The sequence below is a fragment of the Leptospira chreensis genome (assembly GCF_016919165.1).
Lineage (GTDB): Bacteria > Spirochaetota > Leptospiria > Leptospirales > Leptospiraceae > Leptospira_A > Leptospira_A chreensis.
Genome location: NZ_JAFFPS010000039.1, coordinates 1 through 57,671, shown reverse-complemented (window position 1 = coordinate 57,671; position 57,671 = coordinate 1). Strand labels below are relative to the sequence as shown.

Genomic DNA, 57,671 nt, shown 5'->3' with positions numbered 1-57,671 from the left:
TATCTATTTTCTAACACCACCCAACATTTAAATGGGGATGCTGTAGGAAATATGATAACATCCGCTAAAGTAGAAAAGTCTGGTAAGTCTTGCAGTATATCAGGTTTGGTAGTGAATATTTTCTACTATGGATCTGGTAACTCTATCGAAGAGGCCGCACAACATGCAAACATCAAAAAGATTGCAGTCATTGACCGCGAGTCTTTGACGATTTTACCATTCGGACTTTTTTATCGCGAATGTGTGATTGTTTGGGGGGAATAGACAGTGTCCCTTAAAAGAATCATCTTAACATTGGGGGTTGTGTTTTTGTCTTTCGACAGTCTTTTTGCCAAAGACTTTGACTCCACCCATGAATTGCCAGAAGTACGGCAACCAGACAAACACCGAGTGTATTTCCGATCTACGGGAAGTGCTGGAACTCTATATATTCCCGAAAAAGATTACCAAAGAAATGCAGATCTCGCCTATATGACGTTCAATGGTGCAACTGTAATTGATTTGATATACTTCACAGAACAAATGCCAAAATTTGATGGTAATGCCAATACGAGGGAAGTGGAATATCGTTACCAGGACAAGTTCCGCGTATTTTACGAATCCAGGGTTTTGGTAAATGCGAGTAATAACGATGATCCCTACGGTGCTAAATTTAAAGAGAACAAAAAAAGTTTGGGGGTTGCTTATTTCCATCCTGTGAATTCACATTTTAATATTGGAGCCAGTTTAAGAAGAACCAGCATCAACCAGTTGACAGACATGTCGGGTGTATTTTACGATTACATCCCACCTGCACCTGGAAGTTTTGGTGGCACATCTTTTTTTACGATACAGGACGCAGATGCAACTTTAAATGTCAAAGGTATCGTACCTGGGATCCACTTAGAAATTAAACCATTACGATGGTTTGAAATCCACTTAGGGCAACAATTCTATAACTTAAGAGGTAACGATTCCAGAGTCGCAACATCCATAGCGACTATCGGTGTCATTACTGCTGGTTATGCGAATGGGGATGCGACTTACTCAGGAACCAAACAAACACTAGACTTTGTATTTCGTTTTTCTTCTTGGTTTGCCGCAAAATGGGGATACTCCAAAGAAAATATGAAGGTGAAACACCAAAACTACTTTACTTTAGGAAACTCACCGACAGCGACACTATTGTATTCTGCTTGGCATGGTTCTCAAGATACAAAATTTGATTTTACTGCTCTCAACTTCACATTGGAATTTTCCAAAAGTTTTGGGGAATGATCTCTTAAAAAAACCTAACAGGAAGTTTAAATCCTGTTAGGTTCCTTATTAAAACTTTCTACTTCTATTAATGTTTAGTTTATGTATCGCAGATTACCTAAATTCTAAACTTATATCTCCTTCTTCAATCCAAACTGATACCAGTCCACCTTACGAGTGAAATGCATGACAGTCGCAAGAACGATAAATAGGGCCAAAGATCCCAGAAGTAAGGCTTGTTCTTCGGATGCAAGAATCACATAAAGAAAAGAATACAAACCTAGATAATAGGAAGCAGTAACAAGTCCTTTTCGTTTATTATTTAATACATTCATCGCATAGTATCCAATGAGTCCTGTCACTGCCAAACTCGATAGAATGTAAGCTGGTAAAAATCCTAAGTGTTCTGAAAAAGATAGATTCAGAACATAAAACAAAACCATTGCCGATCCGATTAAGATGTACTGGATGGGATGTAAAAGAACACCACCAAATACTTCCATAAGAAAGAACAAAGCAAAACTAGTGACGATAAAGAGAAGGCCATACTTTACCGATCGTTCCATTTTTAAATAATGGTCTACCGGAATCACCAAACTCACACCATACCCTGAATTTAGAATGGTTTCGAGAATCTGAACATCCATAGAGTGGATCACTTGCGGATAAGATCTTGCAAAGTAGGAAGATTCCCAGACCGCAGAAAAACCATTCTCATGAATGGATCTATCTTTTGGTAAAAGATTTCCATTGAAGGATGGGTCCTTCCAATCGGAATTCATCACTAGTTTGGATTTTTTTCCAACAGGAATCACAGACAACGATTCTGATCCTTTGACTTCCATTTGGATTTCAAATGGTATGGAGTTACCAGCTTCTGTAATCACAACCGGAGCATTGAGTCCGGATGGAAAAGAGGAGGACCTTGTTCCCGGTAAAAACTTTTTATCTTTTCCAGACCAAGACAATTTCATTTCTCCTCCAAGTCCCTTCAAATCGGAAACAGAAACAACAAGCCGAACATCATCCCAATAGATATAGGTTGTATCCATTGGAAAATCAGAGGAAACAATTGGTGAAAATTTTCCTGTAATCTTCATTTTACTCGTGTATAACGGAATTTCATAGATACTTCTTTTACGAAGTTCTGTTTTCATCTCTACCGCAGAATCCAATTCTTCCGGTAAAAAATAAGCATAATCGGTAACATAATCCCATTTGTCTTTTTCCTTTGTAGAACCAGACTTGGGAGTCCTTACATTATAAGGCACCATAAGGATAGGCCCAACAATGGTTTGGTTTGCTCCCCATTTTTCTCCCACTTCCGTTACCGCTTGGTTTCTTGCGGCGCTTCGTTCATCAATTAAGGAACCAATCATCACGAGTGGTATGATAAATAATAAAACCATTCCACCGAGGATGGCAAGGCGAAGGTTGACAGATGTTTGTAGTTTACTCATAAAAATCTCCTATCTATAGGATAGATCTTTTTCGTGAGTCTTTTATGTTCTGAATGTGAGGATTCTGTGAGGGTCTAGGTTTTTGGAAAAAAAATAGAAACGAGGACCCCTCGCGGATTTCGATTCTGGATCTCCAACTTACCTCCATGAAGGTTCACAATTTGGTTTACAATACTAAGTCCTAAACCAGAACTCTTACGGTTGTTATTTGGTCTTGGTAAAGAATAAAATTTTTCTGTTACCCGAGTGAGAGCATAATCAGGAATCCAGTGGCCTTCATCCATCACAGAAAACTTCAAAAAACCATTTGTTTCTTCCTGAATTCCAATGGTGATCGTATCGTTTTCATTGGCAAAGTCGACCGAGTTTCTGATTAGATTCTCTACGCTTAAGTATATATAATTTCTGTTTCCTTGGACTTCCAAAGTTTGGTTTTCTGCATTTACCACCACTTGGATCGATTTCCACTGAAGTTCGGATTGGAAATTAAGAAGGACTTCCTTAACTAAATCATACAAAAGAACCCGTTCCTCTAATGAGATGGATTTGTTTCCCTCTAAAGAGGAGAGCTCTAACATTTGTTCAATGAGTTTTTGGATTCGTTTTCCTTCCTCATGAATGTTTTTGATAAGACGAGTGGATTCGTTTGGATGAGATTGTAAAAGTTCTACCGATGCTAAAATCGAGGAGAGTGGACTTTTGATTTCATGAGTCAAAGTTTGGACATACGATTCTATATATTTTTTCCCTTCAATTTCCTCGACGAGTAAATCCACTTCTTTCCCAAGTTCATTCAATTCGCGAATCCCAAGTTTTGGGAAAACTATCTTTTCTTTTTTTCGTAAGGAACTTACATATTTCGAAAGGCGTAAAATAGGACGAAAACTCAAATACGCAAGTAAACTAAAGAGAATGGCAATCGCTGAAGCCACAAGGAGTGAAATCCGCCAAAACTTTTTTTTGGCTTCCTCAATGAAAGGAATCACCCCTGTTTTTGGTTTGATGACAGTGAGAACGCCAACGATTTGATTTTTGTATCGAATGGGTGAGGCGACAAACAAAGCCCCTTCTCCTTCTGTATCGATCAGTTTACTCGAACGTGCTCCATACTTTCCTTGGAGAGTCAAATACACATCGTTAAACTTGGAATAGTCGAGTCCTTCCCTATACTTTTCCGAATCAAAAATCACAATTCCCTTTGTATTGGTGATATAAACTTGGATGTCCGTATTTGTTTTTAGAAGAGAATAAATCTTTGCTTCGAAAGAACGTTTGTTTGTGTTTTCGAATACCGGTGAAAATAACGAATGGAGTGTCTCTGAAAACTTGGAATAGGTAAGAGGATTTTGTTCTAATCTCTCTTCCACAATCGCAGATAAAATATGAGCTGTATCATTTAATGATTCCTCGACTGTTTCCATGTAACGAGGGCGAATGGATTCTTCCGTTTTATCAATTAAATAATAAAATCCAATACTTAGGATAAAAAAAAACTAACGATGATTCGAATCCAAAGGTTCATATTTTTTCCTTCAATCCATAACCTTGTCCCCTTCTTGTTTCAATGGGGTCGAAGTCATTTTCAATTTCTTTAAACCTGGCGCGGATGTTTTTAATGACAGTATCCACGGCGCGATCGAAACTATCTTCTGGTTCTGTCCAAACACTGTCCATAATTTCTTCTCTAGTAAAAATACGACCGGGCCATTTAAAAAATAGTTCCATCGTTTTGTATTCATAAGGGGAAAGGTTCAATGTTTTCCCATTAAAATAAACCAACTTCTTATCTAAGGAAATCCTAAATTTATGATCTTCCAAAGTTTGAGTTTGTGTACTTCGTCTTAAGATGGCACGGATTCTTGCTAAAAGCTCCCTCGGACTAAATGGTTTTACCATATAATCATCTGCCCCAATTTCAAGTCCGAGAACCTTATCAATCTCCGTATTTCGTGCCGTTAAGAAGATAACAGGTGTTTGAAACGTTTTTCGAATTTCTTTTAGAACTTCAAATCCATTTTGATCAGGTAATCCAATATCAAGCACGATCAGAGAGATCTCACTAGAAACTTTTTCTATCCCCTGTTTTCCAGTGGAGGCCACAGAAACAATAAATCCTTCCGACTCCAAAGTAATTTGGATGGTTTCTTGAATCCCTGGTTCATCTTCGATTAGAAGTATTTTTGTCATTAGTGAAAGTTTATTTTCCTTCGGCCCAGGACTCTTCTCTAGGGTCGGCCACTCCAATCAATTTTTTAGATTTGATATCATTTAACACAGCACAGATGGAACCGAGATCATTGTCCAGATGTCCTTTTTTATATACTTTGTATCCCTTTGTTTTTAATGAATCAGAAATTGTCGTATAAAGAGACTCTTCCAATTCAATTCCACCAGGTCTGTAACTATGTGGTGAAAAACTATCCGGCCAGTTCACCGAACGAAACCTAGGTGCCTCTACTGCCTTTTGTGGATCCATTCCAAAAACGACAACATTCAAAAAAAATTGAATCATCGCTTGGCTTTGCACATCCCCACCCGGTGTTCCAAAACTCATCCATAACTTTCCTTGTTTTAATACCATTCCCGGATTGGGTGTGATCCGTGGTCGTTTTCCTGGAACGAGGGCAGAAGGATGATTTGGATCCAAACGAAATTGTGTCATACGAATGCCTAACGTGAGTCCAGTACCTGGAACCATAGGTGATTGAGGAAAATCACTCGGTGTGAGAGAAACGGCATTCCCAGTTCCATCCACAATACTCAAATAAGTAGTGTCTTTACCATATTTAATTTCACCAACCGTTTGTTCCTTTGTTTCGTTAGGTTGTATATTAGAGGAGTTTGGTTTCTTTGTATCAAACTCCCAAGGATTTCCAAAAGGAGGAGTCACTCCAAAGGCATCTTTTTGAATCAATTTTCGTCTGAGGTTCGCATATTTTTTGGAAAGTAAACCATCAATCGGAACATCTACAAATTTTGGATCTCCAAAATACCTTTCCCTATCGGCAACGACAAGTTCAATCGCTTGCGCCACTGTGTGGATGTATTCCGGGGAGTTATGACCCATTGACTTTAGATCAACACCATCTAACAATTGCAAAACCATAGGTACCACTGGACCTTGTGTCCAAGTTTGGTTTGATAAAATTTGGTAATCTCGAAACTCACCAGAAACTGGTTTTTCCCAACCGCCGGAATAGTTTGCCAAATCTTCTTTCGTAATCAGACCCTCTTTATCCGTATGTAGTTTTACAATGGCATCAGAAATAGGGCCTTTATAAAAATAATCTCTTACCGATTCTAATGCTTGTTTCCTGGTCTTTCCTTTTTTTAAAGATAGTATTTCTTCATTTGCCATGGACTTCCATGTTTTTGCCAAATCCAATCGTTTGGTGAGTTCTCCTTCTCGAATTCCATACCACCATTTTTTTTCAAGATATACTTCCGAGTTGTATGGCATAATCAATGTAAAACCTAAACGTTTATATAAAGGTAAGTCTAAGTTTTTTACGAGGATTCGATTGGCAGGAAATCCTTCTTCTGCGACAGTAATGGCTGGTTGCACAAGGTCGGAAAAAGATTTGGTTCCATGATCTTGTAACAGGCGTACAATGACGTCGGGAGATGCCGGTAACAACTGAGTCAAAATAGAATTTTTTGGCATCACATCATAACCTTTCTCTTGAAACCATTCGATGTTTGCTTTTTTTGGTGCTGTCCCAGCTCCTATATAACTTTTGACTTGTCCTGATTTTTTATCATAAACTAATGTTGGTGCAACGGAAGGAAAACTAGCGGCTTCTCCATTGGTTACGTTTAAGACAAGGAGTGCTGCTACTGCCGCATCAACTGCATTTCCACCACTTTCCAAAACTTTGATCGCAGCCGTTGTGGCCAAAGGATTCCCCGTGGAGACCATAAACTTTTGTCCAACGGCAGCATCACGCAGACTACCTTGAGGATCCACATAAGAAGGAACCAGTGGCCGACGACTTCCCAAACATTGAAATAGAAAAATGGAAAAAGCCAGAGAGAAAAAAATCTTTAGTGAATTTGCCATGGAATCCTCAAACTACAATTTGATAAAAACTATGGCAAATTTTGATTTTATGTCGAACTATTTTTTACATATCTGTGGGCGCCCTTTCCGGCTCTACGCTGCAATCTTTGTTTCACAAAGGATTTCCGCTGCGATCCGGGGCGTGGATCTATCGCATAACGACAAACTAAATGAACTTACATTGACTTGGATATTTTAGCTATATAAAAATTACTTTGCGATTAATAAATCATAAACTAACATTGTATTTATGATCGTTTCTATGAAACAAACTTACTCCCTGATTGCACTCACAGCACTTCTCTCTTGCACTACATTACCAAAAAAAGAAAACCCAACCTTCCATGGTTGTGATTTTAGTTTCATACTCACTTCCACTGCATTCGAAGACAAAACTTTTTCCTATATAGGTTCAAAAAATCCTAAAATCAAAATCCACTTTCCTATTTATGAATATGTATCCCAGGTTTCAGAAAATTGGATTCGAGCAAAGAAAAATGGAAAATTTGGTTTTATCGATACGGACGATAAAACGGTATTTATATTTCAACTTTCATTCGCAAGTGACTTTGTTAATGGGCATGCTGTCTATCGAGATGGAGAGAGCAGAACAGATCCAAAAGGATATATAGATAAAAAAGGAAATCTACTTGGTGATCTTTATTTTGAGGATGCTTTTCTCTTTCGAAATGGATCAGCACTGGTCAAACAGGCAGGAAAATTTGGAATCATCGATACCAAAGGAAAATTCATCGTACCACCTAAGTATGATTATTTGAGTCCATTATACGAAAATTGGGCCATTTTCAAACGAGATGAACACCAAGGCCTAGTAAGCAACAAAGGCGTAGAAAAGAAATTTGTTCATGATGAATACGAAATCAAAAATACTTATTATGAAGGAAGTGTCGCTTTCCAACGTTATGAAAAAACGGGAATGATGGATTCTAATTTCAAAGTTATCATTCCACCTAATTATGAATATTTGGGCCTCTTTCACGAAGGATTGGTTCGATTTAAACTCAACGGAAAGTGGGGTTTTCTTGATCAGGCAGGAAATGTAATCATCGAACCAATTTACGATTCAGAATATGACTTTGAAGAAGGTTATGCTGTAGTTGAAATCAACAATCAATACGGAATCATTAACAAACAGGGAAAATATCTATTGGAACCCAAATTTAGTTCCATTCATTCTTTTTCCAATGGAATTGCAGTAGTCAGAGAAAATGAAAAAAGAGGATTTATCAATACAAATGCGGAATGGTTAGTCCCTCCTATTTTTGAAGACCTGAATTCTTATCATGATGGAATCATTGGATATTCTTTGAATGGAAGATGGGGTATTATCAATGTAAGAGATTGTATACAAAAATGAAATTCATTCATTATTTAATCATATCTATTGTTCTCGTAACAAATCTTACAGCAGAACCAACAAAGTTAGTGGAACTAAAATCGATTGGATTCTCCATAGAGATTCCAAAAGACTGGAACCAGACTTCTTCCAATGAGTTTTTAGAAAATCTCAATCGCATCAATTATAGTTCGGAAGCACTTACTAAGTATGTGCGAGAGAATTCGGAAATTCCTTTTTATTCTATTCGGAAGGGAGATCCTGAATCAGGGGATTTATTACCAACATTGAATATTAAAATTCAAAATAGTAATTTAGATTTTAAAAATATTCCGACTGCATTTCGAAAATTTCTTTCGCCCTTATTTTTTCAATTAAACAATTTTGACTACATTGTGGAACCAAAAACAGTTCGAATTAACGGACAACTGGCCGGGTTTACACTTTTTTCTTATTCCATATTTGATGAAAATAAAAACGAAATCAAAGTTGCCTCGGCTGCTTGGATTTTCCCACAAAAAGAAACTTTTTATTTTATAGGAACCGGCTTTACCTACGACAACTTTGAACCAATATTATTTGAGATCAAATCGATTGTAAATACAGTCAAAATCAATCCCAAATAAATCTTAATACAAACCAAAGATTACAACTTAAATCGTTCGGTGATCCCTTTCAAAATCTCAGCCGTTGATGCTAAGTTTTGTGCAGAAGAAGACATCTCCTCCGAACCAGAAGCAGTACTTAACGTGTGTTCGTTGATTTGGATGATGACATCAGAAATTTCCCTCACCGCTCTTTTTTGTTCATTGGTGGAAAGTTTGATTGTCTCCGCATCCATTCCCATTTTTTCTGCACCTTCGTCTACATCTCGTTTGATGGACTCTTGTGCAGAAGTGACAGAATATAATTTGTTCATTGCGGAACTCACTGTTTCCACATTTTGAATGATGTTGTGCAACATTTCGGCAGAAGAACGAATGGCGTTAGCACCGGAATCCAATTCCCGATTGTTTTTAGTAATCATGGTTCCAATGGATTTGATAGAAGAGGCAGTTTTTTCTGAGAGTTTAGAAATTTCATCAGCAACCACAGCAAATCCTCTTCCCGCATCACCAGCTCTAGCTGCTTCAATGGCAGCATTCAAAGCTAACAACTGGGTTTGGTCAGAGATTTCATTGATGATCTGAATGATGGCTGTCATTTCGCCTGAGGAATGAAGGATGTTTTCAATCATTTGGCTCATGCCTTGGATGGACTCTTCCCCCTTTTTGGCTTGGTCAGAAATGGATTCCGCTAACTTCAGTGTGCTTTCAATTTCAGATCCAATTTTACGAATACTTTCTGAAAGTTCTCTAATCTTTGCATGGAAGTTGGCAAAGTTTCCAAACTGCCTTTCTGTGGAGGCAGCAATATGATCCATTCCCGCAGACATTTCTTCCACGGTTGCAGACATCTCTTCCGAAGAGGCTGCCGTAGACTGCGCGCCCGTTGCAAAGTTATTAGAAGAAGAAGTTAATTCTTCCGATGATGCTGCTAGTTCGATTGTAATTCGTTGAATCTCTTCAAAAGATTTTCTAAGACTGGCAATGAAGGTATTGAGTCCTTGGCCCATACGTCCAATTTCATCATCATAAACAACTTTAATAGAGGAAGTTAGATCTCCGTCGGACATAGCTTTAAAAATATTACTTACGTCTTCCAGTGGATTCAATCGTTTGCTGAGTAAAATATATAATAACCAAATCGATATTAAAGCGATGATAATAGAAGAAATGACAATAGTAGTCATTAAATCAAAAAGAGCTTCTTTGATTTCTTCTTTTGGTTGGATTGCAAGAATGATAATCCCCCACTCTTTTAACTGATAACTTACAGCAAGATGTTCTTTCTCTAAATAATCAAATTCCAGAACTTCACCAGTTTTCAAAGCCAACATACGGGCACCTGACTCATCTTTAGACAAATCATACTTCAGTATCTGCTTTTTGTCTTTTAGTGCAATGAGTAGTCCAGCCGTTGTGGAAACTACCACATAACCCTCGCGACCAATTTTGATTTTATTAATTACTAAATCAGTTAGATCAATTAACGAAAGTGCGATCCCAGAATTTCCAATTAACTTTCCATTATCATACACAGGATAAGTAATGGTTGCGACCGGATTATTCGTAAGGGGATTTAGAATTGGTTTCCCAACAAAATGTCTTTTTTCTTTACCAGCTACGAGTTCGGCAGGGTCCATATCTTCCGGTTTCATTTTCCATCCGATGGCTTGCCCTGTAGCGTCGGAGACTACACGTGGGTCATTATCATAAGTATGTGTATAAATATTTTCATAAACTTTATAAAGATCGGTAAGTTCTTTATAATAAGATTGAGCAATGGGTTTTCCAGTTTTTATGGATGCAATCGTTCTTTGGTCATTGGCCACTGTTTTGATCACATTGACATGACTCACAAAAAAATCATTGATGGACTGTCCAACAATTGCTACAGTCCCTTGCATTTGTCCTATATAAGCTTCTTGGATTTTTTTTTGTCCGAAATAATAAGCAACGGTTCCCACCAAAGTGCTGATGACAAAAAGAATGGAAGCTCCACTCAATAACAATATGAACTTGATAGAATTACGTTGCATAAATTTTTCCCAAACTTCCTTCGATTGCTTGTGATTCGTTGTATCTGTTTCTTTTTAGAACCAATCACTACACCCATTAGTAAGGATTAGGAACCATGGTTTTTTTGGCAACCTACCTACCTACCTAGAATCATTCTTATAAAAAATATCATTTTTTGAAAATTACGGATTAATCCGTAAGTCAAATTTGTATGAAACCTGAAATCTATACTCAATGGGAAAGACAAACAAACCTTATCACCACTCGCCTATCGGGAACTGTAACAGAGACCGATGTTTCTGAATGGAAACAAAGTTTGGACAAAACGTTTGCGGATCTACCCCCGGGAACAAAATTTAAAATCTTTGTGAACTTACATGGTTTAAATCCGGCCTCAGTCTCGGCGCACAAATCGTATCGGGACATAATCCCACTTCTACTCAGCCGCTACAATTGGAGGATTGGGTATTTGGATTTATTTGAAGAAGCAAAAGAATTAAAACTAACATCCGAAAACGAAAGCGAATGTTTGGCCGCTGTCCATTGCCACCATGACAGTTATAAAATAAACGAATACGAAAGCCGGTTTGGAAAGGATTCCGAACATTTTTTTGACGATCCCGAAAAATCAGAATCATGGATCAGAAGTTATTCGGTTTAACTGGATAAGAAATTAGATAAAAATATTTTTTAAGGCAAAGGAATACCGAATTCCATCATTCGGGCTTTGCCTTTTTTTAAGATGAATCTTGTTCTCTAAATAGAGAACCAAAACCTCCTTGACTTCCAATCACAAAAGATACAATCACCGGAATGAAAAAACGAATCCTTGTTTGTATTTTATTTTTATGTACAACAGTGCTTATTGCCAATCCAAAAACCAAAGCTACGGAACTTTGTGATTGTTTAAAAAAGGCAAAGGCCTCAAACCAAGAAGCCGATAAAAAAGATTGTTTAACCAAACGAGAAAAACATGTGACCGCATTGAAAAAAGGATCCAAATCTTATGAATCCTACATCAACTCCCTACAAAAATGCGAACAAGAATTAGCTGGCATTCCCGAAACCAACACTCAGCTAACCACACAAGAAAAGGTTTCTGCTGTTTGTGATTGTTTTCAAAAATCAGATAAACAAAATCGAATGGGTTGTTTCAAACTACAAAGTGATTATGGAAAAACCATCTCAGATCCAGAAGAGAAAAAACAATTCAATCTCTCTTCCGGAAGTTGTAATTAAAAAACCAAACGAAGAAGGCGAGAACGATAACAACTAAAAAAACATAATCTTTAGTTGTTATGTTGCGTTCTATGGTTCTCTTGATTACTTCCTAAAGTATTTATAAATCTTTTTCAAAGGAAGGTATAAAATACCTGCAAGGATTAGAAAGGGAACCATCCAAATGATATAATAGGTTAATTCCAAAAATACATTTAGGATTCCTATGAATGCGTTTTTATAGATGGGAACTTGAATTTTATCTGGAGGGATAGGACTTGAGAAATTGATACTCAATGTGGCCCATTTGACCCGGTCTTTTATTTTCCAAATCTCATGTTCGGACTGGTCCAAATTGTTTTCGCTATCGGTGATGGCTTCTTCAATCGCTTGCCAGTTTTTAGAATTACTGGTTGTTTGATTGTTTGCATTTGTACGTCGTCCCAAACGAATCTTTTCTCGGTTGGATTTGATCTTTTGCCAAACCATTCCTTCTGTATGATCGACAGTGGAAATATCTTCATTCAACAAGACTCCATAACTATCCAATTCAATCAGTGCCTCATAAAGTTTTTCAGACCTTATACGAATTCGTAAACTCATATAAGGAGAATCTGCATTCACAGCGGAACTACTTTCGATAAACCCGTATTTGGTGATAAAACCAAGGATGTCCTTTCTTGTTTTGATTAAGTTTTGGGTTTGATAACTCAACTGGACTTGGTATTCGAGCAATCGTTCGGAAGTATTTTGGATAGGAACAAATACTTGTCCCAGTTGGTTCTCGACTGTGGGTGGTTCAACGTTTCCTTCCGCTCTCGCCGCACTCGGAGATATTTTTTTCTCCATTGCCACATCATCGGACATTAGTCCCACTTCTGCTGGAGCCGTACTTTCAACGTTGGATTCTTTTCCACATTGCAGGAGGAATACAAACAGTACGAAAATTAAAAAGATTAATTTATTTCTCACAAAAAATCCTTACCTACTTATTTCTATAGTAACTTAACAGTTCTCTTTAGACAGATTCTCAATGGAAAAGAAGTTTAAATCTCGGGGCGAATCCCGCACCTTTAGGCGCGGGACCGGGCTTTCCGCTCCAATCTGCAAAGCAACAGAAGGATTATTTTTAAGTTTTCGTATCCCCCCACCTAACTTCTATTGCATTGCAGGATTTACGCTACAATCCCTTTCGCAGGTGACGCGAGAAACGGATTACAACCATCGAACCAGCGGAGACGAAACATATTTTGATTCCACTATTTCTCTTTTATAACTTTTTACTTAAAAACGACTGGGAAGGAATGACAAAAGGAACTTCCAACTCAACGATCCCCATTCCCCCACTAATCACTTCCACAGGTTTTTCTTTATAAAATATCTGATCCACAGTAAACGACAATGCATTCGGATCGGAAGCTGTGATCACTTCCATGACATCCCCTTTTTGGATTTTATTTTTGACTTCAATGACGATACGATGGGTATCGGGTTTATATTCTTTGACTAACCCCGCATACTTTTGACTCATATACAAACTCGTTCCTAATTCATTGTTTTGGAAATCTCTTTCTTCCTCTGGGATTCGGTCCTCCATACCGCGTGTTAAAAAACCAGAGAAGTATTTTCTAGAAGACACTTTATCTAGTTCTTCCAACCACTTCCTATCAAAACTTTCTCCACGTGCGATCCTATCTAAGGTATGACGATAACTGCGAGCCACCATTCCCACATAATAATCATTTTTAGTACGACCTTCTACTTTAACGGAATCCACTCCTGCATCACATAACTCTTGCAAGAATTCAATCGCACGTAGGTCTTTGGAATTCATTAAGAATGTTCCTTCCTCGTCGGTGACGAGTTCCATAGGTTCTTCATTTTGTTTGGGGTTGGTCACAAAAACTTGATACAAATCACGACAGGCGTTATTACAAGAACCTTGGTTGGCATCCCGTTTTTTAAAATAATTACTCATAAAACAACGACCACTATGAGCAATACAAATGGAGCCATGCACAAACACTTCAATTTCCATATCAGGAACTTTATCTTTAATTTCGGCAATTTCCGAAATCGACACTTCACGGGATAAGATCACACGAGTGGCTCCAAATTCTTTCCAAAATTTGACAGCCGCATAGTTCATTGTGTTCGCTTGGACAGAAATATGAATGTCAATTTCCGGATGAGCTTCTTTGGTAATGAGGATGAGTCCAGGATCTGCCATGATGAAAGCATCTGGTTTTAATGCAGCCATCTGGTCTAAGTATTTAGGATAGGATGGAAGTTTTGAATTCCTTGGAATGTTATTCACTGTGAAGTAAATTTTTTTACCGAGTTTTCTTGCGAGACTCACTCCTGCATCCAAAGCCTCCATGGTAAAATCATTTTCTCTAGCACGTAACGAAAACCTAGGCACACCACAATACGCGGCATCCGCACCATATAAATAAGCAATTTCTAATTTATCTAAACTTCCGGCAGGTAATAACAATTCTGGAATTTTTCTAAGTTGCGACATACTATTTCCCATCCCAAAAGAATTCACTTTTTCAAAAAAGAAAAATATACATTAGATTTTTAGATCGTTTCTAAAATTAAAAAAAGGAAACGACAAACAAATCAGTAGATTCTATTCTTTAGAAATCATGTTCTCTTACTTTACCTTTTTAATTCTTCATATTTTCTCCGCGATGATTTGGATCGGTGGAATGATTTTTTATGTGATTGTAGTTATGCCGGTCATACGAAATCCAGAATTCAAAAATCTGAAATTGAAGTTATTACAACTCACCGCCTTACAATTTAGAAACATATCTTACTTTATTTTTTTGATTTTTGTTCTTTCTGGAATAGGATTATTGTATGAGAAAGGTTTTTTTCATTTTGAATCAGGTCGGGGACTATGGACATCTAACATTGGTTTGATGTTTATAACCAAAATTGGTTTATTTACCGTTTTATTTTTATCTTCTTTGTATCATGACTTTGTAACAGGTCCCAAAACCTTTGTTTACTTAGCTACCGATCCCCTTCGCCACGAAAGGTACAGGAAAACCTCGGCTTTCTTTGGAAGGTTCAATCTACTGATCTCTGTTACGATTGCGGTCTTTGGAATTTTGGTCTCTAGAGGATTTTCGTTTTTTCCTTAGTTTTATCCCCTTGACATCGTAGACCGGACTCTTTCCTTTAAACAAATGATTCTGAGTCGCACTTACATTTATTTAATGATTCTGATTCTAATCCTTGGACCTCGGTTTTCGGACACAGATCTCGAGGCCTTTCATGGAATCATGCAACCAGCCTTTGGTGCCAGACAAGCCGGGATGGGGGGAGCCTTCCAAGCTGTTGGTGGATCGGTGATGGATTTGGAATCAAACCCTTCTCATTTAGCGAGAACCAAAAGGACCAAATGGGAGTTAGGTTCCGCGATTCATTTGCCAAGTATCGCATATAACGATGAATATATAGATGCCGATCCGAGTCGTTCTTACAGAAACTCCACAGTAGAACATCCAAAAGCAGTCCTGCCTTATATCGGTGTCATCAAACCTGTAACAGAAAATATTAGCATTGGTTTTGCTTTGTATGCACAAGGCGGAGGCGGTGGTCAGTTTAAGAATATCAAACGACACACACCTGATGGAAGGACATTAAACGAAACCTTTGGTCTCAACATTCCCATCATTGGAGAAAGTACAAAAGCGGTGGAAGATCTAAATTTTAGATTTATGACCATGAAATCAACGTTTGGTGCCGGATACAAACGGGGGAATTTTGCGATAGGTGCTGGGATTGATCTTGTTTATGGGTTTATGGAACTCAAAAGAACTTACCAAGATGAAACAAGAAGCCTTACCATTCCCGGCGGAATTCGTTACCAAAGTGATTCTGCTTATACCATGGGAGGAAAAATTGGAACATCTTATGATATAACAGAAAACATCCGAGTGGCTTATTCCTATACAACAAGAAATCTTTTGCCAATGGACGGAACCATGAAGATCGATGGATACTCACCCGAAAGATCCTTTGGCACAAGAGTCTCTCGATATATGATTTGGCCAGACAAACATGCTGTTGGAATTTCCTATAGAACGGATCGATTTCTCATCGACTTTGATATAAAATACATTCCTTGGTCAGAGAGTTTTAATTCCAGTAAGTTTCGATTAGAAGATGTTTGGATGAGAACACCCATTGGAGTGGAAACCAACAACTTTCAATTCAACCTAAATTGGAAAAACCAAACTATTTTTGCCTTGGGAGCTGAATACAAGTGGAATGATCGTTATGTCAGTCGAATGGGATATAGTTATGGAAAAAACATCATTCCTGCTAGCGGTGTCAGTCCCATGTTAGGTGCCAGTATTGAACACCATGTTTCGCTTGGAGGAAGTATCTCCTGGAATGATACCACATTCCACATTGCTTGTGAATATGGATTTCCTAAAAAAACATACGGTGGAAAAACTTCAGACTGGACGTTATCGCATTCTGTTTTTTCTAGTACAGAAGTTCATCCATTTCAGTTTTCTTATCAAAAACAAATGAACGTATTTAGTATATATCTTGGAATGGAACAATTGATTTAATATAGGAAGGATATTATGAATTCAAAATCTATTGGAAAAATTGCAATCGCACTTTGGTTTGTCACAATCATCACACTTGGATATTTTTTTTACTTTGGTAGTACGAGTCGTTCTCTAGATAATCGAACGGCAATCCATTTAACACCAGCAGAACGACAACTAGTCCTTACAGAAATGAGAGCCCTACTCACATCAGTGAATGGAATGATCAGTGGACTTGCGGCCAAAGACTATGAAGGTGCAGCGAAAGCCGCCGATGCTGTGGGTATGGGGCTTGTTGCCAGTTTAGAACACCAAGAAAAAACCATTCTCTTGAAACTCCCCGTTGAATTTAAAAAATTAGGATTTGGCACTCATGAAAAATTCGATGAGATTGCTGCGAAAATTCGAAAAAAACAAGATGTCCATACCTTGCTGGGAGAAATGGATGTACTCACACGCAATTGTATCGCTTGTCATGCCAGTTATAAAATTGAAGTTGAGTCTGAAGAAAAATAATCTAAACTAAAAACAGAATTCAAATGCCAAAAATTTCAAGATACTTTATCAAATCGGGAATGGTGTATCTGTTATTTGGCATTCTCGTCTATGCTGTCTCCGAATTTCCAGGCGCAAGGTGGGAAATTCATTTAATGCCTGTTTATTGGCATATGATCGCTCTTGGATGGATCACTCAAATCATTATGGGAGTTTCTCTTTGGATGTATCCTAAGGGAAAAAATCCTAGTCCCAAAAATGGATCAAATCTTGCTTGGGCGGCCTATTTTTGTTTAAACCTAGGTCTATGTTTTCGTATCTTTTCAGAACCTTTTATTTATGGAAATAAAGAACTCGTAGTTTTACCATTTCTTAGTTCCATCTGTTTACAGTTTCTAGGAATCCTTTGTTTTGTTTTCGAAATTTGGCCAAGATTAGAACCACAAGGGAAAAGATAAAACAATGCTTCCCATACAATCCATTTGGTTGATACGAGTTTCTTTGATTTACTTAATCTTTGGTTCTTCCCTCGGTGCTATCATCATGGTAAACAAAGCCATTTTTTTGGATCCAAGAATTTGGAATTTATTACCTTTCCATTATACCATTCTTATCTGGGGATTTTTCATTCAACTCATCATGGGAACTGCCTATTGGATGTTTCCTAAGTTTCTATTGGAACGTCCCAGGGGCGCCACTTGGCAAGCATGGGTGATATTCTATAGTTACAATCTTGGTTTGATTTTGTATTTTATCGCAAAGTTTATCATTCCATTCGATCCATTGGCTCTACTCGGAAAAATTCTCATCTTTTTTGGTTTAGTCATATTTATCAAATTAACTTGGGTGAGAACAATTTCCTATACCTAGGTTGATTCTTAAAATACGAATTTTTCCCAGATATATGAGAAATAGAAGACGATCCCCTAACAGAGAACGGATACCTTTTTTATCAAAAAAAATTTCGTTCTTGATTTAGATCAATTTTTTCCTGAGACAAGGCTGGTAGTTTGTTTCATGAAGTTTTTCCAATCTATTTTCAATGGTTGTATTTTTCTATTGTTCATCATTTCCTTCTCATGCCATGAACATACGGGCTCAAAACTTCCAGAACTAAACAATGGTAAACCTTGGATGACAGACAAATCAACAAGGTTGGGATTTCAGAAAATGGACGAACAATTTCACCATGCAAATTCTGATGAGTCAATAGAAGAATACCATAAGCAAGCTGATCAAATCATATCCATTATCAATGAAATTCAATCTTCTTGTACAATGTCAGGGCAAGGTCATGAGGAATTACATAAATATATAAATTTACTATTAGAAGAAGTGCAAATCATGAAAGGAAACGATATTGATTTAGCCAAAAAAGCAAAATCAAATCTTATCGAAACAATATCTCGATATTCTTTATATTTTCAATGAACCAAGTAGATTCAGAAAAGTATATTATATACTAAACTTTATGAATGGTTTATAATCTAGATCTTCCTTCAGAATATGATTGGTAAGCCATGCACGCAAAAAATCGATTAAATCCTTAAAGAAAACATCCAACAAATCATCATTGGAAAGTAAATCCCCTTGATTCAATCGGTTCTTTAACTCTAAAATTTTATCTGTAAACTTATTATGTTGTAAAATATGTGCTTCAAGACCGGGATATTGGTTTAACTCCATCACACGTTCTTCAATTAAAAAATGACTAAGTGTATAATCCTCTAGTTCAGAAACAGCTTCTAACAATATCTTCGATTTTCCAGAAAGGTGGTGTTTGTTTTCATCATAAACTACTTCAATGTTATTGATCAAACGAAAGAGTTTTTTATGTTGAGAATCAATCTCTGAGATATTTGTTTCATATTTCGAATCCCAATTTGTTATCATGAGAAGAACCTCGTTCTTTCAGGATTTTGTAACACCCCAAGAGGACAAGTGATTAATCCAAACAGACACCGAAGGACCAATTTCATAAATCCCATAACTAGAATTAGTTTAATTCTAAGTAAATTCTTAGAATGTATGTTTTGATGCATTAGAAGAGCTTTCAACGAACTCAATTCATTCTAACTCTAAAAAGATTTCTATATACAGTTATCTCTATTGATAAAAATCAATGGCTTTGATTCATCTCAAATTGATTTAGATCAATGCAGTTTCATTTGTTCTGGCGTCCCATGGTAATTGAACCAATGAGTGGGCGGTATCCAATGAACAAAAAAATTTTCCAATTAACAATGATCACAATTGTCACCTGTCTTTCGCTAGTCGGTGTGAATTGTGGAAAAAATGAAGATGCCAATTCTGGCAAAGGAATATCAGCAGTTGCCGATGACAAATCACAACAAGATGTTCTGAAAATAGCTTTGGGTTCTAAAGACCATACAACCCTGGTCGCTGCTGTTCAAGCAGCAGGTTTAGTGGATTCCCTTGCCAACCAAGGCCCATTCACTGTGTTTGCACCAACAAACGATGCATTCGCGAAATTACCAGCCGGGACTGTTGATGATCTTTTAAAACCAAGCCAAAAGGATTCATTAAAGAACATATTAGAATACCACGTTGTCGTAGGTAACTTAACCGAATCCATTCTGAAATCTGAGTTCACTGGTAAAGATGATGAACTCGGTATGGCAAACGGAAGTCATACGAAAGTTTCCGTAAAGAATGGGAAGGTAATGATCAATGGTGCAACTATTGTCGCATCCATTCCAGCAACCAATGGGATCATCCATGTAGTAGACACGGTATTACTACCGCCTGCTAAGAAATGATAATACTAAAATACTAAGGAGTATTTAAGATGAACCTTTCAAAATTAAACGGAGTAAACCACCGACTAAAAATCGGACTCATATTGGGGCTCCTAATGAGTATGACAATTATAGCCTGTGGAGGAGACAAAACAGAAGAGGCACCAGCATCTAAAGCAGGTTCCAAGGGAATTGGGCCAGTTAATTCTGTGACTCTTGGAGCCATAGACCAATCAATGGTCGACCGCGGTAAAAAACAATTTGAAGCCAAGTGTTCTGCTTGTCACAAATTTGAAGAGAAGGTTGTAGGACCGGCACTTCAAGATGTTACACTTCGCAGAACTCCTGAATGGATTATGAATATGATCCTAAATCCTGTGGAGATGACTCAAAAAGATCCCATTGGACAAGAGTTACTCGGTGAACACTTAACTCAAATGACATTTCAAAACATAAAGGAAGAAGAAGCCCGAGAGATCCTCGAGTACTTCCGCAAGATGGATTTAAAATAGGTAACTATATGAATAAAAAATCAAATCTAATATTGATTACATTAGGAATCGCACTTTTTACATTGATTCCTAATTGTAAAAAAGGGGCATCAACGGCAACACTTGCTTCTGATGCAGCTTCTCGAGTGTATGTGGCACCGGGAGAAAAGGACGAAGTGTACGCCTTTTTATCTGGTGGGTTCAGTGGCCAGATGTCTGTTTACGGAATTCCATCGGCAAGGTTATTCAAAATCATTCCAGTATTCTCCGTATTTCCAGAAAATGGATACGGATTCGATGAAGAAACCAAAGATATGTTAAAAACTACTCATGGTTATGTGCCATGGGATGATAGCCATCACGTAGAAGCATCTATGACAGATGGAAAACAAGATGGTCGTTGGATGTTTTTAAACGCAAACAACACACCAAGGCTTGCAAGGATTGATCTAAAGTCTTTTGAAACCAAAGAGATTTTAGAAATCCCAAACACTGCCGGTAACCACGCATCTCCGTTTGCTACTGAAAATACAGAGTATTTGATGGCAGCCACAAGATTCTCGGTTCCAGTTCCGCAAGCAAGCGTTGCAATCGACAGTTTCTCCAAAGGTGGGTTCAAAGGAACGGTCACTATGGTGAAAGTGGATAAAAACACAGGAAGACTTTCCATTGAATTACAAGTTCTTGTTCCTGGGTTTAACTATGACTTATCCCATTGCGGTAAAAAGAAATCCCATGACTGGTGTTTCTTCAGTAGTTACAACTCTGAACAAGCTCACAAAATGTTAGAGGTTGGAGCTTCCAAAAAAGATAAAGACTTTATCTTAGCATTCAACTGGGTTCGTGCAAAGGAATGTAAAGACCAAGGAAAAGCTTACAACTTTGGTGGCGAATACGTAAACAACTTCCACGATGAAAACAAACCAGCCGTTTCTACTAAGTTAAGCGGTGTGAAGATGTTAAATCCGAAGGATTGTCCAGGTATGATGTATTATATGCCAACACCAAAAAGCCCACATGGAACCGATGTTGATTCTACTGGAGAATACATAGTTGGCGGTGGAAAGTTAGCATCTGTCATCCCAGTTCACTCCTTTAGCAAAATGATCGAAGTGAAAGATAAGAAGGAACACCATTCGACTGAAATCGAAGGAATTCCTGTTCTTAAGTATGAATCTACTCTTGCTGGTGAAGTACAAAAACCATGTCTTGGTCCATTACATACTGAGTTCGACGGCCAAGGGTATGCTTATACATCTTGTTTCGTAAGTTCGGAAGTAGTGAAATGGAAACTTGGTACTTGGGAAGTAGTTCAACATCTACCTGCTTATTATAGTGTAGGTCACTTATCCATCGTTGGTGGTAGTTCGGCTGAACCTTATGGTAAGTATCTGATTGCCATGAACAAAATCACTAAAGATAGATATCTCCCAGTAGGTATGGAATTACCACAAAGTGCACAGCTTTATGATATCTCCTCTGGAAAGGCAGAGTTGTTGTCTGACTTCCCTACAGTAGGGGAACCACACTATTCACAAATGATTCCTGCAAAACTGCTTATGGATAAAACTGCAAAACTCTATCCTCTAGAGGAAAACAAACATCCATACGCAACCAAAAGCGAGAGCGAAGCAAAGATTGTTAGACTCGGAAGTACAATCCATATCTACATGACTGCGATTCGTTCCCACTTCAAACCAGATATCATTGAAGCAAGAACTGGAGAAACCTTATACTTCCACGTCACAAACTTGGAACAAGACTATGACATTCCTCATGGTTTTGCAATCGGAGGAGCCCCTAACATGACAAACTTACTCATCATGCCAGGGGAAACTAGAACCTTCAAGTGGGTCGCTCCAAAACCGGGAGTCTATCCTTTCTACTGCACTGACTTCTGTTCTGCCCTCCACCAAGAGATGCAACAGTACATCCGAGTTAGTCCGTAACTTGTATGAAAACTTTACTTTTCCAAACGTTAAGTAAAAGAAACCGACTCCTAATCTTAGGGGTCGGTTTGGTTCTTGGTTTGGTATATTTGATTCCTATTTGGTCCATTTCCATTTCGGCTCCGCAATACCCAGAAGGACTGGGAATGCAGATCTGGATTAGTAAAATCACTGGTGCGACACCTTATGATTTAAAAAACATAAATCTTTTGAATCATTACATTGGTATGCAAGAGATTGTTTCAGAATCCATTCCAGAACTACTGTTTATGCCGTATGTTCTTGGTTATCTGATCCTTGGTGCTTTCATCACGGAACTATATCCAAAAGTAGGAATGGCCATTTTAGGAATCATCAACCTAATCATTGTAGGACTTGTGGGACTTTCGGATTTTTGGCGATGGGAATATAACTACGGACATAACTTAAATCCTGATGCTCCCATCATCATTGAAGGGATGGCTTATCAACCACCATTACTTGGTTGTAAGGTGATGTTAAACATAACTGCTTGTAGTTATCCTTCCTATGGTGGTATCATTTTAGGCCTTAGTCTCGTCACATTGGTTTATATTCTCTGGGATGAAAATCGAAGGAAAAAATCAAATGTGGTTTAAAAGTTCAAAACTAGTTTGTATTTTCCTCACAGTTGGTTTGATCCACTGTGGGGAAGTTCATCCAGAAAAACTGACTGTGGGGGAAATGAAATGCAGCCATTGTTCCATGAACATTGTTGATATGCGATTTCACACCCAACTCATTACCTACAAAGGAAAAAGATACCATTTCGATGCCATTGAATGTAAGAACCAGTTCCAAAAAGATAAAAACTTAAACATAGAAAAAATCTGGGTCACCAATTACCTAGATACAAAAGAATTTCTATTGGAAGATCAGGCGATCATCGTCCAATCCGATAAAATTCGTTCACCGATGGGAGCGGGTTATGCCGCTTTTAAAACTTATGAAGACTCTATCCCATTCCAAAAATAATAGACTTCCACCTAGAGCGAAAGGGAAGCCAAAAACAAATCGAAATCATCATGCGAATCCTAACATTCACACAATCAAACAATTTACATTCTTATTTACTTTTATATTACTTACTACTCTTCCCATCCATTCTTTGTTTTCTAAAACCATTTCCGTATGTACAAATTGTACGATAAAAACAGTCAAAGAAGCCATATCCCTTTCACAAAATGGGGATACCGTTCAGGTCCAAGCGGGAATTTATAAAGAAGGTTTTTTATCCATCACCAAATCCATTACCATCCAAGGAGAAGCTGGGGTCGTGATTGATGGACTCAAACAAAAACATGTGTTTGGAATTTATTCGAATGGGGTTCGCCTAAAGAATTTAAAAATCATAGGAAGTGGAATTTCTGATTTAACCGAATTTGCAGGAGTGTATGCTGATAAAGTTAAAAACTGCCACTTTGAAAACTTAAGCCTAGAAGATAATGTTTATGGTTTTTATCTCGCAGAAACAACCAACTGCATACTGAAAAATAATATCTCCATTGGGAATGCGGAAAATGAAGTTCTCGGAGGAAATGGAATTCATCTTTGGTCAGCAAGCCATAACAAAATCATTGGGAACAGACTAGAAAAACATAGAGATGGAATTTATTTAGAATTTTCGGAACACCTAGAAATTGAAGGGAATGAATCCAAAGAAAACATTCGTTATGGAATGCACTTTATGTTTTCAGGTCACAACCAATTCAGTCGTAATGTTTTTAAAAAAAATTCTGCCGGTGTTGCTGTGATGTATAGCAAGGATATCATCATGGAAGAAAATCAATTTTTGGATAACTGGGGAGAAAGTTCCAATGGAATTTTACTTAAAGACATTGCAGACAGTACCTTATCCAAAAATCGTTTCGAAGGAAATACCATTGCGGTTTTTGCGGATGGAATTACCAATATCAAATTTCAAAATAATGATTTCATCAACAATGGATGGGGAATCAAAATTCTAGGAAATACCGATCATAACAAAATCACAAATAATAATTTTATAAAGAATGTTTTTGATATTAGTACCAATACAAAATCAACTACAAATGAATTTATCAATAACTACTGGGATCATTATGAAGGTTATGATTTAGATAAAGATCATTTCGGTGACATCCCTCATAAAACCATTCACTTCTTTGGTTACTGGATTGCAGTTTACCCTTTTCTAATGGTCTTGTATGAATCCCCTGTCGTTTTATTTTTACAAGGAATTGAAAAAGCATTTCCCATCGTAACCCCAATCGAATTTGAAGACCAACATCCTCGGATGAAGGAAAGAATATGATCGAAGTAAAAAATCTTACCATTAGTTATGGAGGAAACTCCGTTGCTGTGAAAGATGTAAATTTTCTAACCGAACCGGGAACCATTCTCTCCATCATTGGCCCCAATGGATCCGGAAAAAGTTCTCTCATCAAAGGAATTCTTGGGCTTGTCCAACCAAGTTCCGGTTCCATCCAGTTTATCGAAAAAAAACAAACTCCACATACGATCGGTTATATGCCACAAACACCTCGGTTCCCGGCAAATATAAAAGTAAAAGAACTGATTTCTTTTTTTAAAAAACTAGAACCTGTCGAAGAAGAATCATTTCAAAACTTACTCTCAACATTAGAATTAAACAATCATATGGATAAAAAAATTGGATCTCTCTCCGGGGGAACCAAACAAAAGATCAGCATCCTTCAATGTTTTTCTTCCAAAAAAGATTTATATGTCATTGATGAACCCACAGCTAGTTTAGATCCCTACATCTCCCATTTACTAAAGTCTCTTTTAGTCGAAAAGAAAAAGGAAGGATCTCTTGTCATCTTTTCGACTCATATCCTAGCAGAATTACAAGAGTTAGCAGATCGCTTCCTATTATTATCAGAAGGATCCATTCTTATTGATGATTCACCCGGAAATTTCCTACGAAAAAACAACAAAACTGATTTAGATCAGGCTTTGATGAATTTCTGGAATGAGGAATACAAAACAAAACCATGAAAGAAATTTTAATCTTTGAAATTAAAGAAAATATACGAAGCCGCTGGGTATTCATTTACTCTGGGCTACTTGTCCTCGTGATGATGGTCCTTAGTTTTTTTGGCGATCAAAACGGAATCCGTTTGCTCGTAAGTATTATGAACTTAACACTCATCGTCATTCCTCTCTTTTCGATTACATTCTCAGGAATGTCATTTTTAGAATCGATGCCTTTTGCAGAAGTTTTACTTTCGAAATCAGTGAGTCGGACTGCACTATTCTTTGGAAAGTATTTCGGAATTACGATCTCTTTATCACTCGGCCTAGTATGTGGGCTTGGAGTTCCTGGAGTGATTTTCTTTATTCATGATCCTAAGTTTCTTTTTTTATTTTTGGAACTATTGACTTTTGGAATCTTTTTAACTGCGATCTTTGTTGCGATTGCATTTTTTATTTCTTCTTTTATCCGAAGAGGGGAAATCATTCTAACCACTTCCCTTTTGGTTTGGTTGTATTTCTTTATCTTTTTTGATGCTTTAGTTTTTATCTTTAGTTTATATTTGGGAGATTATCCCATTGAAATTCCATCCCTCATCATCATCTTACTGAACCCAATTGATTTAATTAGAATTCTTCTGATTTTACAAACAAGTTCTTCGGCCCTTCTCGGGTTTTCAGGAGCTCTGTTATTAAAACAACTGGGACTAGTCGGTGTATCTTTGATTACTGTTTTGTTTTTATCTTTATGGGTGATCATTCCTTTAATGATTTCTTTCAAACGATTCCAAAAACGAAATTTCTAATTTTATATATGATTTCATCAAATAACTTAAATCCACTTGATATAGATCATGGAAAGATTGAGTGAACTGAAGTAGAATGATATTTGACTGCCATGAAACGTTGGATACAAATTGTCTCGGTTTTGATCCTCCTTCCTTTTATAGGTAAAATCCTATTTTTGGAAACGGGACTTCTTGCCCAGTCCTTATATCGTCTTTCTATGATTTGCCATTGCAATCATGGTTCTAAAAACGAAATCCATAGAGAGGAAGACTCACACCAATCAAAACGAATCACCTGCCATCTAACAAAACAAAGTGGCCCGCACCAATGTTCCTGCTCTAAGAAAAAATCGGCAACCAAGGTTCTCCAATCGCAATTGATGAATCCTAGTTTCCCGTTCGAAACAAAATTTCAAAATCAAATCGCCTATGATGCTCTCATTCATCCATTCCAAACAAACGTTCATTTGTTGAATGGATTCTCCCACCCACCTGACAAACCACCAAGACCCACATTCTCTTAGAACCAAAGGAATGTACCGGTTCCCTATAAAGGAACCATCCCAATCAATAAGGCAAACTGAACCAAAAGTTAAGTCCTTGGTATTCGATCAAAAGGTAATTTTATGTTAAAGAATCTATTTTCATCCACTCTTATAGGTCTTATCACAATTAATTGTAGTATGGCAAAAACGACAGAAGCAAACAACTCATCCAATCTACTTTCGCTTCTGGTAGCGGCAAGTGCCAACCCAGGCTGTGCCCTTTCCTCTACACAAGCCATTACCAGTAACCTCACACAAGTGGAAAGTAAACCACGCACAAAGTATACAATCCAAGACTGCAATGAAGTGGGATTTACCAATTTAGGTCTCACACAAACAGAGATTACAAAGGGAGCCACCGGTATGAGTGCCTCTTCTGTATTGTATACAAATAACGATGTGATGCTCGCCACAAACAAAGGAGGAACCAATATCGAAGTCAGCTTCACATTCAACTCACCGACTAGCACACTTGATGTGATAGCTTATGGAGCGGGAAGTCCAGTCAGTGGTCCCACATACCGACTCATTGCTGGAGCACAAACTCAATATAAAAATGCCTCAGGTGTATTTGCCAACACAGGAAAGGGCGGATCTGTTTCTGCACCCATTCCTTCTGTAGGAACCAGTTATACTTTTTGTTTGGATTTCCAATCAACACCCAGTGGATCTAGATTCCTAAATGGTTTCAATAAACCCTGTTCGGAACTAACAGATACGGAACGAGGATCTATGTCCTACTATCCGATCATGCAAATGATGAATGTACCTGTGTATACAAGCGGTAATCGATTGGGATTTGTATTGAATGGTGTGACCCTCACATCCTTTACCATCGGTTCCATTGTATCGAACACAGAAATGTAAATTCTCTCTCCAAACACTTGTCATACTGGTGAATTTAGTAACCAGTATGATTTTTTTAAAAAGGGCCATAACACAAATGAAACTTAAAACACTAACCCTATTATTTCTAATCACCTCTCCTCTACTTTCCAAAGGAGTCAAAATTGAGAATGCTTATATCAAATATACATCCGGCACAAACTCTGTTGTATATTTTTCTATCCACAACACAACAAACACCGAAAAAAAACTAATCCAAACAAAGTCCAATATCGCCGACCGCGTCGAATTATTTACCATGTTACCATCGGACTCAGGAATGAAAATGATTCCAATAGCAGAGTTTCCCATTCCTAAAAACTCCACCCTACAACTTAGTCCCAAGGGTTACCATATTATGCTTTTTGGAATCAAATCCCCTCTCAAACTAAAAGAATTAATTCCTTTTCGTTTGATTTTTTCCGATGGAACTGAAATCCATACAGAGATACCTGTAGAAGTATCGCCACCTAACAATAAACTAGGTCAAAAACAAGAAACATCCACACAAAACCCAAAAGACACTCCGACGAAAAACAATACCACTACCGATCTAGAAGAAGATGATATGCCCCATTTCCATCCCAATGGTTCACCGAGCGAAGACCATTCGGAACATGATCATACAGGTAATGAAGTTCACGAAGGACATGAGCACCATAACCGCGCTGATGCCTTAGCACCTGCAGGAATCATGAATCCTCATATCCATGAAAAAGGAAAATGGATGGTGGATTATCGCTATATGGGTATGAAGATGTGGGGTTTACAATCAGGAACCAGAGGACAATCTGACCTAGGAACCTTATACTTTCCCTACACAGATCCAACAGTGTCGATGCCATCGGGAAGTTTGATCACAAGTTCTCCTCTCGGAACGACGATTCCCACAATTTCACCTAACAAGTACAACTATATGTCTGTTCCCACAGATATGGTGATGGAGATGAATATGGTAAGTGCCATGACTTCTATTTCCGACAAATGGATGATTATGTTTATGGTTCCCGCCATCAAAAACAAAATGACTATGGTATCGAGTAATTTTGACCGCGCTCCTATGAGTTCCGCGGGGATTGGAGATGTAAGTTTTAGCACCGCCTACCGTTTAATCAAAACAGAACATCAGAATTTTTTTACAGGTATGGGACTTTCTCTTCCTACAGGTTCCATTGATGAAAGAGACAATATGCCAATGATGGGTGTTCAAAAAGTTCCTTATAATATGCAACCTGGATCTGGCACCTATAGTTTGTTACCTCAAGTTTCGTATAACGGGAATTATAAAAGAATTTCTTGGGGAGCCCAATCACAAGCCACTTTACGAATTGGAAAAAATGATAACAACTACAGATTCGGCAATCGATACGAAATCTCTGGATGGGCAAGTTTTCTCGTACATGAAACCATGTCCTTCTCCCTTCGTGTTGCCAAACAAAGATGGCTCAACTTACAAGGAGCAGACGCTACCTTAGATCCCAAAATGGATCCACAAAATGATCCTTACCGCCAAGGAGGAATGCGTAGCGACCTACTCATCGGTGTTAACTTCCTGATCACAAAAGGATATTTACAAGGAGTCCGGTTTGGATTCGAATACGGCAAACCCTTCCATCAAAATTTAAACGGTCCCCAACTCGGAACCAGAGAACTCATCAATGTCTTTGCCTCATTTACATTTTAGAATTTAAGTTTTGTTTATTTTTTGGGGCGCACATCTCCGGCTTTCCGCTACAATCTTTCCTAACGGAAAGGATTTTCGCTCCAATCCGGGGTGCGGGGAAAATGGAATTCTCTATTGACGAATCAAAGTGATTTCAAAAAAATTTAGTGAGTGATCAAACTCGATTTAAGGATTTCACTTTCTCTTACCTTTTATGACAAATAGCCACCTAACCATTCGAAACGCAACACCTACTGATGTAGATTCTATTGTCCCTCTCATATATTCTTCAGGCCCCAAAGCCTGGACTTTTGTTTTCCAAGAAGGAAAAAAAACTCCCTTTAATTTTTTAAACTCTTCTTACATACGAAGAGGAAATACTGTATCCTATACCAATCATTATGTAGCAGAGATTGATGGTCGAGTGGTGGGTTCCATCCTTTCTTATTCCCAACCCAGTTTTTTAGCACTCACTTTAGGCACGGCCCTTCGTATCCTTTCTGTCTACTTATGGAATGCTCCGAAAGTAATGGCACGAGGTCTCAAAACAGAAACCATCATCCAACCTCCAAAGTCAGGACGTTTGTATTTGGGCCATATTGCTGTATTAGAATCAGAAAGAAACAAAGGGATCGCGAAAGAACTTATCGAATACATGTTAAACAAAGAAACAAAATATAAAACAGCTTCTTTAGATGTATCGGCTGAAAACAAACCAGCCATTTCTCTCTACCAAAAGTTAGGATTTCAAATCAAAGAAACAAGGCATCCCTTAGGTTGGGAAGGAACCATTCCTTCGCACCACTATATGGAAAAACAAATTTAAACTTTTGTATGACAAAAGGAATTCCATCCGTTGCCAAATCACAATTTGAATCCTTGGGTTACTATCTGTTTCCCAATTGGATTCCCTTAGATACGATTCATATCTTAAAAGAAATCCTTCTCCGTTCCCATGAGGAATGGTTACGGGAATTTCAAAATCCAAAAAATGTGAATAGTGCTTATCTCACCTCCACGAGATTCACAAAAGATGTACAAGATAGAAAAACATTATTTGGATTTATTGGATCTGACTTACTCCTCAGTATCTGTGATTTGATTTTCCAAGATCCAATCTACTTTCTCAACACGCAGATATTTTTTAATCCAACCGACACAAACAAACTTCCCTATTGGCATAGAGACATCCAATACATGGGAATTTCAGAAGAGGAACAAAAACAAAGGATTCATAAAGATCATGTTTGGCATTTTCGGATTCCTTTGGAAACAGATCCAGGCCTTTGGTTCGTTCCTGGTTCCCATAGTCGTTGGGATTTGGAAGAAGAAAGAAAAGTGCGTTTGGAATTAGAAGGTAAAAAAAATAGTGATGCGATTCCTAATCAAATTCTCATCCCACATGGTCCAGGAGACCTTCTTGTGTTTTCGGCTCATCTCCTCCACAAAGGGAATTACGATTCCAAACGATTTTCCTTCGATATCCTATACACAAACTTTCCGGAAAAGAAACAAACCGCAGAACAATGGAATCATTTCCCAGATAGAGAAAGCCAATTAGAAGATCCAAAAAAGAATTCTATCTTTCACTTAATTTAAAAATGGGAATCGATTCAGAATCTAAAATAAAACCCTCGCGCCAGCGACCGCAGAGGAAATCCTTTCCCGTAGGGAAAGATTGGAACGTAGGGCGCGGTCGTGTATGGATCGGATCCATCTCATCTAACAATTTCGAGGCGCCCCAATTTTAGTCATTGATTTCCATTCGTAGCAATAAAAACCATTCTGTATGAAAGATTTTTTCTTACGAAACAATGCTTATCATATTTGGGCTACAAAACTTTTGTATGAATCACTGGAAGAGATCCTTGAGGAAAATTACAAAAAGGATTTGGGTTTGTTTTTTAAATCCATTCACGGAACTTTGAACCACCTCTTAGTTGTAGAAAAGGTTTGGTATTCTAGACTAGTGGGTGAGATTTATGTGCCGGCTTCTCTTGCCGAAGAAATAGAAACAGACCGCCAAACATTAAAATTGCGGATGATCGAATCTTTAGAACTATGGAATACCTGGCTTAAGGGTTTGGATGATTCCATTTGGCCCACTCTCTTTCGTTACAAAACCATGCGTGGGTTTGAAGCAGAACTCATATTTAGTGATGTAGTGCAACATAACTTTAACCATCGCACCCACCATAGGGGCCAGATCACAGCCGCCATCACATTGCTAGGTGGCAAGTCTCCAGAAATTGATTTTGTCTATTACCTTCAAACTTTAGGAAAATAATATGTGGAACCCATCCAAAAAAACCAGAACCATCGCCAGTAGAATTTTAACCGTTTTGTTTTCTCTCACAATGATCTTTCATGTGGTCGCCCTCTTCCAACTCATCCCTTACCAATACCTTTGGGGAGGAAGACTCAGTAGCGTGGAAGAAATGTATTTGATGGAAACGGTTTCCCTCGTTGTCACCGGATTTTTTTTATGGTCGAGCATTCAATATTTAAGATACATAAACCAAGGTTTGGTGCCTATTTGGATCCGACTTCTGTTTGGTTTCATTGGAATTATATTTTTACTCAATACTCTTGGGAATCTAGTTGCCATTACCAATTTAGAAACTTTACTGGCTACACCGGTAACAGCATTTTTATCGGCAATTTGTTTCTCATTGGTACCAAAATATGAAAATTAGACAAGCTAACTACAAAGACATTTCCAAACTCTCTGGGATATTCGACGAATATAGACAATTCTACGGACAGAGTTCAAATCTAACAGGCGCTGCACGATATCTTCAAGATAGGGCAGAACATGGACAATCCATTATCTTTTTGGCTGAAGATCCAAAATCGGGAGAGATCGCAGGTTTCACTCAACTATACCCAGTATTCTCATCCATCTCTATGCAAAGATCCTACATCCTAAACGATCTATTTGTCAAAAAGGAATTTCGCAAACAAGGAATCGCCAAACAATTAATTGTCGAAGCAAAGTCCTTTACCAAAACAAATTCCGGCAAAGGTTTAGAGCTTTCCACTTCTACACATAACAAAGAAGCCCGTGCTTTGTATGCACAGGAAGGTTTTGAACAAGAAACAGAATTTTTAAGTTACTTTTGGAAATCTGTTTAAAGTAATTTTAAAGGAGTAAGTCACTGTGTACATTCCCGAATATTTTAAGATGGAAACGGAATTCATTTACCGATGTATTGAAGAAAATCCATTTTCTTTATTGGTATCTGAAAGCCAAGGAAACTTAAGTGCGACACATTTACCTCTGCTCCTTTCCAAAGACAAACAATCGTTAATTGGCCATTTTGCAAAACCAAACCCACAAAAAGAAAGTTTGGAAAAAGAAGTCCTTTGTATTTTTTCCGGTCCTCATTGTTATATCTCTCCTTCTTGGTATGAAACAGACCGTGCGGTTCCCACTTGGAATTTTACCGCGGTACATGTAAAAGGAATTCTAAAACCTGTGGAAGACGCAAGCCAAATCCATCAAAGTTTACAAGCTCTCGTCAACAGGTTTGAATCTAAAGATTCAAATTACAAAATAGATCAAGTAGACAGCCACTACATTGAAGGTTTAAAAAAAGGAATTGTTCCTTTTGAAATCAAAATCACTTCTATCGAAGGAAAAGAAAAACTAAGTCAAAATCATTCCGAAGAACGAAAGAAAAAAGTAATTTCGGAATTGGAATTATTACCTGGCGAAAATGAAAAGGCCATTTCCAAATTGATGAAAGACAGACTTATGAAATGAATTTATACATAGATCTATTTAAAACTTTTTTTATTTTAGGATGTACTTCCTTTGGTGGACCTGTGGCTCATTTGGGATACTTCCAAAATGAATTTGTAGAAAAGAAAAAATGGATCTCCTCTTCCACCTATGCAGACTTAGTTGCTCTTTCACAATTTTTACCTGGTCCTGCCAGTAGCCAAGTGGGAATCGCTATTGGACAAATTCGTGGAGGAATTCCAGGAGGAATCCTTGCTTGGTTTGCGTTCACACTTCCTTCTGCTCTTCTAATGATTTTTTTTGGACTTGGTGTGGGACTTTATCCTGAGTTTTGGAACCAAGGTGTCTTACATGGATTTAAAATTGCCGCAGTGGTGGTAGTTGCCCATGCGGTTTGGTCTATGGGTGTTAAACTTTGTCCGGATAAAGAAAGGATCAGTCTCGCAGCGATTGCATTAACCATATCCATAGGGATTGGTGGAACCTTAGGACAACTACTTCCTATTTTTCTCGGTGGGATCTTTGGATTTCTCTTTTTAAAAAAAGCAGATAACCTTCCTCATTCCCCCACTGGATTTAAAATTTCAACTGCCTATTCCTATACGCTTCTCGGTATTTTTTTTCTGATTTTATTTGTTCTTCCTCTTCTAGCAAACTTATTTCAAAACCAATCGATTCGCCTATTTGATAGTTTTTTTCGTGTAGGTTCCCTCGTGTTTGGAGGTGGGCATGTTGTGCTCCCTCTACTTAAAGAAGAAGTAGTGACCACGGGTCTTGTATCCAATCAAATATTTATGGTAGGTTATGGAGCCGCTCAGGCAATCCCTGGCCCACTCTTTACTTTCACTGCTTATCTTGGAACCGTTTTGAAAACGACACCGCATGGAATTTGGGGTGGGATCTTTTGTTTGGTTGCTGCTTTTTTACCTGCTTATCTACTCATCATTGGAATCCTCCCGATTTGGGAACGATTTCGAAAAGAAACTTGGTTAAAACAATCGATGGCTGGTATCAATGCAGTTGTTGTAGGTTTACTCATTTCTGCTTTGTATTCCCCGGTTTGGACAGAAGCCATCTTCAATCGATATGATTTTGTTGTATTTGCACTGTGCTTTATTTTACTTATGTTTTGGAAGCTTCCTTCCTGGAGCATTGTAGCCGTATGTGCTTTTTTTGGATTTTGTTTGAACTTCTAACCTAGGAAAAAAATCTCCAGTGAAACTAGAATTAAATGTCAGAGTGACTCCAGAGATTGCCTCAAACCCAGACCATCTCTTACAATTTGTTTCCAAACAAAATAAAATCCCAAAACCATCCATCAAACATATTGAATGCACTTCGCGTTCCATTGATGCAAGACAAAGAAATATTGTTTTCCAATTACGATTGGATGTATATGTAAACGAAGATTTTATTCCCCTAGAATATACAGTTCCTGATTTTCCAAATGTCCATTTAGCAGAACCAGTAATTATCATTGGAGCTGGACCTGCTGGATTGTTTGCCGCCTTACGTGTATTAGAACTAGGAAAAAAGCCGATTATCTTGGAACGGGGAAAAAATGTAAAAGACCGTATCGAAGACCTTCGCGGAATCAATGTCCATCATATCGTAAACGAAGATTCCAATTATTGTTTTGGGGAAGGAGGAGCCGGTACTTATTCGGATGGAAAACTTTATACCAGGTCCAAAAAAAGAGGAAACATTCGTAAAGTTTTAGAGTATTTGGTTTCTTTTGGTGCCACCAAACAAATACTAGTCGATGCACATCCTCATATTGGAACGAACAAACTCCCTCATATCATTCAAAATATTAGAGAGTGTATTCTTTCTTCCGGTGGGGAAATTCATTTTCAAACACGAATCACCGATTTGATTCTTTCAGGAAATTCCATTGTTGGAGTGAGTTCCGCATCCGGCAACAAGTGGATGGCAAAAAATGTCATCATCGCTACAGGCCACTCTGGACGCGAAATGTTCGAACTTCTCCATGAAAAGGGAATCGAAATCCAAACCAAACCTCTAGCCATAGGTGTACGAGTGGAACATCCACAGAGTTTGATTGATTCCATCCAATACCATTGTGATGTTAAAAATCCACTCTTACCTGCCTCTGAATACTCACTTGTCAAACAAATCAACGGGAGAGGGGTGTATAGTTTTTGTATGTGTCCTGGGGGAGTGATTGCTCCTTGTGCCACCAAACCGGGTGAAGTTGTGACCAATGGTTGGTCTAGTGCAGAACGTTCGCGCCCCACCGCCAATTCAGGTATTGTCGTAGAACTACGATTTGACGATTTCAAACCCTTCGAGTCGTACGGAGTGTTCTCTGCTCTCAAATACCAATCAGAGATTGAACAAAAAGCCTTTCAAATGAATGGGGGAACACAAAAAGCTCCAGCCCAACGAATGGTAGACTTTACAAAGAACCAAATCTCCACCGACCTTCCTAAAACTTCTTATACACCAGGCCTTGTCTCTGTTTCCCTTTCCGAATTATTACCTCCGCTGATTGCTGACTCTTTAAAAAAAGGATTCCAGGAATTTGATTCTTCCATGAAAGGATACTTCACAAACGAAGCCATCATCCATGCGCCAGAAACACGGACTTCTTCTCCCATCCAAGTTCCTAGAAATCCCGATACATTAGAACACATTCGCATCAAAGGATTGTATCCCTGTGGTGAAGGTGCGGGTTATGCGGGAGGAATTGTATCGGCAGCGATTGATGGAATGAAATGTGCAGAAGCAGCCCTCACCGGTAGTTTTACAAAATAGGGATGAAACAGTTTCGGTATCATCTCCCATCCATTTTTCTTTGGGTGGTGGTCTTTTATTTTTTATCAGAAAGAGCGATCTTTCGTTACCAACATATCGGAGCAGGAGTGGATCTTGGTCTCTTTGAAAATTTATTTTATAATTTAGTCCACAACGCAAAGGCAGTCACATCACTCGGAATTGATGGGACAGAACACCACTACTTCGCCGATCATATCAATTGGTACATTTATCCTTTATCTTTGTTGTACCGGGTTTTTCCTTTTGTAGAAAGTTTTCTAATCTTCCAAGCCCTTGTGCTAAGTGCACCCATCCTAATCCTACCACTTTATAAAAAAGATCTTTTTCATCAATGGACGTATCCTTTGTTATATGGTCTTTTTTTACCAATTTATTGGATTCAAATTTTTGATTTCCATCCGGAAGTCCTTTGGATTCCTTTATTCTTCCTATTCTATTACTTTTGGAAACAAAAGTCCCCTTATTGGATTTTGTTTTTTTTCCTCTGCTTGTTTGTCAAAGAAGAAACTGCTTTGGCATTGATTGTATTTTCCTTGGTGGAATGGAGGTCAGGGAAAAAAGAAAGCCTCTCCATCGGAATCATATCGTTTATTTATTTTATCTTTTGTATCTTTCTCCTGAGTGCGTTTCGAAATCCTTCTCTAGACATACAAACTCCTGCCCACTGGGAAAGGTACCAAAACCCCATCGCCGCATTGCAAAACTTACATCTCTTTCCTTATCTTTTTCTATTTCTAAACCTACCTTTTTTATTTTTATCATTTAGAAACAAACTCATACTTTGTTTGGTTCCTTATCTTTGTTATTCCTTATTTTCTTCGTATGAGGTGAATAAAACCCCCTTCACTCATCATAGTTTCATCACAGTCCCCATTCTCTTTCTTAGTTTTATAGAAAGTTTAGATAGATTCCAAGAAAAAAACAAATGGTTGTTTGGCTGCATAACCCTCTGTATTTCTCTTTTTCTCTTTATTTGGTTTGGCCCTCTCTCCAAATCCTATTCTTATCGAAAAGAATATATGAACCCTAGTGTTTCCACAAAGGATGTAACCACTCTTCATTCGTTAGTTGCTGGGAAATCAGTAGTTTCGAATGTACCGCAGTACCTTTCCAATCGAAGCCAAGTTCAATTATTTTTGCCAAACCATGAGTATTCAGCAGATTATTTTGTTTTTTATCAATTCCGGACAGAATCTCTACCCGCAGTCCTTCCCAAGGGATATATTTGGGAAAGAGAGATAGAAAACCACATTCAAATTTATAAACAGAAAGAAAATTGATTGATCCCTTTACAAAACTACTTAGAGTGAACACCTAAAAGATGAGACCCTTCTCTTATTATCTACTAATCCTCTTTTTCCTCCAGTGCTCTGTCGATTTACGTCAAGTGCCACCCCCTTCCCCAAATGGGAATACAAACCGAACACAGACAAACCTTCCTTTGGTGATTGGCAAATTTGAAATCCTTTCCGCTGATCGCGGAGTGTATACGGATGCATGGAGAATGGCATTCAAAGGCCACCTAACTTCCTCCGGTTTGTTTTCCAATGTAGATACGGAACTCGATCCGAAAACAACCTCTGATTTTTATACCATTGATATTGAAATGAAATCCTATTATGAAGATAGATATAATTGGTGGTTTACTTTTCCTGCATTGTGGCCGGCCACAATGATTTGGCCCATCCAATATAGATTGGCTGAATATACGGTTGATTTCAAATACAAACTGTATAAAAACAAAACCTTCGTGAAAGAAGAGACTATTTCTAAAAAAGGAAACACATCCGAATTTTTATATGGTTTTTTTAGAGTGCGAAACTTCCAACGAATGATTGAAGAAACAAACTTAGAAGCTGTAAGAACATGCATTCAAAATTTATCCGATTCATTGTAATTCTAAATCTTTTTAGTTTTGTCGGTTGTGTGAGTATTCCTTTCCAACCGGCAAATCATACAGAAGATTGTTTGGCTTATTATTACCAAACCAAACGCCAAGTCACAGAAGTGTTCGATGAAAACTCATTGACACTGGGCCTTGTTGTGGTTCTTTCCATTCTCAATTCGGCCTTTTCTCCCATTTTCCTTTTACCAATTCTCACAACTCCATACATTCATTATAAGAATAAGGTTAAGTCAGACGAAATTCTTAGCCAATGGAAAAAAGAAAAATGTGGAATTGGAGAAACAAATCCCGAACAAAACCAAATTCGTCCAACTGATCTTTAGTTATTATTTAAGAACTTCATCGTGTCCCCTAAAAGAAGACCAATTTGAAGCCTCAGTTGAATGAGATCATATCGATTTTGAATTTCGTTTCGCATCACATCACGGAGTCGCCTATCAACCGTTTGCAATTCAATAACGGATGCTGATCCTGTTTTGTATGCTTTTTCCATAATTTGATAGTTTTCTTCGGCAATCCGTTTACTCTCACGCGAAATATCATACAATTCCACTAGATTGTTATGTTGTTGGATGAGTTCAAAGAGATACAAACCAGTGTTCTCACGTAAAAACTGTGATTGCGATTTTGCCAATTTGATTTCAATTTTAGATTTATCAAATTCGTTTTTGGATAACCAACGATTGAACAAAGGAAACCGGAATCCAAAATTCCCACCCACATTAAAATCCGCATCAGAAGACCTTGCATACCGACTAAAATCGTTGCGACTATAATCGTAAACTTCCATGGAGTTTGCCCATGTTCCACTAAGACCTGAATAGGATTCTCGACTGGACTGATTATAAACATTCACAAAAAAATCAGGAACCCAAAGTTCATTGAACCTTACCATCTTTTGAATTTCTAATATCTTAACTTGATTGACAGTAAGGATAATATCAAAATTCAAATCGGTTAGATTTTTTTCATATTCGGATAAAGTAGATTCTAAAGGAAGAATTTTGTATTCACGTTCCGGAATTTGTTTTAAAGCAACATCCTTCAGTAAAAACTTCCTTCGGAATATGGACTGACTTTTTTGTTGGTCTAGTCTAGATTTGATCACATTGTATTTGTAAAAGAAATAATCTACTTTAGAGTTCTGTGTTACTAAATAAGATTCAATACCTTGTTTATACAGCTTTTGGACAGTTTGGAACTGTTTGTCTGCATCAGATTCATTGGAAAAATCATAATCATAAAATGCTAACAGTTTTAAAGTTTCAGCATATTGAAACGCTTGGTCAAATAATTCCTTTTGATAGAGGGCGCGGTATTCCAATAACAAACGTTCATATTCCAATTCCATGATCATATTGGTAAGAACGGTATTTCCCTGGTCTTGAAAATTCCAATTGAGATTTAAAGAGGTATTCCAACCCTTTCTGTTATAACCATCCCCTCGTAATGATTCAAAAAAAGGAGAATGTTCTAAATTGACAGAAGGTAGGTAACGTAAATTTCTTGAGTCGATATCGACTTTTTTACGTTCGATCTCCATTTCTTTTAATTTTAACTCATATGATTTTTCACCAACTAACTTGGGTAAGTCATAAAACTCCACCGGATCCGGCCAAATCTTTAGAATTGGCAAAATGGATAAAAATAAAAAAAATAGGAATGAATAAAAACGGATCACTAAATCAATTATCGGATCGCTTCCTGTTTGGAATGAAGTAATTGGTAAATTCCCCCTTTAGAAAGTAACTCTCGGTGCGAGCCTTTCCCCTCCAACTTGCCTCGTTCTAATACAAAAATTTGGTCATAATGGCGGATTGTATCCAATCTATGGGCAACGGTAATGATAGTTGCGTTGGCAAAAACTGAGTTTATATGAGACAGAATTCTGGCTTCCGTTTCCTTATCCAAGGAAGCCGTTGGCTCATCCAATAACAATACATTCGGCCTTTGTAAAAACAAACGTGCAAGGGATACTCTTTGTTTTTGACCACCGGAGAAGATAAAACCCCTTTCGGAAATCTCTGTATCGTAACCAAGCGGAAGTTTTACGATATCATCATGAATACAAGCCAGTTTAGCCGCCTCCACTACTTCACTTAAGGTTGCTTCCGGTTTTGTGATCGAAATATTTTCTCTGACCGTTCCTGCAATCAAAGGATTTTCTTGAAAGAGAACACCAATTTTTGTCCTTAAACTCGGAAGCCAAATTTCATCCAAAGAAATATCATCGATGATGATTTCCCCTTCTTGTGGATTGTACAGACCAAGAATGAGTTTTAAAATGGTAGATTTTCCACTCCCACTTCGTCCAACAAAGGCAACTTTTTTTCCTGCTTGGATTTTGATTCTTAAATTCCGAATTCCTGATTCGGGTTTCAAAGTATCATAAGAAAAACTTAAATTTTTAAATTCTATATTACCCTTAACTTCAGGTAAATCTACTTTGAATAGGTTGTCTCTATCTGTAATTTCGCTATCTAAAGATTCAAAACTTCTTAACCGATTCCAAGATACATTTGCTTTGTGAAACTTTAAAAAATCATCATACAAAGAAACAATGGGATTTCGAATGTAGGCAACAAGGCCAATGATGGCATACAGTGTTCCGAGTGTCATCTGGTCTTTCAGAATCAACAAACTACCAACTAACATAACAACTACAACCGTGATCTGTTTAAAAAACTCAGTATTTGTAAAAAGTAAGTTGGAATAAAAAAGTTTTTTTCCTTCTGAATTCAATTGAGTGGTGAGTCTTTTTTCAAAGTCCCAACGGTGGGAATAAGTGGCCCCTAAATTTTTGATGGTTTCAAAACCATTGATGGTTTCTATGAAGTAACTCAATGTTTCTGATTTTTTCAGTGACTCTTTTTTTGTTTCTTCGATGATCTTGGGAGTCAGTGCACGAAGGATCAACATCTCCGGCAAAATTAAAAATCCGATGATTACAAGTAACAAAGGAGAAAGAAATAGAAAGATAACAAACACAAGTGAGCTAAACAATAAATCAAAGAATTTCATTGCTCCTTGATCGGAAAAAAACAAAATCACCGATTCAATTTCTTCCCAACGATTGAGGATTTCCCCTTTGCGATTCCTTTCAAAAAAAGATATGGGCAAAGAAATCAATTTTACTAAAAATCGAATGGCAATGGTTTGATTCACTCGATTGCTTGTAAAAAAAATAACATTGGATCTGAAGTAAGCAAGAAAGGATTGAGAAAAACTAAGTAAAACAACAGCTAAAATCACAGGAAAAAAGAATTCTTTGTTCTCTTGTAACAAAACAGCATCAATCAAATACAAGTTCACGAGCGGAATGAATACTTCCAAACCTTTAATCACAAAACTCGCAACGATACCGGCTTTTAAATATTTGATTGCTGGTAAAAAATATTCGGCAAGGCCAGAGAAAAACCGATGTTTCCATTCCCATTTTTGTTCCGGTTTTAATTTAGGTATGAAATAAATAACTACATTCGAAGATTTTTGTTCCCACTCTTCACGAGATATACTCATCTCACCAAACTCTGGATCCATGATGAGAACTTTTTTCTGTCCAATCGACTTCACGATGACATACTTAGAGTTTTCAAAAAAATTAATGCCTGGATTGTTATTTAGTTCTACTTCATGATCTTTCCAATTTACAAAATAACAATCACCTTTCTCTTCCCCAAAACAACTCTTCCAATGGTTCGGTCGAATGTCAGGATCAAAGTCGGGAAATGATGGATCGGCATCATAGTCTGCAAATGGAAATCCCCAATAACGAAATATCATTTTACGACAGGCATCACCTGATTGTGATTTACCATCTTGAAACAAAAAAGGAAATCGGATTTGGTTTCTGAGAGGTGGAGAAAATTTTAACTTTGGTAAAAAATGAAACTGATCCTCTTCATAAATATTGGATGATTCAAATTTATCTTCTTCGGAACCATCACCTAAATTCAGTTTCCTTTCGCTCATAATCGAACGAATGGTGATGAGTAAACTTTCTGATTTTTTGAAAAAACTTTCTGCATCTTTGGAAGAAAGTTCATAAACAAAACTCTCTTCTACGGCAGTTACGGTCGCATTTCTTGCCTTTTTTTCCAATACCCCCATTTCGCCTAATACAGAACCTGCTTCGACAAAAGAAAAATAATCTTCCTGCCAAGTCGATTTTGTGACTTTAAATCTTCCCGATCGAATGAAAAATAAAGAAGAACTTTTACTTCCTTCTTTCATTAAAATTTGACCCGAACTAACTTTTCGTTTTACCAATACTTTGGATATGTCTTGGATTTCTGAATTGGAAAGTTTTCTAAAATAAGGATGGATTCTTAATTCGTCTCGCAGTTGGACATTTTCTTTATATTCAGTCCATAACTTCTTTCTAGTTTTGTCAGATTCTATAAACTTTAAAAACTGGATGGTGGAAAGAACACGAACCTTTGAATTTTCCTCCAACTGGAAGATTTGTTTTTTTAGTGAATCAGAAGAAAACTCAGGAACTCCATAAAAAGAACCTTCTGTTAAAGTTTTGATTAAAAGTTCTTTATCGTTGATTTTTAATTTTACCTGAATCCTTCCCGTTTCTAAGATGATGATTGGTGTTGGTTCCATTCCACTCCCACCAATTCTATCATTTGCAACAAGCGACCTGAATTCAAATAAATTGATTAGTTTCTTTAAATCATTTGTTGGCAGTGTTGATAAAAAATCATCTTCAACTAGTGCTTTAGGAATTTCTTTTACAGTCTTCAAAACTAATTCCTAGGATCCGCATAACGAAATAAAATTTGGTAAATACTTTTCCTATCGATGACAATATCCGCAACTACCTTTAGCCCTGGGAATAGTTGAAATTCTTTTCCATCTTGGTTTAAGTCTTGTGTTCCTAAAATCAGAATCACAGAAAAAGAATCCTTTTCTTTTGTATTGGGAATGATTTGGGAAACAGTTCCTTCCACCACACCAAAATCATTTTGATGAAAGGCTTTCACTTTAATCACTGAGGATAAACCGACACGAACAGCGCCAATATCTTTACTACTAACTTCCACTATGGCTTCTAGCGGTTGGCCTTCTTCCATTAAAGAAGCAACCGTTTGTCCACGAATGATATTTTGTCCTACGTTATTGACGGAAAGTTCACCGATGATTCCTGAGAATGGCATACGAATGACAGCGTTGGCCACTCTTTCTCGTTTTAACTTGGTATCCCCACGAAGACTTGAAATTAGATTTTCTTCTCTTTGAATTTCGTCTTTTAAGTTTCCAAACTCTTCGTTAAACTCGAGTAAACTTTGGTCATAAATGAATTTTGCTCCCACACCATTCTGAAAATCCATAAACGCTTTTTTCAAACTGACAAATTTGTTCAAAACTCCACCTGCGAGCAAAGAACCAGAATTGTTTTCTAAATTATAAGCCAGATTTTTCAAGATCTTTTCTGCTTCTCTTTTGTTTCGAATGAGTCTTTGTAATTTTTTTTCTTCGTAATCTAAGTTATTTGTATCTTTAGATAATTCAATTTGTTGTTCCGAGAACTCTAACTCCATGATGGGGTCACCTTTTTTAAGAAAGTCCCCTGATTTCACATATAAATTAGTAAGAGTTCCTGTTTCCAAAGCTTCCACCATATGGTAGTTACCTTTTGGTCGAATGGAACCCGTTGCTTGAACCACTACATCCACTCGTCCCAAAACCAAAAACAATACAAAACAGACAAAGAATGTTGTGATGAGATAAATTCCTTTTCGTTCCCAATTGGGTGCAGGATGTTTTAATAACTCATCGTAATAGGATGCCGAATGTCTTGATTCCCAATTGGAATCAGTTTCTTTTATGTTTTTAAATTTTTTAAACATCTTTATCCCCTTCGTTTAGTGCCGGGAACAAATGGTAATAAAAACCTTTTGTAGTAATCAACTCAGCATGAGTTCCCATCTCAACGATCCGACCTTCATCTAAGACAATGATTTTATCAGCACTCACCGTACTATGGAGTCTATGCGAGATTTGAATGACAGTTCTATCTTGGAATACAGTTTCCCATTGGGACTGAATATGTGATTCTGTTTCCGAATCTAATGCAGAAGTAGGTTCATCTAAAAAGAGAATACTCGGATTGGTAACAAGGGCCCTCGCAATGGCTAATCTTTGTCTTTGTCCACCAGAAAGTCCAATTCCGGATTCTCCAATTTTTGTTTCATATTTCATAGGAAATCTTTCTACAAAATTATCTACCGATGCTAACTTTGCACCAGCTAACAATGCTTCTCTATTTAACGATGGATTTTTTTTAGAAAGATTTTCTGCGATCGTTCCCGAAAAAAGGATGGGATGTTGTTCGACTGCCCCAAACTGAATTCTCACTTCTTCTGGATCTAATGTGGAAAGGTCAAATGAATCCACAAATACCTTCCCTTTACTTGGGGTGAGTGTTCCCATCATCACCCGCATCAAAGTGGATTTACCACATCCACTCCTTCCCACAATGGCAATTTTTTCACCCGCTTCGATTTCCAAATGGATATCAGAAAGTATGTCAGGACTTGTCTCTGAATATCGAAAACTAATATGATCTAAAGTAATTTTTCCAGAAAGCCTTGGCAATTCACCAAACGGACGTTGGCTGACAATTTCTCCAGGCAAGGAATAAATTTCTGTGAGTCGCATACGAGACTCTCTCAGTTCACTGAGGTCTTCATACAAATGACAAAGTCTGACAATGGGTTCCATAAGAAGTGAATACAATACCAAAAATGCTAAAAAACTTCCGAGTGTCAGTGACTCATACAAGACATCGCTAACACCAAATGCGATCACTGCGATAAGGCCAATTTGTTCAAAGAACTTACTCATCAGTTCCAATACATGGACTCGTTTTCCCACTCTTAGGTTGGTTAAGATGGTTCTTGCGATTTCATTCAGACCCTTCGAAAGGTATCGACTTTCCATTGCCGAAGATTTGATCAGTGGCATTCCAGCAAATAGAGATAGAAAAAAAGAAGTGGTTTTCTTTTTGGATTCAAAAACATGTTTTTGTAATTTTTTAATTTTAGAACTGGAACGAACGACAAACAAAGAATATACGACAAGGAAAAATAGTCCAACAAAGGTAAGACTTTGATCCAAACGAAACAAAATAAAAAGGTAAATTGGCAAAGTTACCAAATCCAAAATCAGAAACAAACCTGACCTTTGAGTGATTTCTAATATCCTTTGGTTTTCTTTTAACCTTTGGGTAAAGTCTCCAGTTTCAAATTTTCGAAATTCTGGTAGGGTTAGATTTAGTATATGTTGGAAAAATCGAACAAAGTAATTGTATTCCAAACTTTGCATGAGACCTATCGCAATTAAATTTCGAAATAATGAAAACAAGGTTTGGAAAAGTATCGCAAGGGCGACTCCAAACACTAAAGTAAATAGAAAATTACGATCAGAAAAAACAAGAACCTGATCCACGACTTGACGGACCAAATACGGTAAGGACAAGGTTAACAGGGCCGAAAATACTGTGGCCACTAAAATCCAACGAATTTCACTTCGTTTCGGACTAAAAAGAATTCGAAGTTCTTTAAAAAAACTAATCAAACTAACATCGGCCGACATTGCAGCAGGCGCTGGTGAAAACTGTAAAATCACCCCATCCCAGATTTTCAAAAATGCAGAGATAGAAAGTTCGTAAACACCTTTGATCGGATGAGAAATAAGAACCGCATCTAACTCCTGATCATAAAGATACAAAAGACAGGGAACACTTTCATCATCAGTGATAAAAACAGGATTTTCTAATTCGGAAAGTTGTTCTGGAGAAAGGTGTTGTTGTTTGGTTAAAAAACCCAATTTCTCGAGTTCAATGGCTAATTCAAAAATACCCGGAACAATATTTCGACTGAGTTCATTTTTAATTCTGATTTTCCAATTGTTTGGGAGAGGCCTGTCAAAGGCCCTTAATGCAAGTTCGCTACAAACCAAACCAACTAGAGTGATCTGGTCTGTTGTCACCTGCTCAATATAGATTTTTTTGGTAGTCTTTCTAAACTCAAAACGTTTAGAAATAAAAGGACGAATGGTATTCTCTTCTTTTTCTTTTGCTTTGTAAGTCGAATAACGAAGTAAACGCGACTGAACAATTTCTTCTAGTTTGTTTCCTTTTTCAACACCGATGACTTTTCGAAAAACAACACCAGGGATTTTATATAAATCGGAATCTTCTGAAGCAACGGCACTTGCCAATCGTTTCTGTTGTTTGAAGATTGCAATCTCACCGAGGATATCTCCCGAACGCATAATGGAGATGATCTTTCTCGGGTTTTCTGTTCGAATTTGGATTTTTCCCGATCGAACAATATAAGCGGCATCTCCTTCTTCCCCTTCGGCAAAAATAAAGTCCCCTTGTTGGACTTTCACTAACTGGATGGATTTAAGAATGAGTTTGATCTCTTCTGGTGATAATTCATCAAAAAAACTAAGTTTACGAACGTAATGAAACTTTTCTTGTTCTTCTTCTCTATGTTTTGCTTTTACTGCAATTTCTGGATGTGATTCAACTAACTTTAAAAAACGAGATGTGGGAAGTAAAAGAACAATGGAAGGTTCCAATGCATAATAATCATGTTTTGGTGGAGTTTTTGTCAGCGTGATCCTTTCACCAATGGATTCACCAACTTCCACAAAAGCAAATCTGCCTAAATGGACTTCTTGTTTGTTTTGTTTCATTCCAAATCGACCAGTCATTACAAAATGAATGTAATCTGGCATTTGATTGGCTTTGATTAAATTTTGTCCTAACCGAACAAAACGTACTTCTATAAATGGTAGTAGGTTTTCCCTTTCTGATTCTTCTAATTCCGCAAGTAAATAATTGCTGCGAAACACTTTACGGATTTTTTCAAGATTTCGCCTAACTTCGGATTGCATTTATTTTTCCGCTAACAAAAGCATATGAGTCACAGGAAAATCCATAGGGATTAGGTCTTCCTTAGAGTGAGGAATATCCTTTTCCGATGTAAATATTTTGGTTTTGCCTAGATAACGATTTTCCACCAACCATTCATTCCGATAAGCATGGGACTTGGGCGAAACTTGAAACCCCACAGATTCCAAATGGGATTTCCAATCACTAAAACTCCAAAAACAAAAGGATTCGTGCATTTCACTTTCCCAGTTGTCCGTATAATCTTTTTTGGAGAGAAATTCACATACATCGGCAAGTTTCATACGGTGGTATTCTATACCATCGACGAAAATGGACTGACTCCTAAGCAGATAACCTTCTTCCTTTCGAAAGTCGGATTGAAATCGGAAAAATCTTTCCTTTGTGGACAAAGAATCCAAATACTCTTTGAGATGGGGGAAAGATTTTGGTTCTTGTCCTAAGTTGGTTCCATCTGTATCCTGAAACCAAACAAAAACTTCTCTCTCTTTATCCTCTGGACCAACAACATCTCGATTGATCCATACCCCTCCCATTGCCAGTTCGAGGTACCGATTTTGAATGAAGGAAAGTAACTTTTCCCTGTTCCCATAGGATTCAATTTCATGAGTGAGCGAAGAGGAATGGATGGTATTCATCGTTCCCGCAGGATAAACAAGTCCGCTTACCGCATTTTTTCTTAGGAAAAAAACATTGGGGTTGGGGAACTCTCCATTTTCTTTTCGTTGTTCACAAACTTGGAAAAGATGCCTGGCGATCTCCACCCCGTAAAAATCAGATTCGAACCATCGTCCCTCTTCACAGGCAAGTTTGATCCAAGATCCTACGGCACATCCAATGTCACCAATACGCCCGGGGAAAATGTGGTTTTTTGTTTCATTAAACTTGAGTTCGGCGATGGTATCCATCTCTCGAACATAGGTATTATAATCACGAGATTCGGTTAGGTCACCATCTTCCCCAATGAGTGCATCCGAAAACAACATTTGGATTTTATCCCAAACTCCATACACATCCCACAAACGAATGCTTGCCGGATCCATATAGGAAACGAGTTCCTTTTTGGTTTTGTTGTCTAGTTTTTCCGATGGTTTGGCCAAACCTTCTAAGATTTCCCAAGGGAGTTTGGTAAGAAACTTTTCTTCCATACCTGGGATTCGTTCCACCGGAAGGATGGAATACCCTAGCTTAGAATATAAATCTGCAACGGGTGTAGAACAAAGGACAATGGTATTTTCTGGAGTTAAGTGGAGTTGCATCTCTGTTTCTGCTTCAATCTTTTTGATTGTATACAAAGCAAAGTTAGGTGATTGTCCAATATCATCAATGGGGATGACAAAGGTAGGAATCTCCAAATCCTTAGAAAAATCCTGGATCATCATCGCCCGCATGTATAGAGGGAGAGGGTTACGTCTAGTATTGTTATGATTGGCAGAAGTGACTGCGAAGATAATGGTTTGGGGATGCTTGGAAATCTTCAGTGGATTTCCCAAATGGTCTTTTACTTCCGAGAGGCCATCCTTTACCAACCGGATCAGATAATCCTTTTGGTACCGTGTCAGGAGGTGATGACGACCCGGAAGTAATAAATACATGAACTTTTATGCTTTCGGATTTTCTAAAACGATAGCAATTCCTTGGCCACCACCAATACAAAGTGAGGCGACTCCGTATTTCACTCCTCGTCTTTGCATCTCTAACGCCAATGTCAAAGTCACACGATTACCAGAAGCTCCAAGTGGATGTCCAATCGCAACAGCACCACCATTCACATTGGTAATTTTTGGATCAAGACCCAGTTCTTTTTGTACGGCTAAAAATTGTGCAGCAAATGCTTCATTAATTTCAAATAGACCGATGTCTTTCAAACTAAGTCCTGCTTTTTGTAATGCAGATGGAATCGCAATCGCCGGACCAATTCCCATTTTCGCAGGATCACAACCAGCATGTCCCCATGATTTTACAATGGCCAAAGGTTCTTTTCCCAATTTTTTTGCTTGGGACGCAGAAGCAACGATCAATGCAGCAGCACCATCATTAATACCAGATGCATTTCCCGCAGTGACAGTTCCGTCTTTTTTGAAAGCTGGTTTTAAGGTAGCTAGTTTTGTTGCGCCAGCCTTTCCTTTGATGAATTCATCCTTATCAAATACGATAGGATTTTTTCCACTAATGGTGATGGCATGAATCTCATCTTTTAAGATTCCTTTGTTTGTGGCTTCTTCCGCTCTTTCTTGTGAAGTTGCAGCCCAAAGGTCTTGTTCTTCCCTAGAGATTTTGTATTGGTCAGCTAGATTTTCAGCTGTCATTCCCATCGGAAGTTCTACATAAATATCTGTTAAACCTGTTGCCAAAGAATCTTCAAATTCAGAATTTCCGTAACGAACACCAAATCTTGCGTTTCTTACCACATAAGGTGCGTTACTCATTGATTCCACACCACCAGCAAGGACAGTATGTGCTTCCCCCAACATAATTTTTTTTGCGGCTTGAATGACTGCTTCCATTCCCGAACCACAAAGTCTGTTGAGTGTTAATGCCGGGCTTGCAATCGGAACACCTGATTTCAAACCAATATGTCGTGCTAAATAGATTCCGTCTTTTCCTGTGGGGATTACGTTCCCAAAAATACTTTCTTCAATCAGTGAAGGATCCACACCGGTTTTCTGAAGTGCTGCTTTGGAGACTTCTACTCCAAGATCTACGGCACTCAAATCTTTGAGAGTTCCGCCAAAACTACCGAATGCAGACCTGAGTCCGCCCAATATATAAACTTGTTCCATAGATACCAGGAATGGCCAAATTTAGTCACCTGTCAGCTAAGAATTGAAATTTCACTTGAAAGAGAATCTGAGATGGATACACTTCCTGCATGAATCGAGAACCCATGTTCGGCCTGGAAACCGGCTTTTTATCCAAACAAACGGCAGGTCTCATTCGAGGGATCCTTGCAAAACGGTATTCTATCGGCCATTCTTCCGTTCCTTTGTATTCCTCCCCATCTCCCCTCTATCCCGGCCTCGAACTCATCTCGGACCAAGGGACAAATCCCCTCCAAAAACGATTGGTGGTCGGAAGCATTCGTATGGGCTACGGCCACCACCGCATGGCCCTTTCCGTTTATTCTCATTCTTTAAAAAAACAAATCCCTACTTATCTCCATGATTTACTCGCGATAGGTTCCCCAGAGGCGAAAGCCATCTCTGACATTGATGCCGGTTATAGTTATTTCTCAAGGTTGAGCGCTGAGATTGGTGGGCCGGTGGAATGGCTCTGGGGCCAACTTATGTCCCAAGGAAACCTCACTTCTTTGGAACTCTCTTGCCAGTTGGCGGATTTGTACAAAGGACTGATGAAAGGAATTCCTACGGATTCTCCCGTCATCACCACATATCCGTTAAATGGTCAGATCGCAGTGGCTTCTGGATTTCAAAAAATAATCCATCTCATTTGCGACAACTATCCGCAGTATTATTTATTAGTTCCGGGTGCTATGAATTTAGTCCAAACTCCTTCCGCCTATACAAAGTTCATCCAGATGGGTGTACCGAAAGAAAACCTAGCAGTCGCTGGTCATTGGGTGTCCGAAGACATTGTCTCCGGTGCTGTTACTGATAGTGAAAACCGAGTGCGTCGGATTGATGCTAAAAAATGTAGAAGGTTTCTCATTCCGATTGGAGGAGCTGGTGCCCAAAAAGGATATGTCCTCGATTTGATTCGATTGAGTAAAAAACATCTACAAAATAAAAAAGCAGTGTTTTGGATCAATGCCGGTGATCATTCTAAAGTTTTAAAATCCATTGAAGAATTTCTGATTGTTCAAAAGATTTCTTATTTATCGATCAATACTTGGGAAGATTTAATCCGTTTCATGGAACGTCATCCTCTACGTTCCGAAGACAACGAAAACAATCCACCAGTTGTGTTGTTTCATTTTCCATCACATACGGAAGCGTTTTCTGCAACCGAGAGACTGATTCGGATCACCGATGTCCTCGTCACGAAACCAGCGGAACTTGCTTTTTATCCTGTTCCTAAACTTTTTATTCGCAGAGTGGGAGACCATGAAGCGGCATCGGTGCTTCGGTCATTGGAACTGGGAGAGGGTACTGTGGAATGCCGGGAAGTGATGCACGCGAAAGAGCTCATCCATATTTTTACGGAGTCGGACGACTTGTTACTGCGGATGAACGAATCCGTAATTAAAAATATCGTGGAAGGTGTCTATAACGGAAGTAAGACGGCCGTAGAAATAGCGACCGCCAATTGACCTGACCGAAATTTTTATGTAGAAAACTTTTTTTCTAATTCTATCCTGGTGGATACCCAGACCGGGGCAATTTTGATACCCTCTGCCACAGAGGATTCAATATCACCAGCTTTGGCAAAACCTTCTGCTTTGATCACCAGTTCTGAAAGGGCTGCCAGTCCAAAATTTGCGGCCACACCTTTGATTTGGTGTAATTCAGCCTGCAAATCCTTTGGTTCCTTGGACACCAAAAGGCGGTCTAAATTTTCGATCCGAGTCGCCATGTTTTCCAAAAGAGAGGTTATCATCTCTTTTAGCCAGGCCCTGTCCTCTGGATCGTTCATATCCACTAAAGATTCTATACGAGACCAATCTATAAGCAAGTTACACCACCCAGTCAAAAGTAAACAGACTAAGAAAAGCGTGTAAATTACATTTTAAAAAATCATTTCCAGGTCGCCGGAATCGGTTTTTTTTGTAAAACACTATGAAAATTCACCCCACTGCCATCATCGATCCGAAGGCGGAACTCCATGAGTCCGTAGAAGTAGGACCGTTTTGTATCATTGAGAAAGATGTCAAAATCGGAGAAGGAACCGTCATTGAATCCCATGTAAAAATCCTATCAGGAACACGGATTGGTAAGTTCAATAAACTATCTTCGGGGGGAAGTTACGGCGGATTGCCACAAGATTTAGCTTTCAAACCAGAAACAAAGACCTATTTGGAAATTGGTGATCACAACGTGATCCGAGAAAATATTATCTTCCATAGAGGAACTGTAGAAGGAAAAGCTACAACGATCGGAAGCCATAATTACCTAATGGGAAATGTGCATATTGCCCATGATGTGATTGTTGGTGACCATAACATTATGGTTCAAAACACAATGCTTGCTGGCCATGTTGTCATTGGTGATAAAGTGTTCATCTCAGGGTCAGTTGGTGTACACCAATTTGTGCGTGTTTCTGATTATGCGATGTTAGCTGGTCTAACAAAAGTAGTAAAAGATGTTCCTCCTTATGCAACCGTAGACGGACATCCCGGTTCCGTTGTCAGTTTGAACGTTGTTGGTATGAAACGTGCGGGAATTTCTGCGGATGTTCGTTTGGCAATCAAACGAGTATACAAGACCATTTACCATAGCGGATTCAACACTAAACAAGCGCTTGTTGAATTAAAAAAAGATCCAAACCCAGCTCCTGAAGTTCAAAAAATCATTCAATTCTTTGAGTCGAGTAAACGCGGAGTTGTGGACCATCGTTTTGTTTCTGGTGGATCAGACGAAGAATGAGAGTTCTCGTTACCGGGGGAGCCGGTTACATTGGAAGCCATATTGTTTTAGAACTTATGGAACTAGGACATGAGATTCTCATCGTGGATGATATGGAAAAAGGAAACGAAGCCAATTTGTTTCCTGGTAATGAATTCATCAAAGGGGAAATTCAAAACCCAGAAGTTTTGAAACAAGCATTTGCTAAAAAAGTAGATGCTGTTTTCCACTTTGCTGCTTGGAAAGCTGCTGGTGAATCCATGACCGATCCATTAAAGTACACTCTTAACAACTTAAATGGAACCTTTACTTTGTTAAATGCTTTAGTTGAAAACAATTGTAAGTATATTGTTTTTTCATCTTCTGCTGCTGTTTATGGAGCACCAAAGTATTTACCTATCGATGAAAACCATCCTTTACAACCAGAGAACTACTATGGATATACAAAACTCTGTATCGAAGAAAACCTAGAATGGTTTGATAAACTAAAAGGTTTAAAATCAGCCAGATTACGTTATTTCAATGCGGCAGGTTATGATCCCAAAGGTAGAATCAAAGGAATTGAAAAAACTCCTGCCAATTTACTACCCATCATCATGGAAGCGGCATCGGGAATTCGAAACGGATACGAAATATTTGGAACCGATTACGAAACAGAAGATGGAACTTGTGTTCGCGACTACATCCATGTCTCCGACCTAGCCAAAGCCCATGTTTTAGCATTGGATTACATTATGGCGAAGAACGAGAGTTTGACGGTAAATTTAGGTTCCGAAGCAGGATACTCTGTCAAAGAAATGGCCGATCTTTCTGAAAAAGTGGTAGGAAAATCAATTAATCACAAAACAAGCGGTAGACGAGCAGGAGATCCTGCAAAACTTTTAGCATCTTCTGCAAAAGCAAGAGAACTTCTCAACTGGAAGCCAATCTATAGTGATGCAGAAACCTTACTCGCTAGTATGTGGAATTTGTATAAAACCCTATAAAGAAGGGTTTTGAATCTTTTCGCAATCCGGGTTTATGGAACGAACAAAGTCCAAAGCCCGGTCGCCCAACACATCAGCTCCAAGAAAACTTCCTGCCAATTGAATCTCACCTGATGTAAATCCTTTGACCCATTCTTTTGTAAGTTGGTTCGAAATCGGTGCATAAGACCAGTGCCATTTTTCTTCCTGGTATCCTTTGTTGTTTCTTGTCGATAAACGGCTGTACGGTTGACAAAACCCATACTTAGAAGCATTTTGTTTCAACCAATCGTAAAGGATTTTTCCCTTTCCATTCTCTTCAAAATAGGCATTGTCGAGGGCATTGATATCAAAATCAGTTCCCCAATGGTGGCGGGAAGTTCCCGGTGCACTGGAAAATTCCAAAATCAAATTGGTGATTTCTTCTGGTGATTTCCCTTTGATGGGAACCCGCATAACCTTTTTACCCGTGTATTTAGATTCCCAAATTCCTTTTTGGTGGCTGAAGTTTCGAAAGGAAGATACTAAAAAGATATGTTGTTTGTAAGTTGCCGGTTTTGAATCTTCAAAATCGTTCACCATTTGGTGGAGTGCTTTTTTTACATCGGGTCTAAGAAAATGATCTTTTCCATTTTCTTCTAGTATAACAGGTGCTAATGGTCCAGGAGAATTGAATTTCCCTGTGAGATAGGTTGTTTTATCAAGGCCTAAATACAAATCGGTTGTGGATGTTTTGAGCGGTTTTTCCCCGCAAACTAAGAATAAAGAAACGAATAATAAAAATATGTATTTAGTTCGTAACATAGTATAGGTTCATTAAAAATTGGAGGACTAATTCGCAAATAAAAATTTGCCTTCACTGAATCTTGTACTTAATTCGGCCAATTCACTGGGATCATCCAAAGGAAAGGAAGAAGCGTCTTCTTTCGCTTCATCAAGGAGAGTCCTATCGGAAACCAAATCGGCAATTTTAAATTCGGGAAGGCCACTTTGTTTGACTCCGAGAAGTTCCCCTGGCCCCCGAATGGCCAAATCCTTTTCAGCCAAAAAGTATCCGTCGTTGGATGCCACCAGTGCCTCCAACCGGTCTTTCCCTTCATCACTGATAAAATCACCTGTCATCAAAATACAAAAACTTTCGATATCACTTCTTCCCACACGACCACGTAACTGGTGTAATTGGGAAATACCAAATCGGTCCGCATGTTCGACTACAAGTATTGTGGCATTAGGAACATCCACTCCCACTTCTACCACGGTTGTTGTGACAAGGATTTGGATTTCTCCTGATTTGAATTTTTCCATTACCGATTCTTTTTCTGCACTTTTCATCTTTCCATGTAACAAACCAATTTTTAATTCTGGAAATACATTGGTTCTTAAATTTTCATAAGCTACCGTACAAGATTCCAAATCTACTTTTTCCGATTCTTCTACCAGAGGATATACAATATAACACTGCCTACCTGAAACCACATACTTACGAATGGAATTATAAATACCAGCTCTACGGTCTTCTTTGTACCATCTTGTATCGATGGGTTTACGGCCTTTTGGTTTTGTTTTGATATTTACCAAAGTTAAATCCCCATACAAAGTGAGACAAAGTGTACGCGGGATCGGTGTGGCCGTCATCGCCAAGATATCAGGATTTTTTCCTTTGGAACGAATGGTTTCCCTTTGATCCACCCCAAACTTATGTTGTTCATCAATCACAACAAGACCCAAATCAGAAAAAACCACATCTTCTTGTAACAAGGAATGAGTTCCAATAATGATATTGGATTCTCCGTTTTTAATCCTTGTCAACTTCTCTAAACGAGTTTTTTTATTTTCGCCACCTAACAAAAGTTCAATTCCAAGAAAGGGCATATTTCCCATAAATTTATAAATGGTTTGGTAGTGTTGGCGGGCCAAAATTTCCGTGGGAGCCAAAAACACCACTTGGATGTGGTTATCGATATAGTGGAGTGCTATGAGAAGGGCTGTGATGGTTTTTCCAGAACCCACATCCCCTTGGAGTAAAAAGGCTGCTGGTGAATCCGAACTCGTTTGTGAAAGGATGGTAGAGACCGCCATCTTTTGGTCTTCGGTTAATTCAAAAGGGAGATTCTTTTCCAAATTTTCATGCGAAGGCGATTTGGGAAGTGGCCAAAGTAATCGTTTTACTTTTTGTCTTTCTCTTTGTTTGTAAAGAAGGAGTCTTTGGAAATAGAAAAACTCTTCATAAGCAAATCGTTTCCGTGCAATTTGTACGGCTTCCATGGTTTCAGGAAAATGGATTTCATGAAACGCTTCGTCACGACCTAGTAACACACGTTTTTTGACTAACTTCTGTGGAAGGTTTTCTGCAATAGATCCACCTTCCAGAACTTGGTGGATGAGTTTACGTAAACCTTTGGAATCAAGCCCATCTTCTTTTAATGCTTCCGTAGATGGATAAAGCGGAATGATGCGACCCGCATGGATGGAATCTTCCGGGTCTTCTTTGTCAGATAAAAATTCATACTCTGGATGGAGAATCTGGTATCCTTTAAAGTATTCCAATTTTCCAGAGACCACCACCTTCCTGTCCACTGAGAATATCTTATGAAAGAAATTCACACCACGAAAGAAAACCAAGTTGATCCTTTCATTGTTTAAGGTTCGAAACCCGACGAGTAACCGACTCTTTTTTCCATGAACAATATAACTATCTGCAATGGTTCCAAGAAGGGTCACCACATCCCCTTGTTTTAAGATGATGTCTTTTGTAAAATTGCGATCTAAGTAACGACGAGGGAAGTAAGTTAGGAGTTCAAAAAAAGTAGAGACCCCATGTTCCAAAAGGACGGACTTTCGTTTGGGTCCAATCCCTTTCAATGCGGATAAACTTTGTGATAAATCCAGTCCCTGTTTCATATTTCGTCTGTAGGAGCAGGTGGCCCAAATCCATTGTCTTTTACATTCGTTGATTCCGACGTGGTTTTTTCAGAATCCAAAATCAAATAACAATACTTACATCCATAAATCTGTGCCTGTTTTTTCCCTTCGCTGTTGGTATAAGTTGAAATGGCAGCATATAAAAATTCATCTTTACGTAAGACTGTCCCACAAACAGGGCATAGGCGAATTCTTGGCATATTTGGATCTTTTTCTTTTCCATATACCTTTCTTGGATCCCCTACTCGCAAACTCCCTTCTTTTGCGAGACGTTCTTTTTCTTTTTTATCTAAACTTTGATTGTCAACGGCAGAAAGGGCGTATAAAAAAAAGGCCACAGTAAATAGGACACCGCATATCGTAAGAAAGGTGACCATTTAATTGCCTCGAATGTAATCTTCAGAACTCACTGTGGAGATGGGATTTTGTGATATTAACTTCGGATATTTTTCAGAACAGTCCACTTCAATGAGCGTATGCCAATCCTCACCTCGTAGTTGGCAAAGGTTGGATTGGACTACGTTTTTTCCTTCCATAATGATTTCCGCATAATACCCGCCCTCTTGAAAACCATGTAAGGAATCCACCGCACCAAAGTTAGATGGATTGATAAAAACAGTATTTCTTGTTTTTTTAATCCCTTGGTCTTCATGGACATGGCCGGAAACAACAAGAGAAGGAGATTCATCATCCAAATACCTACGAATCCCTTGGCTTCCACATTTTCCTACACCAGGAATGGTATCGAAGTATCCGTAAGCAGGATTGTGAATCCAACAAATGTCTGGTAGTTCTTCCCTGAAGAAGTCTTCCGGTTCACTATAATTTTTTCCGTTCTTTGTGTATTCATGAAAGACTACAGTGAGTTTTTCTGGAATCCCTGAAGTCCAAATGGGAGCACCACCGTATCCAGAAACTTTTAGGTTTCCAAATTCAAAACTTTTGCGATGTACTTCGCGTTGGTAAAGTTCTGTGTATTGTAAATCCAAATCATAATTTCCCGGCAAACAATACACAGGTGACTTGGCATACTTTACGATGAGTTTTTCAATGATTTCATATTTTTCTTTCATCGTTTTGGCAGCGAGTTTGTATAAATCTCTATACTTTTGCGATTTTTCTACGATGGCAGTGGAATACTTTTCTGGAAAACGAATGGCATGAGTTGTAAAATCGAAAGGAGTGGAATCATCCTTTCTTTCCGTTAACAAATAATATAATTCTTCCTGGACTCCACAAAAATCAATAATACGATCAAAGGAAAAAAATGCCTTATAAATAATATCTCCTGAAAACAAATACAAATCTGCTTCTGTGGTTTGCAGAATTCGTTTTAGGCCATGAAGGCCATCATGAATATCAGTAAGATAAATGATTTTCATTTATTCATTTTCCCAAAGTAACATCTGTATATCGCGATCTTCTTCAATATAATCGATCTTTAAATATTCGGGTCCAAAAAAATCGACAAGAGGTTTTAGAATGGTAGAAGACCTTACAAATATATAAAGTTCGTTATTATCTCCAATAATGTATTGGATTTCAATTTTTCCAGCAATGGAAGGAACTAAATTTAAAAAGTAATTTAAATCGAATAAAATTTCCCACTGGAGTCCCGTCATCGACAAAAGGTGAGGTGCCGCATAAAGAATAGATTCAAAAACCTTTTTTTTGTGAAAAGGATCTACTTTGCCAAACCACCTAACAAAGTCAAAACGCCTTGGCTTTGTATCCCAAACTCGATATCCAACAATTTTTAATCGCGCTTTGTTGTCTTTGACA

Annotated in this window: 56 protein-coding genes and 1 pseudogene (1 of these 57 running past the window's edge); 37 read left to right on the top strand and 20 right to left on the bottom strand. The window is 38.1% G+C overall.

Translation table 11 applies throughout. The annotated features are described in order from the left end of the window. Together JWG41_RS12200 and JWG41_RS12195 are read left to right on the top strand one after the other, a co-directional pair. Nucleotides 1–264 carry the 3' portion of a TRL domain-containing protein gene (locus JWG41_RS12200; RefSeq protein WP_205270283.1) on the top strand. Its footprint begins 72 nt before the window's first position, so the window shows 264 of its 336 coding nt (coding positions 73–336); its start codon lies off the left edge, out of view; its stop codon occupies nt 262–264. A gap of 3 nt (nt 265–267) precedes the next feature. After that, nucleotides 268–1,257 carry a hypothetical protein gene (locus JWG41_RS12195; RefSeq protein WP_205270211.1) on the top strand — a complete coding sequence of 330 codons (990 nt, stop codon included), beginning with the start codon at nt 268–270 and terminating at the stop codon, nt 1,255–1,257. Nucleotides 1,258–1,367: 110 nt separating this feature from the next. Here the strand turns inward: JWG41_RS12195 and creD are convergent, their stop codons facing one another. The 4 genes from creD to JWG41_RS12175 all read right to left on the bottom strand — a co-directional run bounded on the left by creD (nt 1,368) and on the right by JWG41_RS12175 (nt 6,756). Further along, the gene (gene creD, locus JWG41_RS12190; RefSeq protein ID WP_205270210.1) at nt 1,368–2,696 is read right to left on the bottom strand and encodes a cell envelope integrity protein CreD; all 1,329 of its coding nucleotides are present in this window, start codon (nt 2,694–2,696) and stop codon (nt 1,368–1,370) included. A gap of 74 nt (nt 2,697–2,770) precedes the next feature. Then, nucleotides 2,771–4,171: a two-component system sensor histidine kinase CreC gene (gene creC / locus JWG41_RS12185; RefSeq protein WP_408611755.1), complete on the bottom strand. Its 1,401-nt coding sequence runs from the start codon at nt 4,169–4,171 to the stop codon at nt 2,771–2,773. A 43-nt stretch (nt 4,172–4,214) separates the two neighbouring features. Further along, entirely contained in the window at nt 4,215–4,883 is a 669-nt protein-coding gene (locus tag JWG41_RS12180) for a response regulator (protein WP_205270209.1), read from the bottom strand. 10 nt (nt 4,884–4,893) lie between these two features. Beyond that, the gene (locus JWG41_RS12175) at nt 4,894–6,756 is read right to left on the bottom strand and encodes a gamma-glutamyltransferase family protein (RefSeq protein ID WP_205270208.1); all 1,863 of its coding nucleotides are present in this window, start codon (nt 6,754–6,756) and stop codon (nt 4,894–4,896) included. A gap of 262 nt (nt 6,757–7,018) precedes the next feature. On the opposite strand from JWG41_RS12175, the gene JWG41_RS12170 reads away from it, so the two are divergent. Together JWG41_RS12170 and JWG41_RS12165 are read left to right on the top strand one after the other, a co-directional pair. After that, entirely contained in the window at nt 7,019–8,134 is a 1,116-nt protein-coding gene (locus JWG41_RS12170; RefSeq protein WP_232373967.1) for a WG repeat-containing protein, read from the top strand. Next, a complete protein-coding gene (locus tag JWG41_RS12165) occupies nt 8,131–8,739 on the top strand; it encodes a hypothetical protein (protein WP_205270206.1) in 609 nt (202 codons plus the stop codon). Before JWG41_RS12170 ends, JWG41_RS12165 begins: the two co-directional genes overlap by 4 nt. Before the next feature lie 20 nt (nt 8,740–8,759). Here JWG41_RS12165 and JWG41_RS12160 read toward each other — a convergent pair whose 3' ends face one another. Beyond that, nucleotides 8,760–10,754 carry a methyl-accepting chemotaxis protein gene (locus JWG41_RS12160; protein WP_205270205.1) on the bottom strand — a complete coding sequence of 665 codons (1,995 nt, stop codon included), beginning with the start codon at nt 10,752–10,754 and terminating at the stop codon, nt 8,760–8,762. 191 nt (nt 10,755–10,945) lie between these two features. Between JWG41_RS12160 and JWG41_RS12155 the strand changes: the two genes are divergently transcribed. Together JWG41_RS12155 and JWG41_RS12150 are read left to right on the top strand one after the other, a co-directional pair. After that, the gene (locus JWG41_RS12155; protein WP_205270204.1) at nt 10,946–11,395 is read left to right on the top strand and encodes a hypothetical protein; all 450 of its coding nucleotides are present in this window, start codon (nt 10,946–10,948) and stop codon (nt 11,393–11,395) included. Nucleotides 11,396–11,547: 152 nt separating this feature from the next. After that, on the top strand, nt 11,548–11,973 hold the full coding sequence (locus JWG41_RS12150) for a hypothetical protein (RefSeq protein WP_205270203.1): 426 nt from the start codon (nt 11,548–11,550) through the stop codon (nt 11,971–11,973). Nucleotides 11,974–12,057: 84 nt separating this feature from the next. Here JWG41_RS12150 and JWG41_RS12145 read toward each other — a convergent pair whose 3' ends face one another. Both JWG41_RS12145 and JWG41_RS12140 read right to left on the bottom strand, forming a co-directional pair. Beyond that, nucleotides 12,058–12,924: a DUF4349 domain-containing protein gene (locus JWG41_RS12145; protein ID WP_205270202.1), complete on the bottom strand. Its 867-nt coding sequence runs from the start codon at nt 12,922–12,924 to the stop codon at nt 12,058–12,060. 298 nt (nt 12,925–13,222) lie between these two features. Further along, nucleotides 13,223–14,476, bottom strand: a complete 1,254-nt coding sequence (locus tag JWG41_RS12140; protein ID WP_205270201.1) for a U32 family peptidase C-terminal domain-containing protein — start codon at nt 14,474–14,476, stop codon at nt 13,223–13,225. A 127-nt stretch (nt 14,477–14,603) separates the two neighbouring features. On the opposite strand from JWG41_RS12140, the gene JWG41_RS12135 reads away from it, so the two are divergent. The 6 genes from JWG41_RS12135 to JWG41_RS12110 all read left to right on the top strand — a co-directional run bounded on the left by JWG41_RS12135 (nt 14,604) and on the right by JWG41_RS12110 (nt 18,458). Further along, the gene (locus JWG41_RS12135) at nt 14,604–15,107 is read left to right on the top strand and encodes a hypothetical protein (protein ID WP_205270200.1); all 504 of its coding nucleotides are present in this window, start codon (nt 14,604–14,606) and stop codon (nt 15,105–15,107) included. A 45-nt stretch (nt 15,108–15,152) separates the two neighbouring features. Then, on the top strand, nt 15,153–16,550 hold the full coding sequence (locus tag JWG41_RS12130) for an OmpP1/FadL family transporter (RefSeq protein WP_205270199.1): 1,398 nt from the start codon (nt 15,153–15,155) through the stop codon (nt 16,548–16,550). Between the two features lie 15 nt (nt 16,551–16,565). After that, nucleotides 16,566–17,048, top strand: coding sequence for a hypothetical protein (locus JWG41_RS12125; protein ID WP_205270198.1), 483 nt, complete (start codon nt 16,566–16,568; stop codon nt 17,046–17,048). Nucleotides 17,049–17,071: 23 nt separating this feature from the next. Then, the gene (locus tag JWG41_RS12120) at nt 17,072–17,485 is read left to right on the top strand and encodes a hypothetical protein (protein WP_205270197.1); all 414 of its coding nucleotides are present in this window, start codon (nt 17,072–17,074) and stop codon (nt 17,483–17,485) included. 4 nt (nt 17,486–17,489) lie between these two features. Continuing rightward, on the top strand, nt 17,490–17,897 hold the full coding sequence (locus JWG41_RS12115; protein WP_205270196.1) for a heme-copper oxidase family protein: 408 nt from the start codon (nt 17,490–17,492) through the stop codon (nt 17,895–17,897). A 147-nt stretch (nt 17,898–18,044) separates the two neighbouring features. Beyond that, nucleotides 18,045–18,458 carry a hypothetical protein gene (locus JWG41_RS12110; protein ID WP_205270195.1) on the top strand — a complete coding sequence of 138 codons (414 nt, stop codon included), beginning with the start codon at nt 18,045–18,047 and terminating at the stop codon, nt 18,456–18,458. A 24-nt stretch (nt 18,459–18,482) separates the two neighbouring features. Here JWG41_RS12110 and JWG41_RS12105 read toward each other — a convergent pair whose 3' ends face one another. Next, nucleotides 18,483–18,920: a bacteriohemerythrin gene (locus JWG41_RS12105; RefSeq protein WP_205270194.1), complete on the bottom strand. Its 438-nt coding sequence runs from the start codon at nt 18,918–18,920 to the stop codon at nt 18,483–18,485. A 323-nt stretch (nt 18,921–19,243) separates the two neighbouring features. Here JWG41_RS12105 and JWG41_RS12100 point away from each other — a divergent pair, with 323 nt between their 5' ends. From JWG41_RS12100 to JWG41_RS11995, 22 genes are all read left to right on the top strand, one after another. Continuing rightward, a complete protein-coding gene (locus JWG41_RS12100) occupies nt 19,244–19,807 on the top strand; it encodes a fasciclin domain-containing protein (protein WP_408611754.1) in 564 nt (187 codons plus the stop codon). A 29-nt stretch (nt 19,808–19,836) separates the two neighbouring features. Next, nucleotides 19,837–20,298 carry a c-type cytochrome gene (locus tag JWG41_RS12095; RefSeq protein ID WP_205270192.1) on the top strand — a complete coding sequence of 154 codons (462 nt, stop codon included), beginning with the start codon at nt 19,837–19,839 and terminating at the stop codon, nt 20,296–20,298. Nucleotides 20,299–20,306: 8 nt separating this feature from the next. After that, on the top strand, nt 20,307–22,226 hold the full coding sequence (gene nosZ, locus JWG41_RS12090) for a Sec-dependent nitrous-oxide reductase (protein ID WP_205270191.1): 1,920 nt from the start codon (nt 20,307–20,309) through the stop codon (nt 22,224–22,226). Between the two features lie 5 nt (nt 22,227–22,231). Beyond that, nucleotides 22,232–22,843: a hypothetical protein gene (locus JWG41_RS12085; RefSeq protein ID WP_205270190.1), complete on the top strand. Its 612-nt coding sequence runs from the start codon at nt 22,232–22,234 to the stop codon at nt 22,841–22,843. Further along, nucleotides 22,833–23,219, top strand: coding sequence for a nitrous oxide reductase accessory protein NosL (locus tag JWG41_RS12080; RefSeq protein WP_205270189.1), 387 nt, complete (start codon nt 22,833–22,835; stop codon nt 23,217–23,219). Before JWG41_RS12085 ends, JWG41_RS12080 begins: the two co-directional genes overlap by 11 nt. Next, the gene (locus tag JWG41_RS12075; protein WP_205270188.1) at nt 23,173–24,537 is read left to right on the top strand and encodes a nitrous oxide reductase family maturation protein NosD; all 1,365 of its coding nucleotides are present in this window, start codon (nt 23,173–23,175) and stop codon (nt 24,535–24,537) included. The genes JWG41_RS12080 and JWG41_RS12075 overlap by 47 nt, the downstream gene beginning before the upstream one ends. After that, nucleotides 24,534–25,241 (top strand): ABC transporter ATP-binding protein, encoded by a 708-nt coding sequence (locus tag JWG41_RS12070; RefSeq protein ID WP_205270187.1) that lies wholly within the window; start codon nt 24,534–24,536, stop codon nt 25,239–25,241. Before JWG41_RS12075 ends, JWG41_RS12070 begins: the two co-directional genes overlap by 4 nt. After that, nucleotides 25,238–26,023 carry an ABC transporter permease gene (locus JWG41_RS12065; protein WP_205270186.1) on the top strand — a complete coding sequence of 262 codons (786 nt, stop codon included), beginning with the start codon at nt 25,238–25,240 and terminating at the stop codon, nt 26,021–26,023. Before JWG41_RS12070 ends, JWG41_RS12065 begins: the two co-directional genes overlap by 4 nt. A gap of 92 nt (nt 26,024–26,115) precedes the next feature. Then, nucleotides 26,116–26,529, top strand: a complete 414-nt coding sequence (locus tag JWG41_RS12060; protein ID WP_205270185.1) for an LIC_11090 family protein — start codon at nt 26,116–26,118, stop codon at nt 26,527–26,529. Nucleotides 26,530–26,631: 102 nt separating this feature from the next. Next, nucleotides 26,632–27,417, top strand: a complete 786-nt coding sequence (locus tag JWG41_RS12055; RefSeq protein ID WP_205270184.1) for a hypothetical protein — start codon at nt 26,632–26,634, stop codon at nt 27,415–27,417. A gap of 76 nt (nt 27,418–27,493) precedes the next feature. Further along, the gene (locus JWG41_RS12050) at nt 27,494–29,119 is read left to right on the top strand and encodes a copper chaperone PCu(A)C domain-containing protein (protein ID WP_205270183.1); all 1,626 of its coding nucleotides are present in this window, start codon (nt 27,494–27,496) and stop codon (nt 29,117–29,119) included. 193 nt (nt 29,120–29,312) lie between these two features. Continuing rightward, nucleotides 29,313–29,924: a GNAT family N-acetyltransferase gene (locus tag JWG41_RS12045; protein WP_205270182.1), complete on the top strand. Its 612-nt coding sequence runs from the start codon at nt 29,313–29,315 to the stop codon at nt 29,922–29,924. 8 nt (nt 29,925–29,932) lie between these two features. Next, on the top strand, nt 29,933–30,697 hold the full coding sequence (locus JWG41_RS12040; protein ID WP_205270181.1) for a phytanoyl-CoA dioxygenase family protein: 765 nt from the start codon (nt 29,933–29,935) through the stop codon (nt 30,695–30,697). Nucleotides 30,698–30,887: 190 nt separating this feature from the next. Beyond that, the gene (locus tag JWG41_RS12035) at nt 30,888–31,385 is read left to right on the top strand and encodes a DinB family protein (RefSeq protein WP_205270180.1); all 498 of its coding nucleotides are present in this window, start codon (nt 30,888–30,890) and stop codon (nt 31,383–31,385) included. Nucleotide 31,386: 1 nt separating this feature from the next. Then, nucleotides 31,387–31,794 (top strand): hypothetical protein, encoded by a 408-nt coding sequence (locus JWG41_RS12030; RefSeq protein ID WP_205270179.1) that lies wholly within the window; start codon nt 31,387–31,389, stop codon nt 31,792–31,794. Then, nucleotides 31,784–32,233 (top strand): GNAT family N-acetyltransferase, encoded by a 450-nt coding sequence (locus JWG41_RS12025; RefSeq protein WP_205270178.1) that lies wholly within the window; start codon nt 31,784–31,786, stop codon nt 32,231–32,233. The genes JWG41_RS12030 and JWG41_RS12025 overlap by 11 nt, the downstream gene beginning before the upstream one ends. A gap of 25 nt (nt 32,234–32,258) precedes the next feature. Continuing rightward, nucleotides 32,259–32,864 carry an FMN-binding negative transcriptional regulator gene (locus tag JWG41_RS12020; RefSeq protein ID WP_205270177.1) on the top strand — a complete coding sequence of 202 codons (606 nt, stop codon included), beginning with the start codon at nt 32,259–32,261 and terminating at the stop codon, nt 32,862–32,864. Beyond that, nucleotides 32,861–34,039, top strand: coding sequence for a chromate efflux transporter (gene chrA / locus JWG41_RS12015; protein WP_205270176.1), 1,179 nt, complete (start codon nt 32,861–32,863; stop codon nt 34,037–34,039). Before JWG41_RS12020 ends, chrA begins: the two co-directional genes overlap by 4 nt. Before the next feature lie 19 nt (nt 34,040–34,058). Next, nucleotides 34,059–35,621: an NAD(P)/FAD-dependent oxidoreductase gene (locus JWG41_RS12010; protein WP_205270175.1), complete on the top strand. Its 1,563-nt coding sequence runs from the start codon at nt 34,059–34,061 to the stop codon at nt 35,619–35,621. Nucleotides 35,622–35,623: 2 nt separating this feature from the next. Continuing rightward, entirely contained in the window at nt 35,624–36,922 is a 1,299-nt protein-coding gene (locus tag JWG41_RS12005) for a DUF2079 domain-containing protein (RefSeq protein WP_205270174.1), read from the top strand. A 41-nt stretch (nt 36,923–36,963) separates the two neighbouring features. Continuing rightward, nucleotides 36,964–37,539 (top strand): LBF_2127 family putative lipoprotein, encoded by a 576-nt coding sequence (locus JWG41_RS12000; RefSeq protein WP_205270173.1) that lies wholly within the window; start codon nt 36,964–36,966, stop codon nt 37,537–37,539. Further along, on the top strand, nt 37,509–37,871 hold the full coding sequence (locus JWG41_RS11995; RefSeq protein ID WP_205270172.1) for a hypothetical protein: 363 nt from the start codon (nt 37,509–37,511) through the stop codon (nt 37,869–37,871). Before JWG41_RS12000 ends, JWG41_RS11995 begins: the two co-directional genes overlap by 31 nt. Here JWG41_RS11995 and JWG41_RS11990 read toward each other — a convergent pair. From JWG41_RS11990 to JWG41_RS11965, 6 genes are read right to left on the bottom strand one after another with little or no spacing between them, the layout of a single operon-like run. After that, nucleotides 37,868–39,229 (bottom strand): TolC family protein, encoded by a 1,362-nt coding sequence (locus JWG41_RS11990; RefSeq protein WP_205270171.1) that lies wholly within the window; start codon nt 39,227–39,229, stop codon nt 37,868–37,870. The genes JWG41_RS11995 and JWG41_RS11990 overlap by 4 nt on opposite strands. Nucleotides 39,230–39,237: 8 nt before the next feature. Beyond that, nucleotides 39,238–42,300 (bottom strand): ATP-binding cassette domain-containing protein, encoded by a 3,063-nt coding sequence (locus tag JWG41_RS11985; RefSeq protein WP_205270170.1) that lies wholly within the window; start codon nt 42,298–42,300, stop codon nt 39,238–39,240. 2 nt (nt 42,301–42,302) lie between these two features. Continuing rightward, on the bottom strand, nt 42,303–43,406 hold the full coding sequence (locus JWG41_RS11980; RefSeq protein ID WP_205270169.1) for a beta-barrel domain-containing protein: 1,104 nt from the start codon (nt 43,404–43,406) through the stop codon (nt 42,303–42,305). Beyond that, nucleotides 43,399–46,464: a peptidase domain-containing ABC transporter gene (locus JWG41_RS11975; RefSeq protein ID WP_205270168.1), complete on the bottom strand. Its 3,066-nt coding sequence runs from the start codon at nt 46,462–46,464 to the stop codon at nt 43,399–43,401. The genes JWG41_RS11980 and JWG41_RS11975 overlap by 8 nt, the downstream gene beginning before the upstream one ends. Further along, a complete protein-coding gene (locus JWG41_RS11970) occupies nt 46,465–48,075 on the bottom strand; it encodes a class I SAM-dependent methyltransferase (protein ID WP_205270167.1) in 1,611 nt (536 codons plus the stop codon). It abuts the gene before it with no gap. Between the two features lie 6 nt (nt 48,076–48,081). Then, complete coding sequence (locus JWG41_RS11965) at nt 48,082–49,263, bottom strand: acetyl-CoA C-acetyltransferase (protein WP_205270166.1); 1,182 nt, start codon at nt 49,261–49,263, stop codon at nt 48,082–48,084. A gap of 89 nt (nt 49,264–49,352) precedes the next feature. Between JWG41_RS11965 and JWG41_RS11960 the strand changes: the two genes are divergently transcribed. After that, the gene (locus JWG41_RS11960; protein WP_205270165.1) at nt 49,353–50,750 is read left to right on the top strand and encodes a DUF6938 domain-containing protein; all 1,398 of its coding nucleotides are present in this window, start codon (nt 49,353–49,355) and stop codon (nt 50,748–50,750) included. Nucleotides 50,751–50,764: 14 nt separating this feature from the next. Here JWG41_RS11960 and JWG41_RS11955 read toward each other — a convergent pair whose 3' ends face one another. Then, nucleotides 50,765–51,073 carry an Hpt domain-containing protein gene (locus tag JWG41_RS11955; protein ID WP_205270164.1) on the bottom strand — a complete coding sequence of 103 codons (309 nt, stop codon included), beginning with the start codon at nt 51,071–51,073 and terminating at the stop codon, nt 50,765–50,767. A gap of 143 nt (nt 51,074–51,216) precedes the next feature. Between JWG41_RS11955 and lpxA the strand changes: the two genes are divergently transcribed. Next, nucleotides 51,217–52,023 (top strand): acyl-ACP--UDP-N-acetylglucosamine O-acyltransferase, encoded by an 807-nt coding sequence (gene lpxA, locus JWG41_RS11950; RefSeq protein ID WP_205270163.1) that lies wholly within the window; start codon nt 51,217–51,219, stop codon nt 52,021–52,023. Next, nucleotides 52,020–52,988: a UDP-glucose 4-epimerase GalE gene (gene galE, locus JWG41_RS11945; protein WP_205270162.1), complete on the top strand. Its 969-nt coding sequence runs from the start codon at nt 52,020–52,022 to the stop codon at nt 52,986–52,988. Before lpxA ends, galE begins: the two co-directional genes overlap by 4 nt. Here galE and JWG41_RS11940 read toward each other — a convergent pair. From JWG41_RS11940 to JWG41_RS11920, 5 genes and pseudogenes are all read right to left on the bottom strand, one after another. Then, nucleotides 52,983–53,771: a M15 family metallopeptidase gene (locus JWG41_RS11940; protein WP_205270161.1), complete on the bottom strand. Its 789-nt coding sequence runs from the start codon at nt 53,769–53,771 to the stop codon at nt 52,983–52,985. The genes galE and JWG41_RS11940 overlap by 6 nt on opposite strands. 27 nt (nt 53,772–53,798) lie before the next feature. After that, nucleotides 53,799–55,868 (bottom strand): ATP-dependent DNA helicase RecG, encoded by a 2,070-nt coding sequence (gene recG / locus JWG41_RS11935; RefSeq protein ID WP_205270160.1) that lies wholly within the window; start codon nt 55,866–55,868, stop codon nt 53,799–53,801. Beyond that, nucleotides 55,865–56,266: a hypothetical protein gene (locus tag JWG41_RS11930; RefSeq protein WP_205270159.1), complete on the bottom strand. Its 402-nt coding sequence runs from the start codon at nt 56,264–56,266 to the stop codon at nt 55,865–55,867. Before JWG41_RS11930 ends, recG begins: the two co-directional genes overlap by 4 nt. Further along, complete coding sequence (locus JWG41_RS11925; protein ID WP_205270158.1) at nt 56,267–57,271, bottom strand: metallophosphoesterase family protein; 1,005 nt, start codon at nt 57,269–57,271, stop codon at nt 56,267–56,269. After that, nucleotides 57,272–57,671: pseudogene (locus JWG41_RS11920) on the bottom strand (hypothetical protein); the annotation flags it as partial.

What these genes read in the sequence shown, in the direction of transcription:
- JWG41_RS11970 (WP_205270167.1), bottom strand. Translation starts at nt 48,075, where the DNA reads ATGTATTTATTACTTCCGGGTCGTCATCACCTCCTGACACGGTACCAA.
- JWG41_RS12055 (WP_205270184.1), top strand. Translation starts at nt 26,632, where the DNA reads ATGTTAAAGAATCTATTTTCATCCACTCTTATAGGTCTTATCACAATT.
- JWG41_RS12000 (WP_205270173.1), top strand. Translation starts at nt 36,964, where the DNA reads ATGAGACCCTTCTCTTATTATCTACTAATCCTCTTTTTCCTCCAGTGC.
- JWG41_RS11980 (WP_205270169.1), bottom strand. Translation starts at nt 43,406, where the DNA reads ATGTTTAAAAAATTTAAAAACATAAAAGAAACTGATTCCAATTGGGAA.
- chrA (WP_205270176.1), top strand. Translation starts at nt 32,861, where the DNA reads ATGAATTTATACATAGATCTATTTAAAACTTTTTTTATTTTAGGATGT.
- JWG41_RS12155 (WP_205270204.1), top strand. Translation starts at nt 10,946, where the DNA reads ATGAAACCTGAAATCTATACTCAATGGGAAAGACAAACAAACCTTATC.
- JWG41_RS12040 (WP_205270181.1), top strand. Translation starts at nt 29,933, where the DNA reads ATGACAAAAGGAATTCCATCCGTTGCCAAATCACAATTTGAATCCTTG.
- JWG41_RS11940 (WP_205270161.1), bottom strand. Translation starts at nt 53,771, where the DNA reads ATGTTACGAACTAAATACATATTTTTATTATTCGTTTCTTTATTCTTA.
- JWG41_RS11930 (WP_205270159.1), bottom strand. Translation starts at nt 56,266, where the DNA reads ATGGTCACCTTTCTTACGATATGCGGTGTCCTATTTACTGTGGCCTTT.
- JWG41_RS12130 (WP_205270199.1), top strand. Translation starts at nt 15,153, where the DNA reads ATGATTCTGAGTCGCACTTACATTTATTTAATGATTCTGATTCTAATC.
- galE (WP_205270162.1), top strand. Translation starts at nt 52,020, where the DNA reads ATGAGAGTTCTCGTTACCGGGGGAGCCGGTTACATTGGAAGCCATATT.
- JWG41_RS12150 (WP_205270203.1), top strand. Translation starts at nt 11,548, where the DNA reads ATGAAAAAACGAATCCTTGTTTGTATTTTATTTTTATGTACAACAGTG.
- JWG41_RS12170 (WP_232373967.1), top strand. Translation starts at nt 7,019, where the DNA reads ATGAAACAAACTTACTCCCTGATTGCACTCACAGCACTTCTCTCTTGC.
- JWG41_RS12005 (WP_205270174.1), top strand. Translation starts at nt 35,624, where the DNA reads ATGAAACAGTTTCGGTATCATCTCCCATCCATTTTTCTTTGGGTGGTG.
- JWG41_RS11960 (WP_205270165.1), top strand. Translation starts at nt 49,353, where the DNA reads ATGAATCGAGAACCCATGTTCGGCCTGGAAACCGGCTTTTTATCCAAA.
- JWG41_RS12180 (WP_205270209.1), bottom strand. Translation starts at nt 4,883, where the DNA reads ATGACAAAAATACTTCTAATCGAAGATGAACCAGGGATTCAAGAAACC.
- lpxA (WP_205270163.1), top strand. Translation starts at nt 51,217, where the DNA reads ATGAAAATTCACCCCACTGCCATCATCGATCCGAAGGCGGAACTCCAT.
- JWG41_RS11965 (WP_205270166.1), bottom strand. Translation starts at nt 49,263, where the DNA reads ATGGAACAAGTTTATATATTGGGCGGACTCAGGTCTGCATTCGGTAGT.
- JWG41_RS12065 (WP_205270186.1), top strand. Translation starts at nt 25,238, where the DNA reads ATGAAAGAAATTTTAATCTTTGAAATTAAAGAAAATATACGAAGCCGC.
- JWG41_RS12140 (WP_205270201.1), bottom strand. Translation starts at nt 14,476, where the DNA reads ATGTCGCAACTTAGAAAAATTCCAGAATTGTTATTACCTGCCGGAAGT.
- JWG41_RS12060 (WP_205270185.1), top strand. Translation starts at nt 26,116, where the DNA reads ATGAAACGTTGGATACAAATTGTCTCGGTTTTGATCCTCCTTCCTTTT.
- JWG41_RS12120 (WP_205270197.1), top strand. Translation starts at nt 17,072, where the DNA reads ATGCCAAAAATTTCAAGATACTTTATCAAATCGGGAATGGTGTATCTG.
- JWG41_RS12115 (WP_205270196.1), top strand. Translation starts at nt 17,490, where the DNA reads ATGCTTCCCATACAATCCATTTGGTTGATACGAGTTTCTTTGATTTAC.
- JWG41_RS12160 (WP_205270205.1), bottom strand. Translation starts at nt 10,754, where the DNA reads ATGCAACGTAATTCTATCAAGTTCATATTGTTATTGAGTGGAGCTTCC.
- recG (WP_205270160.1), bottom strand. Translation starts at nt 55,868, where the DNA reads ATGAAACAGGGACTGGATTTATCACAAAGTTTATCCGCATTGAAAGGG.
- JWG41_RS12135 (WP_205270200.1), top strand. Translation starts at nt 14,604, where the DNA reads ATGTTCTCTTACTTTACCTTTTTAATTCTTCATATTTTCTCCGCGATG.
- JWG41_RS12165 (WP_205270206.1), top strand. Translation starts at nt 8,131, where the DNA reads ATGAAATTCATTCATTATTTAATCATATCTATTGTTCTCGTAACAAAT.
- JWG41_RS11975 (WP_205270168.1), bottom strand. Translation starts at nt 46,464, where the DNA reads ATGCAATCCGAAGTTAGGCGAAATCTTGAAAAAATCCGTAAAGTGTTT.
- JWG41_RS11995 (WP_205270172.1), top strand. Translation starts at nt 37,509, where the DNA reads ATGCATTCAAAATTTATCCGATTCATTGTAATTCTAAATCTTTTTAGT.
- JWG41_RS12070 (WP_205270187.1), top strand. Translation starts at nt 24,534, where the DNA reads ATGATCGAAGTAAAAAATCTTACCATTAGTTATGGAGGAAACTCCGTT.
- JWG41_RS12110 (WP_205270195.1), top strand. Translation starts at nt 18,045, where the DNA reads ATGAAGTTTTTCCAATCTATTTTCAATGGTTGTATTTTTCTATTGTTC.
- JWG41_RS12080 (WP_205270189.1), top strand. Translation starts at nt 22,833, where the DNA reads ATGTGGTTTAAAAGTTCAAAACTAGTTTGTATTTTCCTCACAGTTGGT.
- JWG41_RS12045 (WP_205270182.1), top strand. Translation starts at nt 29,313, where the DNA reads ATGACAAATAGCCACCTAACCATTCGAAACGCAACACCTACTGATGTA.
- nosZ (WP_205270191.1), top strand. Translation starts at nt 20,307, where the DNA reads ATGAATAAAAAATCAAATCTAATATTGATTACATTAGGAATCGCACTT.
- JWG41_RS12050 (WP_205270183.1), top strand. Translation starts at nt 27,494, where the DNA reads ATGAAACTTAAAACACTAACCCTATTATTTCTAATCACCTCTCCTCTA.
- JWG41_RS12125 (WP_205270198.1), top strand. Translation starts at nt 16,566, where the DNA reads ATGAATTCAAAATCTATTGGAAAAATTGCAATCGCACTTTGGTTTGTC.
- JWG41_RS12085 (WP_205270190.1), top strand. Translation starts at nt 22,232, where the DNA reads ATGAAAACTTTACTTTTCCAAACGTTAAGTAAAAGAAACCGACTCCTA.
- JWG41_RS11955 (WP_205270164.1), bottom strand. Translation starts at nt 51,073, where the DNA reads ATGAACGATCCAGAGGACAGGGCCTGGCTAAAAGAGATGATAACCTCT.
- JWG41_RS11925 (WP_205270158.1), bottom strand. Translation starts at nt 57,271, where the DNA reads ATGAAAATCATTTATCTTACTGATATTCATGATGGCCTTCATGGCCTA.
- JWG41_RS12075 (WP_205270188.1), top strand. Translation starts at nt 23,173, where the DNA reads ATGCCGCTTTTAAAACTTATGAAGACTCTATCCCATTCCAAAAATAAT.
- JWG41_RS12025 (WP_205270178.1), top strand. Translation starts at nt 31,784, where the DNA reads ATGAAAATTAGACAAGCTAACTACAAAGACATTTCCAAACTCTCTGGG.
- creD (WP_205270210.1), bottom strand. Translation starts at nt 2,696, where the DNA reads ATGAGTAAACTACAAACATCTGTCAACCTTCGCCTTGCCATCCTCGGT.
- JWG41_RS12095 (WP_205270192.1), top strand. Translation starts at nt 19,837, where the DNA reads ATGAACCTTTCAAAATTAAACGGAGTAAACCACCGACTAAAAATCGGA.
- JWG41_RS12100 (WP_408611754.1), top strand. Translation starts at nt 19,244, where the DNA reads ATGAACAAAAAAATTTTCCAATTAACAATGATCACAATTGTCACCTGT.
- JWG41_RS12175 (WP_205270208.1), bottom strand. Translation starts at nt 6,756, where the DNA reads ATGGCAAATTCACTAAAGATTTTTTTCTCTCTGGCTTTTTCCATTTTT.
- JWG41_RS12035 (WP_205270180.1), top strand. Translation starts at nt 30,888, where the DNA reads ATGAAAGATTTTTTCTTACGAAACAATGCTTATCATATTTGGGCTACA.
- JWG41_RS12105 (WP_205270194.1), bottom strand. Translation starts at nt 18,920, where the DNA reads ATGATAACAAATTGGGATTCGAAATATGAAACAAATATCTCAGAGATT.
- JWG41_RS12030 (WP_205270179.1), top strand. Translation starts at nt 31,387, where the DNA reads ATGTGGAACCCATCCAAAAAAACCAGAACCATCGCCAGTAGAATTTTA.